General features: G+C 68.5%; 51 protein-coding genes and 1 tRNA gene (2 of these 52 running past the window's edge). 25 read left to right on the top strand and 27 right to left on the bottom strand.

Features of this window, described 5'->3' with window-relative positions; all coding sequences use genetic code 11:
* On the top strand, window positions 1-289 hold the end of the coding sequence (locus M1P99_RS12455) for a transcriptional regulator (RefSeq protein ID WP_304455674.1). It extends 962 nt beyond the left edge of the window; only the last 289 of its 1,251 coding nucleotides appear in the window; its start codon lies off the left edge, out of view; the stop codon is at window positions 287-289.
* A 124-nt stretch (window positions 290-413) separates the two neighbouring features.
* Here M1P99_RS12455 and M1P99_RS12450 read toward each other — a convergent pair whose 3' ends face one another.
* On the bottom strand, window positions 414-1,178 hold the full coding sequence (locus M1P99_RS12450) for an MBL fold metallo-hydrolase (protein ID WP_304452807.1): 765 nt from the start codon (window positions 1,176-1,178) through the stop codon (window positions 414-416).
* An 87-nt stretch (window positions 1,179-1,265) separates the two neighbouring features.
* Between M1P99_RS12450 and M1P99_RS12445 the strand changes: the two genes are divergently transcribed.
* Both M1P99_RS12445 and M1P99_RS12440 read left to right on the top strand, forming a co-directional pair.
* Window positions 1,266-1,877 (top strand): ABATE domain-containing protein, encoded by a 612-nt coding sequence (locus M1P99_RS12445; protein WP_304452806.1) that lies wholly within the window; start codon window positions 1,266-1,268, stop codon window positions 1,875-1,877.
* A gap of 65 nt (window positions 1,878-1,942) precedes the next feature.
* A complete protein-coding gene (locus tag M1P99_RS12440; protein ID WP_304452805.1) occupies window positions 1,943-2,485 on the top strand; it encodes a hypothetical protein in 543 nt (180 codons plus the stop codon).
* A gap of 79 nt (window positions 2,486-2,564) precedes the next feature.
* Here the strand turns inward: M1P99_RS12440 and hisC are convergent, their stop codons facing one another.
* Window positions 2,565-3,647 (bottom strand): histidinol-phosphate transaminase, encoded by a 1,083-nt coding sequence (gene hisC / locus M1P99_RS12435; RefSeq protein WP_304452804.1) that lies wholly within the window; start codon window positions 3,645-3,647, stop codon window positions 2,565-2,567.
* 231 nt (window positions 3,648-3,878) lie between these two features.
* Here hisC and M1P99_RS12430 point away from each other — a divergent pair, with 231 nt between their 5' ends.
* Entirely contained in the window at window positions 3,879-4,526 is a 648-nt protein-coding gene (locus M1P99_RS12430; protein WP_304455673.1) for a hypothetical protein, read from the top strand.
* Window positions 4,527-4,572: 46 nt separating this feature from the next.
* On the opposite strand, the gene M1P99_RS12425 is transcribed toward M1P99_RS12430, so the two are convergent.
* Both M1P99_RS12425 and M1P99_RS12420 read right to left on the bottom strand, forming a co-directional pair.
* Window positions 4,573-5,622 carry a MauE/DoxX family redox-associated membrane protein gene (locus tag M1P99_RS12425; protein ID WP_304455672.1) on the bottom strand — a complete coding sequence of 350 codons (1,050 nt, stop codon included), beginning with the start codon at window positions 5,620-5,622 and terminating at the stop codon, window positions 4,573-4,575.
* A gap of 17 nt (window positions 5,623-5,639) precedes the next feature.
* Window positions 5,640-6,599, bottom strand: coding sequence for a hypothetical protein (locus M1P99_RS12420; RefSeq protein ID WP_304455671.1), 960 nt, complete (start codon window positions 6,597-6,599; stop codon window positions 5,640-5,642).
* Window positions 6,600-6,908: 309 nt separating this feature from the next.
* On the opposite strand from M1P99_RS12420, the gene M1P99_RS12415 reads away from it, so the two are divergent.
* Window positions 6,909-7,427 carry a SigE family RNA polymerase sigma factor gene (locus tag M1P99_RS12415; RefSeq protein WP_304452803.1) on the top strand — a complete coding sequence of 173 codons (519 nt, stop codon included), beginning with the start codon at window positions 6,909-6,911 and terminating at the stop codon, window positions 7,425-7,427.
* A gap of 63 nt (window positions 7,428-7,490) precedes the next feature.
* Window positions 7,491-7,577, top strand: a tRNA-Ser gene (locus tag M1P99_RS12410).
* 279 nt (window positions 7,578-7,856) lie between these two features.
* On the opposite strand, the gene M1P99_RS12405 is transcribed toward M1P99_RS12410, so the two are convergent.
* Complete coding sequence (locus M1P99_RS12405; protein ID WP_304452802.1) at window positions 7,857-8,585, bottom strand: SDR family NAD(P)-dependent oxidoreductase; 729 nt, start codon at window positions 8,583-8,585, stop codon at window positions 7,857-7,859.
* A 102-nt stretch (window positions 8,586-8,687) separates the two neighbouring features.
* Here M1P99_RS12405 and M1P99_RS12400 point away from each other — a divergent pair, with 102 nt between their 5' ends.
* Complete coding sequence (locus M1P99_RS12400; protein WP_304452801.1) at window positions 8,688-9,194, top strand: MarR family winged helix-turn-helix transcriptional regulator; 507 nt, start codon at window positions 8,688-8,690, stop codon at window positions 9,192-9,194.
* Window positions 9,195-9,273: 79 nt separating this feature from the next.
* Here the strand turns inward: M1P99_RS12400 and M1P99_RS12395 are convergent, their stop codons facing one another.
* On the bottom strand, window positions 9,274-9,657 hold the full coding sequence (locus M1P99_RS12395) for a pyridoxamine 5'-phosphate oxidase family protein (protein ID WP_304452800.1): 384 nt from the start codon (window positions 9,655-9,657) through the stop codon (window positions 9,274-9,276).
* A gap of 9 nt (window positions 9,658-9,666) precedes the next feature.
* Window positions 9,667-11,151 (bottom strand): MFS transporter, encoded by a 1,485-nt coding sequence (locus tag M1P99_RS12390; protein WP_304452799.1) that lies wholly within the window; start codon window positions 11,149-11,151, stop codon window positions 9,667-9,669.
* Between the two features lie 156 nt (window positions 11,152-11,307).
* Between M1P99_RS12390 and M1P99_RS12385 the strand changes: the two genes are divergently transcribed.
* On the top strand, window positions 11,308-11,715 hold the full coding sequence (locus M1P99_RS12385) for a helix-turn-helix domain-containing protein (RefSeq protein ID WP_304452798.1): 408 nt from the start codon (window positions 11,308-11,310) through the stop codon (window positions 11,713-11,715).
* A 101-nt stretch (window positions 11,716-11,816) separates the two neighbouring features.
* Here M1P99_RS12385 and M1P99_RS12380 read toward each other — a convergent pair whose 3' ends face one another.
* From M1P99_RS12380 to M1P99_RS12370, 3 genes are read right to left on the bottom strand one after another with little or no spacing between them, the layout of a single operon-like run.
* The gene (locus M1P99_RS12380) at window positions 11,817-12,359 is read right to left on the bottom strand and encodes a flavin reductase family protein (RefSeq protein ID WP_304452797.1); all 543 of its coding nucleotides are present in this window, start codon (window positions 12,357-12,359) and stop codon (window positions 11,817-11,819) included.
* Window positions 12,360-12,372: 13 nt separating this feature from the next.
* Complete coding sequence (locus M1P99_RS12375) at window positions 12,373-13,662, bottom strand: cation:proton antiporter (RefSeq protein WP_304452796.1); 1,290 nt, start codon at window positions 13,660-13,662, stop codon at window positions 12,373-12,375.
* Window positions 13,662-14,102, bottom strand: a complete 441-nt coding sequence (locus M1P99_RS12370; protein WP_304452795.1) for a nuclear transport factor 2 family protein — start codon at window positions 14,100-14,102, stop codon at window positions 13,662-13,664. The genes M1P99_RS12375 and M1P99_RS12370 overlap by 1 nt, the downstream gene beginning before the upstream one ends.
* Window positions 14,103-14,299: 197 nt before the next feature.
* Between M1P99_RS12370 and M1P99_RS12365 the strand changes: the two genes are divergently transcribed.
* On the top strand, window positions 14,300-14,992 hold the full coding sequence (locus M1P99_RS12365) for an antibiotic biosynthesis monooxygenase (RefSeq protein ID WP_304452794.1): 693 nt from the start codon (window positions 14,300-14,302) through the stop codon (window positions 14,990-14,992).
* Between the two features lie 141 nt (window positions 14,993-15,133).
* On the opposite strand, the gene M1P99_RS12360 is transcribed toward M1P99_RS12365, so the two are convergent.
* From M1P99_RS12360 to M1P99_RS12335, 6 genes are all read right to left on the bottom strand, one after another.
* A complete protein-coding gene (locus M1P99_RS12360) occupies window positions 15,134-15,859 on the bottom strand; it encodes a response regulator transcription factor (RefSeq protein ID WP_304452793.1) in 726 nt (241 codons plus the stop codon).
* Window positions 15,860-16,245: 386 nt separating this feature from the next.
* On the bottom strand, window positions 16,246-16,839 hold the full coding sequence (locus M1P99_RS12355) for a TIGR03086 family metal-binding protein (RefSeq protein ID WP_304452792.1): 594 nt from the start codon (window positions 16,837-16,839) through the stop codon (window positions 16,246-16,248).
* Window positions 16,840-16,866: 27 nt separating this feature from the next.
* Window positions 16,867-17,712: an SDR family oxidoreductase gene (locus M1P99_RS12350; RefSeq protein ID WP_304452791.1), complete on the bottom strand. Its 846-nt coding sequence runs from the start codon at window positions 17,710-17,712 to the stop codon at window positions 16,867-16,869.
* 179 nt (window positions 17,713-17,891) lie between these two features.
* Window positions 17,892-19,418, bottom strand: a complete 1,527-nt coding sequence (locus tag M1P99_RS12345; RefSeq protein ID WP_304452790.1) for an FAD-binding oxidoreductase — start codon at window positions 19,416-19,418, stop codon at window positions 17,892-17,894.
* 36 nt (window positions 19,419-19,454) lie between these two features.
* On the bottom strand, window positions 19,455-21,158 hold the full coding sequence (locus M1P99_RS12340) for an NAD(P)/FAD-dependent oxidoreductase (RefSeq protein ID WP_304452789.1): 1,704 nt from the start codon (window positions 21,156-21,158) through the stop codon (window positions 19,455-19,457).
* Window positions 21,159-21,192: 34 nt separating this feature from the next.
* Window positions 21,193-22,665 carry an FAD-dependent monooxygenase gene (locus tag M1P99_RS12335; protein WP_304452788.1) on the bottom strand — a complete coding sequence of 491 codons (1,473 nt, stop codon included), beginning with the start codon at window positions 22,663-22,665 and terminating at the stop codon, window positions 21,193-21,195.
* A 520-nt stretch (window positions 22,666-23,185) separates the two neighbouring features.
* Between M1P99_RS12335 and M1P99_RS12330 the strand changes: the two genes are divergently transcribed.
* The 13 genes from M1P99_RS12330 (at window position 23,186) to M1P99_RS12270 (ending at window position 37,204) form a co-directional block, all read left to right on the top strand.
* Window positions 23,186-24,958 carry a biotin carboxylase N-terminal domain-containing protein gene (locus M1P99_RS12330; protein ID WP_304452787.1) on the top strand — a complete coding sequence of 591 codons (1,773 nt, stop codon included), beginning with the start codon at window positions 23,186-23,188 and terminating at the stop codon, window positions 24,956-24,958.
* Window positions 24,959-25,116: 158 nt separating this feature from the next.
* Window positions 25,117-25,446 carry a TcmI family type II polyketide cyclase gene (locus M1P99_RS12325; RefSeq protein WP_304452786.1) on the top strand — a complete coding sequence of 110 codons (330 nt, stop codon included), beginning with the start codon at window positions 25,117-25,119 and terminating at the stop codon, window positions 25,444-25,446.
* A complete protein-coding gene (locus M1P99_RS12320; protein ID WP_304452785.1) occupies window positions 25,443-26,714 on the top strand; it encodes a beta-ketoacyl synthase in 1,272 nt (423 codons plus the stop codon). The genes M1P99_RS12325 and M1P99_RS12320 overlap by 4 nt, the downstream gene beginning before the upstream one ends.
* Window positions 26,711-27,928 (top strand): ketosynthase chain-length factor, encoded by a 1,218-nt coding sequence (locus M1P99_RS12315; RefSeq protein WP_304452784.1) that lies wholly within the window; start codon window positions 26,711-26,713, stop codon window positions 27,926-27,928. The genes M1P99_RS12320 and M1P99_RS12315 overlap by 4 nt, the downstream gene beginning before the upstream one ends.
* A 46-nt stretch (window positions 27,929-27,974) precedes the next feature.
* Window positions 27,975-28,235: an acyl carrier protein gene (locus tag M1P99_RS12310; protein WP_304452783.1), complete on the top strand. Its 261-nt coding sequence runs from the start codon at window positions 27,975-27,977 to the stop codon at window positions 28,233-28,235.
* Between the two features lie 89 nt (window positions 28,236-28,324).
* Window positions 28,325-29,122, top strand: coding sequence for an SDR family NAD(P)-dependent oxidoreductase (locus M1P99_RS12305; RefSeq protein ID WP_304452782.1), 798 nt, complete (start codon window positions 28,325-28,327; stop codon window positions 29,120-29,122).
* A 47-nt stretch (window positions 29,123-29,169) separates the two neighbouring features.
* On the top strand, window positions 29,170-30,114 hold the full coding sequence (locus tag M1P99_RS12300) for an aromatase/cyclase (RefSeq protein ID WP_304452781.1): 945 nt from the start codon (window positions 29,170-29,172) through the stop codon (window positions 30,112-30,114).
* Between the two features lie 2 nt (window positions 30,115-30,116).
* A complete protein-coding gene (locus M1P99_RS12295; protein WP_304452780.1) occupies window positions 30,117-31,604 on the top strand; it encodes an FAD-dependent oxidoreductase in 1,488 nt (495 codons plus the stop codon).
* A 108-nt stretch (window positions 31,605-31,712) separates the two neighbouring features.
* A complete protein-coding gene (locus M1P99_RS12290) occupies window positions 31,713-33,200 on the top strand; it encodes an FAD-dependent monooxygenase (protein WP_304452779.1) in 1,488 nt (495 codons plus the stop codon).
* A gap of 31 nt (window positions 33,201-33,231) precedes the next feature.
* Window positions 33,232-34,116, top strand: coding sequence for an alpha/beta fold hydrolase (locus tag M1P99_RS12285; RefSeq protein WP_304452778.1), 885 nt, complete (start codon window positions 33,232-33,234; stop codon window positions 34,114-34,116).
* The gene (locus M1P99_RS12280; RefSeq protein ID WP_304452777.1) at window positions 34,097-35,371 is read left to right on the top strand and encodes an MFS transporter; all 1,275 of its coding nucleotides are present in this window, start codon (window positions 34,097-34,099) and stop codon (window positions 35,369-35,371) included. The genes M1P99_RS12285 and M1P99_RS12280 overlap by 20 nt, the downstream gene beginning before the upstream one ends.
* Before the next feature lies 1 nt (window position 35,372).
* The gene (locus M1P99_RS12275; RefSeq protein ID WP_304452776.1) at window positions 35,373-36,941 is read left to right on the top strand and encodes an acyl-CoA carboxylase subunit beta; all 1,569 of its coding nucleotides are present in this window, start codon (window positions 35,373-35,375) and stop codon (window positions 36,939-36,941) included.
* Between the two features lie 38 nt (window positions 36,942-36,979).
* A complete protein-coding gene (locus M1P99_RS12270; protein ID WP_304452775.1) occupies window positions 36,980-37,204 on the top strand; it encodes an acyl-CoA carboxylase subunit epsilon in 225 nt (74 codons plus the stop codon).
* Window positions 37,205-37,532: 328 nt separating this feature from the next.
* On the opposite strand, the gene M1P99_RS12265 is transcribed toward M1P99_RS12270, so the two are convergent.
* The 11 genes from M1P99_RS12265 to M1P99_RS12215 all read right to left on the bottom strand — a co-directional run bounded on the left by M1P99_RS12265 (window position 37,533) and on the right by M1P99_RS12215 (window position 53,239).
* Window positions 37,533-37,664 (bottom strand): hypothetical protein, encoded by a 132-nt coding sequence (locus M1P99_RS12265; RefSeq protein WP_304452774.1) that lies wholly within the window; start codon window positions 37,662-37,664, stop codon window positions 37,533-37,535.
* 357 nt (window positions 37,665-38,021) lie between these two features.
* Entirely contained in the window at window positions 38,022-38,588 is a 567-nt protein-coding gene (locus tag M1P99_RS12260) for an NADPH-dependent FMN reductase (RefSeq protein ID WP_304452773.1), read from the bottom strand.
* A 10-nt stretch (window positions 38,589-38,598) separates the two neighbouring features.
* Complete coding sequence (gene panD / locus M1P99_RS12255) at window positions 38,599-39,048, bottom strand: aspartate 1-decarboxylase (RefSeq protein WP_304452772.1); 450 nt, start codon at window positions 39,046-39,048, stop codon at window positions 38,599-38,601.
* Between the two features lie 27 nt (window positions 39,049-39,075).
* Entirely contained in the window at window positions 39,076-40,374 is a 1,299-nt protein-coding gene (locus M1P99_RS12250; RefSeq protein ID WP_304452771.1) for a PLP-dependent aminotransferase family protein, read from the bottom strand.
* Complete coding sequence (locus M1P99_RS12245) at window positions 40,371-41,447, bottom strand: alpha-hydroxy acid oxidase (RefSeq protein WP_304452770.1); 1,077 nt, start codon at window positions 41,445-41,447, stop codon at window positions 40,371-40,373. The genes M1P99_RS12250 and M1P99_RS12245 overlap by 4 nt, the downstream gene beginning before the upstream one ends.
* Entirely contained in the window at window positions 41,447-42,514 is a 1,068-nt protein-coding gene (gene hppD, locus M1P99_RS12240) for a 4-hydroxyphenylpyruvate dioxygenase (protein WP_304452769.1), read from the bottom strand. The genes M1P99_RS12245 and hppD overlap by 1 nt, the downstream gene beginning before the upstream one ends.
* Window positions 42,515-42,564: 50 nt before the next feature.
* Complete coding sequence (locus M1P99_RS12235) at window positions 42,565-43,872, bottom strand: aspartate aminotransferase family protein (protein ID WP_304452768.1); 1,308 nt, start codon at window positions 43,870-43,872, stop codon at window positions 42,565-42,567.
* Window positions 43,869-46,205 carry a lantibiotic dehydratase gene (locus M1P99_RS12230; protein WP_304452767.1) on the bottom strand — a complete coding sequence of 779 codons (2,337 nt, stop codon included), beginning with the start codon at window positions 46,203-46,205 and terminating at the stop codon, window positions 43,869-43,871. Before M1P99_RS12230 ends, M1P99_RS12235 begins: the two co-directional genes overlap by 4 nt.
* Window positions 46,206-46,241: 36 nt before the next feature.
* Entirely contained in the window at window positions 46,242-46,481 is a 240-nt protein-coding gene (locus tag M1P99_RS12225) for a phosphopantetheine-binding protein (protein WP_304452766.1), read from the bottom strand.
* 45 nt (window positions 46,482-46,526) lie between these two features.
* Window positions 46,527-47,531, bottom strand: coding sequence for a MupA/Atu3671 family FMN-dependent luciferase-like monooxygenase (locus tag M1P99_RS12220; protein ID WP_304452765.1), 1,005 nt, complete (start codon window positions 47,529-47,531; stop codon window positions 46,527-46,529).
* A 17-nt stretch (window positions 47,532-47,548) separates the two neighbouring features.
* Complete coding sequence (locus tag M1P99_RS12215; RefSeq protein WP_304452764.1) at window positions 47,549-53,239, bottom strand: non-ribosomal peptide synthetase; 5,691 nt, start codon at window positions 53,237-53,239, stop codon at window positions 47,549-47,551.
* Between the two features lie 290 nt (window positions 53,240-53,529).
* Here M1P99_RS12215 and M1P99_RS12210 point away from each other — a divergent pair, with 290 nt between their 5' ends.
* The 3 genes in view from M1P99_RS12210 to M1P99_RS12200 are tightly spaced (at most 33 nt apart) and all read left to right on the top strand, a layout consistent with a single transcriptional unit that may run on beyond the window.
* Window positions 53,530-54,831 (top strand): MFS transporter, encoded by a 1,302-nt coding sequence (locus M1P99_RS12210; RefSeq protein ID WP_304452763.1) that lies wholly within the window; start codon window positions 53,530-53,532, stop codon window positions 54,829-54,831.
* Between the two features lie 33 nt (window positions 54,832-54,864).
* On the top strand, window positions 54,865-55,077 hold the full coding sequence (locus M1P99_RS12205; protein WP_304452762.1) for an MbtH family NRPS accessory protein: 213 nt from the start codon (window positions 54,865-54,867) through the stop codon (window positions 55,075-55,077).
* A protein-coding gene (locus M1P99_RS12200) for a non-ribosomal peptide synthetase (protein ID WP_304452761.1) crosses the window boundary here: on the top strand, window positions 55,074-57,406 show its 5' portion. The gene runs 4,171 nt beyond the window's last position; only the first 2,333 of its 6,504 coding nucleotides appear in the window; it begins with the start codon at window positions 55,074-55,076; the stop codon falls past the right edge of the window. Before M1P99_RS12205 ends, M1P99_RS12200 begins: the two co-directional genes overlap by 4 nt.

The following is a 57,406-nucleotide window of genomic DNA, read 5'->3' as shown; positions in this document are numbered from 1 at the left end:
CGCGCCCGCACGGCAGTCCTCCGAACCGCTGCGCACCAAGGGCCGGGAGACGTTGATTCGCCTTTCGGAGAAGATCGCCGAGGAGGACGGGCCGCTGGTCGTCGACGCGGAGAACGCCGGGCGGATGCTCGGCGTCACGTCGCGCACCGCGCGCCGACTGCTCCGGACCCTGGTGGAGGAAGGGCTGGCGTGGCCGCTACCGCCCAACCGGACCCTCCAGCCGGGGCGCCCGCGCCAGCTGTACCGGCTGATCGTGGAGAAGCTCGACAAGGACTCCGCGGGCAAGTAGCCGCGTGAGCGCGTACACGGGGGTGGGCACGGGCCCGCCCCCGTCGTCGTGTTCCGGGGGCTGGCCCGTGACCGGTCCCGTGTAGCGCTCGGTGCGGTCGGGCGGCCCGGCCGGCGTGGGGGGCTCAGGCCATGGACAGGCGGTCGGCCAGACCCGCCTCGGCGAAGGCCCGCTCCAGTTCGCCGTGCCCCTCCGTGAAGTGCGCCCAGCCGTCGGCGTGCGCGGGGACCACCCGGCGCGCCCCGAGGATCCTGGCCGCCTCCGCGCTCCGCTCACTGTCGAGGGTGAGCAGCGCGCCGTCGAACAGCGGGGTACGGGCGCCTCCGGCGAAGAGGACGGCGGTGTCCACCGGACCGAAGCGGTCGGCGACCTCCCGGACCACGTCCAGGGAGGCGTTGTCACCGCTGACGTAGACCGTGGGCAGGTCCGTCGCCGTGAGGACGAAGCCGATGACCTCACCGGTGAACGGCTCGCACCCCTCGGGTCCGTGCTGCGCGGGCGCGGCCGTCACGGTCACCCTGCCGCCGTCGGGCCGCTCCAGCTCGACGGACTCGCCGGCCGCCAGGCCCCGGGCGGTCCCGCCCAGGCGGTCCGCGCCGCCGCGTGTGGTGAGGGTGAGCGGGACGTCGGACAGGAGGGCCCGGCCAGAGCCGTCGAGGTTGTCGGGGTGCTCGTCGTGCGAGAGCAGCACCGCGTCGATCGGGCCCAGTTCGCCGGGTGCGGCGGCGGGGGCGGCCGTCTTGGTGAGCACGAAGCCCTTGGCCACCGGATAGTCGCGAGGGGCGTCGAAGGTGGGGTCGGTGAGGAAGGCGAGGCCTCCGTACCCGATGAGGACGGTCGGACCGCCGAGGACGCGGACGGCGACCTGGCTGGACGTGACATCTGACATGCAACACCTCACGGATGGATCGACTTTTTACCGTGAGGTGAGACTAGATGAGTCTCACGGTTGAAGGCAAGCGGTACCATGAGAACCATGAAGGAGACCGTGACCGGCGAGTCGGCTCACCCCGCCCCGCCTCCCGCGCCGGGCGCCGAGCTGCACCCCTCCCTCGACTTCGCCAACAGCGTCGTGACCCTGCCCGGAGGACGGCGGATCGACCTCCTCGGCTCGCCTCCGGACGCCACGCGGTGGCTCGTCGAACGCGACCTCGCTCCGGAGGACGCCCAACTGTGGGACTTCTGCGCCGGCAAGCTGCGCGCGCTCCGCGATCAGACCAGAGTCCTGATCGCCGCCCGGATCGACGGGTCCCCCGCCGCCCCCGCCGCCGTGGAGGCCCTCAACGACGCGCTGACCAGGGTTCCCACGGCCTCGCTCCTGCACTGGGACCCCATCGGCGGCCCGTACCGGGCCGTCTCGCATCCGGCCACCCAGATCGTCGACCACGCCCTCGCGGTTCTGGCCGCCGACGCCGCCGAACTCCTGACCACGCCCGACGCCGAGCGCCTCACCGCCTGCGGGTCCCCTCCCTGCGACCGCTACCTGGTGCGCACGCATCCCCGCCGCCACTGGTGCTCGGTGCGCTGCGGCGACCGCGCCCGCGCCGCCCGCGCCTACGCCCGGCGCGCCCAGGCCACAGCGGACTGAGAGCCGCCCACAGGCTGTGGAAATCCAGGTGCGTGCGCGTCCGCGCACCGGCAGGCTGGTGAGCCATGGACGACTCCTCGACCGTGCGCCCGCGCCAGGTGCTGCTCATCGGCGGCGGCGCCGGTGTCGGCAAGACGACCGTCGGAGGGGAGGTCTCGGTCCTGCTCCGCGCCAGGGACGTCGCGCACTGCGTGATCGAGGGCGACGTGCTGGACCAGGTCCACCCCGCCCCCTGCGACGACCCCGCCCGCTCCCGCGTCACCGAGCGCAACCTGGCGGCCCTCTGGTCGAACTACGCCGACCTGGGCCACCACCGCCTCGTCTACACCAACACCGTCAGCATCCTCGAGGTGCCGATGTTCCGCCGTGCGATGGCCCCGGGGCCGCTGGACTTCACGCTGGTGCTGCTCACAGCCGGGAAGGACGTGGTCCGCGAACGGCTCGCCCGGCGCGAGACCGGATCACAGCTCCTGCCCCACATCGAGCGCAGTCGGCGCATGGCCGCCCTTCTGGAGGCCGAGGCCCCGGACGGCACCGTGCGCGTGGCCACGGACGGTCTGAGCGTCGCGCAGGTGGCGTCACGGGTCGTCGCCGCGGCCGGCTGGTAGCGGGCCGCCGCCGGGCGCGCGGGCTCCCGGCATGGGAGGGGCCGTCGGCGCTCGGCACCGACGGCCCCTCGGACACTCCCTAGCGGCGCTTCGGATAGGCGGTGGCGGCGGCCAGGAACACGTCGTTCTCCTCGGGCGTGCCCAGGCTCACCCGGGCGCCCTCCCCGTCGAAGGGCCGGACCGCCACGCCCTCGCGGGCGCACGCGGCGGCGAAGTCGAGGGTGTCCTCGTCCGCCCGCAGCCACACGAAGTTGGCCTCGCTGCGCGGCACCGTCCAGCCGGCGGCGACGAGCGCATCGCGCACCCGGTCGCGCTCCTTGACGGTGAGCGCGACCCGCTCCAGCAGTTCGTCCTCGGCCGCGAGGGACGCGATCCCGGCGGCCTGCGCGAGGTGGTTCACCGCGAACGGCACCAGGGTCTTGCGGACGGCGCCGGCCACGTGCGGGTGGCCGACGAGGAACCCGAGCCGGATCGCGGCGAGGCCGTAGGCCTTGGAGAAGGTCCGCAGGACCGCGACGTTGGGGCGGTCGCGGTACAGGTCCAGACCGTCGGGCACCTCGGGGTCGCGCACGTACTCGCGGTAGGCCTCGTCGAGGATCACCAGCACGTGGGCGGGGATCCGGTCAAGGAAGCGGATCAGCTCCTGCTCGCGGACCGCGGTGCCGGTCGGGTTGTTGGGATTGCACACCAGCACCATGCGGGTCCGGTCGGTCACGGCCTCGGCGATGGCGTCCAGGTCGTGCGTCTCGTCCCTGAGCGGGACCCGCACGGAGGTGACCCCGGCCAGGTCGGCGAGCAGCGGATAGGCCTCGAAGGAGCGCCAGGCGTAGACGACCTCCGCGCCAGGTTCGCCCACGGCCGCCAGCAGCTGTTGGAGCAGGCCGACCGAGCCCGCGCCGAGGGCGACGTGCTCCTCGGGGACGTCCAGGCGCCCGGCGAGCGCGGCGACCAGTTCGGCCGCACCCGGGTCCGGGTAGCGGTTCAGGTCGGCGGACGCCCGGGTGATGGCCTCACGCACGGACGGGAGCGGCCCGTAGGGGCTCTCGTTGGAGGACAGCTTGATCGATCGCCCGTCGGGCCCGACGACGCGCAGACCGGGCTTGTAGGCGGGCATGCTCTCCAGCACCGACCGCAGATATGGCGATTTCGACTCCGACACCATTGTCCTTCCTCAATACTTTGTGCTAGCCCCGCGACACGTTCAGCTACTTCGCGCCCGGGTTGCTCACCGCTCCCAGCGGAAATATCGCACAAACGAGGAGATACCACCATGCGTTTGCGTCATCGTCCCGCCGATCGGAACCGGATCACGGCTGGTCGACGCCCTCACGTCGAGGGGCCCAGGACTGCCGTCCGATCATTGGTCCTCCCCGTCGCCCTGTCATCGGTGCTCATGGTCAGCGCGTGCGGCGGCGGTGGAGAAGAGGAGACCGGCGGACCGGGCTCCGAGGCCGCCGCGGAACTGCACGACGCGCAGGTCCTGAGCCTGCACGACGCCACGCTGATGCCCGAGGGCAGCGAGAGCGGCGTCTACTCCGAGCTTGTCACAGTGCAGTACAGCGAGGAAGTCCGGGCCAGCACCGAGCTGGACAAACCCGAGTGCGTCGACGCCGCCAACCGGTGGGGCGACCTGGACGGCGTCCAGGACGCCCCCGCTTCGATCGCGGCCTACGAGTGGTCCGAGGGGGCGCTCTCCCACATGCTCGTACGGCTCGAACCGTCCGTCGCGGAGGAGGCCATGGACACCGAGCCGCCGGAGTCCTGCTCGTCCTACAGCGCCACCTACGAGGACGGCAGCTCGTCCGACTACGGAGTCAGCGAGTTGGACCTGCCCGCGTTCGCCGACGAGTCGCGGGCCTTCGCCATCGAGGTCTCCTCCGCGGACGAGCAGAACAACATGTACAGCGTCATGTACCGCAACGGCGACCTGCTGGGTACGACCTCGATCCTGGGCGCGGGCGACCAGGAGGACTACGAGGACATGCTCGTGGAGTTCACCGAGGCCGCCATCGAACGCCAGGGACAGATGCTCGACGGCTAGGGCGTGGAGACCGCCCGGCCGGGGGCCGGGGCAGCACCCCCACCCGTCACCCGCCGGCGGGCTGGCGTCCGGGGTCGCTGTCGCGGGCGTCGTGCCCGCCCCCGCCCTGCGCGGGCACCTCGGCCGTCCCCTGACGCTCCCCCGGCTCGTGCCCGGCCGGGTGCTCCCGCGCGGCGCGCAGCGTCTCCGCGGCCCGCTCGGCGTCGATCCTGGCCGCGTCGCGCCTGGCCGCCTCGACCGGCGAGCGCAGGCGGCGGGGCGGACCGACGAGTTCGCGCCTGGTCACCGCGCCGAAGGAGGCGGACACCGCGCCGCTCTCCCGGTCGACCAGGACCGCGCGGACCGCGGTCCGGCGCCGACCGCCGACGCGCACCGCGAAGACCACGTCGACACGGCGCCCGTGCCGCATCCCGTCGAAGCGCTGGAAGCGCCAGCAGCCGTGCCGCCACTCGTCCTCGGGTTCGTCGGCGAGCAGGACCGGCCGGTTGGTCCGCCACACGTCGCTGGACCGCAGCCGTGCCCTCGTCCGGCGCTGGGAGGTCTCGCGCAGCTCGCAGGGTTCGCTGGCGAGCGCGCGGGCGGCCACGTCCCGCAGCTCGGGGCTGAGCAGGGCCAGGAGCAGCAGTTCGACTCCCAGCACCCAGCCGTGCGCGGCCGTCGGCGCTGCGGCGACCTGCCAACCGGTGGGCGCCAGGCCGAGCGTGGCCAGGGCGGCCGCGGCGAGCAGACCGGCCCGCACCAGGGTGCGCCATCCGATCGGGGTCCGGCTCAGGCCGCCGAAACAGCCGCAGCCCGCCTCCGGGTCGCGGCGGCGCGCCAGGACGAGGACCACCACCGACCCCCCGAACAGGGCGGCGGTGCCCAGGCGGGCGACCGTCCCCCAGGGGCCGGTGAGGACCAGCAGGCCCACGGCCAGGGCCAGTTCCAGGACGCCGGTGCCGAACGCGGCCGGGCGGCGCAGGCGGGACGGGAGCAGGACGGCCAGCCCCGACCCCTCCGACCGGCTCAGTGTCTTGGCCGCCGCGCCGAGCAGCAGCAGGGCCGCCAGCAGCGGCAGCTGGACCTGCCGGACGGCGTCCACGGTCTCCGGCGCCATGATGAACTCCGGCATGGTCATCCCTCCCCCTGGGCGACGGTGACCGTCGCGTTGAAGCAGCCGTCCTCCAGGCGTCCGCCCAGTCCGACGAACGCGGTCATGGTGAGGGAGGCGATCCGTCCGGCGGCCTGGCCGCCACACGAGGGGCACAGGTCGCACAGCCAGCTGTCGGCCGCCGCGCAGTCGATGACGGGCACCACGGCGGTGGCCCGTGTGCAGTCGTTGCGCAGGCGCAGGGTGGCGCCGATCGACAGCAGCGGCAACGGCGCGCACGGGGTCCGGCTGTCGCAGCCGTCGTGGCCGGCGCGGTCGAGTGCCGGGTAGGCGATGCCGTGGACCCGGGCCCGCGGGTCCAGGTGGCTGGCCCGGCCCGAAGCCGGGTCGTACCAGGTCGCGATGCCGCTGACCGTGCCGGAGCTCTGGCGGGTCGGCGGCCGGTGCGGGGTGGCCCCGAGGGGATAGGGCGGCTGTGTGGTGGCGGGGCGCACCGCCCGGACCTCGCCGCCGTTCCACACTCCCACGGCGTCGAAGACGTAGCCGGGCTCCAGGCGCGGGTGGCGCACGCCCAGCCGCCCCGAGGAGCGGTAGGGGATGACGACCGTCACGCGCGGTCGTCCGTGCCCGGGGTCGACCTCCAGGGCGTCGCCTTCGCGGCCGGTGATGACCCCGCTGACGCGGGCCGCCTGCGCCCAGACGCGTTCGGCCACGAGCCGCCCGTCGTGTCCGCACAGGACGACCGCGTCGTCGCCGGGCCTGATCTCGGCGGCGCCGACCTCCGCGCCGCGCCAGAACGAGGTGACGCGTTCGAAGAGGAAGCGCTCCTCCCCCTTCGGCGTGGCCAGGCACAGCATGTACGAGGTGGCGTCCACCACGACCCCGCGGGCCACGCGGGAACTGGCGGGTGTGGGCTCGGGCACGGCCTCGGCGCCCAGCGCCGCAGCCGTGAACCTCCGCCGGTCCCGCCCGTGTTCGGTCATCAGTGACATGTCGCCCGCGCCCCCTTGTCGCCCGACTCGTCCTCTGTGCCCATTGTGCTGGTCGGGCCCCGGGATCACCGCTCACACGCCGACACCTGCCGCGACATGTCGGCCACATGGCCAGGGCATTGCATCACACGGCACCCCGAGGACACTGAGCCACCGAACACCGGTGGAGAGCCGGACATGGGCTCCGCCGCGCGGTTTGTCGGCACATGGCATGCCACAGGCCGACTGTTTGCGCGCCCTGTGTGAGAGTGAAGGGAAGAAACGTGACCGGTCACACAAAGCACGAAATCGGTGGTCGATGTGGCGGAGGCGACCCGGACCCCCAGGTACGACGAGTTCAGCAGCTACGTGGCCGAGCGCGGACCGGCACTGCTGCGCATGGCGCGGTCGCTCACCAACAGCCACGCCGACGCCGAGGACCTGCTCCAGGCCGCGCTCGTCAAGACCTTCCTGGCCTGGGGTCGGATCTCCAACCCCCAGGCCCGCGACGGGTACGTGCGCCGCGCGATGGTCAACACCCAGATCTCCGAGTGGCGCCGCACACGCCTCGACGTCTACCCGACCGACGAGATCCCCGAGCAGCGCGTGGACGACCCCACCTGGCGCAGCGACCTCGCCGACGTGGTCGGGCGGTCCATCGACCGCCTCCCCGACCGCCAGCGCACCACCGTCGTCCTGCGCTACTACGAGGACCTGACGGAGAACCAGATCGCCGCGCGCATGGGCGTCACCCTCGGCACGGTCAAGAGCACCCTGTCCCGCGCGGTGGAGAAACTCCGCCGTGACGCCGACCTGATCATCGAGCGCACGACGTCCTGACGCCGACTCCCAGGACTTTCGTTTTGCGCAGCGGACCGCGGGGCCGTAGTCTGGTGCGAGCCAGGAGGATTCGCCTAGAGGCCTAGGGCGCCGCACTGCTAATGCGGTTGGGGGGCAACCCCCTCATGGGTTCAAATCCCATATCCTCCGCGCTTCGACCTGGGGCTTTCCGCATCGCGGAACGCCCCAGGTCTTTTCGTGTTAGGGGTCTGCTGGCACGGAATCTGTGCCTGCCAAGCCGGATTGGCAGGCACTCCGACACCTGCGTGATTCGGCCGCAGCAGTGATCGAACACACGTACCGGTCACTCGCTCCAGGGAGCGAGCGCATAAGGTGACGATGGATCCAGCAGACACAGGCAAGACGCCTCGCGGCCGCTCCGGGGCCCGGACACCATCTCGCGCAGCCGACCGCGCGCCCAACAGCCGTTCAGGCCGTCAGGCCTCCGTCGACGGCAATGGCCTGTCCCGTCACCCAGCGCGCGTCCGGAGAGACCAGGAATCCGACCACGTCAGCGACATCCTCCGGGTCACCCAGACGGCCCATCGGTATCTCCTGCCGAAACTGTTCCAACGGAACGGGAGCCGAACGGAGCGCGTCCGTGTCGGTATGCCCCGGAAGAATGCTGTTGACTGTGACTCCCTGAGCCGCCAGCTCCCGTGCGGACACTCGAACGAGCTGCTCGGCGGCGGCTTTGCTCGCCGCATACAGACCCGTGCCGGGCGAGGCGACCCTGGTGGCCCCGGTCGAGACGAAGACGAAGCGACCCGACTCGCGCAACCACCGGCCACCGTCACGCAGAAGCTGGAAAGTCGCCCGGCTGTTCGCGGCGAAGGCGGCTTCGTAGTCGTCATCCCGCGCGTATCCGATGGGGCCGAAGGCGATGCCATAGGCCGTGTGGACGATGATGTCGAGCGCCCCATAGGTCTGTTCGACAGCTGAGAGCAAACGGGTGACCCCGTCCGGCTGCGCGATGTCGGCGCGGACCGGGACGGCCTCCCCTCCCTCGGACTCTATCTCGGATACCACCGCACGAGCCGAACCCTCATCGCTCCGATATCCCACCACGACCTTGATCTTGTCTCTGGCCAGGCGAAGAGCGACCGCCCGACCGATTCCGCGCCCGGCCCCGGTCACTACCGCAACCCGCTCTGTCATGGAGTCCTCCAAATAGTTGATGAACTAAACTACCGACAGCATAAAACTCACCATCGGTAGTTGCAACTGTCAAGCTCATCAATTTTTGGATAGACTGCCCCCATGGCAGATAGATCAAATATGGCACTGGCGGAGAACCTACTGACGCTAGGCATCGCCGTCGGCGGAGTTCGCGCTAGGGTCAGCCGTGACCTCGAGCTCACTCCGCAACAGGTCGAACTTCTCTGTTCCCTTTCCCATGGGCCGAGAAGCGCAGGTTCGCTTGCGGAACTCCTTGCCTGTGATAAAACAAACATAACCGGCATGGTCAATCGCCTGGAGTCACGAGGACTGGCATACCGGGACCGGGATGACGAAGACCGTCGAGTGGTGTACGTGGTGCTCAGTAATTCCGGAACGGATGTGGTACGGGAGTTCCGCATGCGCTCCTACGAAGCCATCACGAAGAGTCTTGGCGACCATTCCCAGGAAGAGCGTGATCAATTGTCCACGCTCGCGCGTAAGGCGATCGATTCCATCAGCCCTGAACTGACCGGTCTGCTCGGCCCTGCCCCCCGGGGCCCTCAGCCGCAGCGCTCTGAGGAACACGACTGTTCCAGAACCGGGTGAAGCCTGTGTCCGACCACCTTGTCGCCGGCATCGACGAGGACCCGACGGCAGGGCGCCGGGTCCTCGTCGGCCCCCACGATCAGTACAGTCCCATGGTCCTGTCGATCGCGATCTCGATGACCACCAGTCCCGAGAATCCAGGCGGTGGCGACCGGTAGCGCTTGGCGTAGCGCCGAGCCCCCTCAGCCACCCGTCGCGGATCGTCGGACACGGTCGGCATCCCTTCCAGCGTGATCCACCTGGCACCTGCCACCTGGCAGACCGACACCCGGTCAATCGGATTGGCCAGCACGTTGCGAGCCTTGCGGCGCGTACGCACCGTCATGATCCGCACCAGTCGGTCGTCACCATCCCAGGTGAACCGCACGGGCGTGACATGAGGCGTGCCGTCCGGCCGCAGCGTGGTCAGCGTGCACACATGGTTCTCGGCCAGGAACCCCTCAGCTTGGGCTGACAGGATCACAGTCTCTCCTCAGGCGACAGGGGTGGACACATCGGTCTGCTCAGAGGTGCGCTTGAAGGGCAGCAGGATCAGGGTGACGAGGAATGCGACCACCAGGAACCCGACACCGATGAGGAACGCCTCGTGGAAGACGGTCACTCGAGCCGCCCGGATCAGGTCGGGGTCCCCGGCCGCAGCCGAGGTCAACTCGGAAACGTTCCGGAAGGAGATGGCCGCCGCGACCGCCAGCCCGAGCGCACCGCCGACCTCCTGGCTGGTGTTGATCAGACCCGCGGCCAGACCGGACTCCCGCTCGGTGGTCCCCGCGAACGCGGAGATCTGCAGTGGAACGAACGACAGGCCCAGGCCCAGGCCGGTGACGACGAAGGCGGGCAGGATGTCGATCAGGTACGAGCCGTCCGCGGGCAGCCGCCACAGCAACAGCATCCCGATGGTCGTGAGAGTCAGGCCCACCAGCAGTACCGGTTTGGCGGCCACCCGAGTGACCACGTTGGAGGCAATGCCCGCACCGACCGCCGTCAGTACGGCGAGGGGGAGGTAGGCCAATCCGGTGCGGATCGGCGAGTACTCCAGGACCTGCTGCATGAACAGGCTGGCGAAGAAGAACAGTGTGACTGTGTTACCCAGCAGTAGCAGGGCGACGATGTTCGCGGACCGCAGCATCGGGCGCCGGAAGATCCCCAACGGCACCAGCGGGGAGGAAGAGCGCGACTCGATGACCAGGAACGCGAGCAGCAACAGGGCTGCGGCAGCGAATCCGCCGTAAAGTAGGACCGGGTCCACGTCCTGGTCGTCGACGGTCTGGCCCAGGCTGAAGATCAGGAGTACCAGGCCGGCGGTGAGGACGACGCCCCCCGTGACGTCGAAGGAACGACGCTGTTCGGTCGAACGGCTCTCGCGCAGGATGAACGGCGCCGCCAGTGCTCCGCCCAGACCGATCGGCACATTGATGAAGAAGACCCAGGCCCATCCAGGACCGTCGGTCAGCAGACCGCCCAGAGTGACACCGGCGACCGCGGCGATGCCGCTCAGTGCCCCCCAAACGCCGAGTGCCCGGTTGCGCTCGGCGCCTTCGGCGAAGCTGTTGCGCAGCAGGCTCAGTGCCGCGGTGGCGATGAAGGCCGCTCCCAGACCCTGTACACCGCGGGAGATGATCAGCATCAAGGCGTCCTGGGCGAGGCCCGCCGTGAGGGAGGTCAGGGCGAAGACGATCAGGCCTACCTGCAACATGAGCCGTCGCCCGAAGTAGTCGGCGAGTCGTCCGCAGAGCAGGAGAAACCCGCCGAGCATCATCCCGTAGGTGGTGACGATGTAGGGAAGGTAGGTCGACGGGACGTTGAGGTCGTCCTCGATAGTCGGTAGGGCGACGTTCACGATCGACACATCGAGGAACGTCATGAATCCGGCCATGCTGAGGAATGCAAGGACCAGGCCAGGGCGCCGTAGCGGCGGCGTCTCCGAAGTGACCTTCTTGGTGTGATCTGGGGTGGACATACGCACTCCTGATGAATTCGAGGAAAACCAGATCGTTGACGAAGCGAAAAGCAGACGGCCTCCAGGTCGGCGTCATCGCCGCCAGGCCTTTCTCAGAAGCTAGCATCCGAAGTAGAGTAGGTACCTAGAGGAAAGTGACTTCCTGGAGGGACACCGATGGCTGAAAACACGACAACCACGCCGGATCAGGCCTGCCCGGTCGGTCCGGTGGTCGATATTGTCTTCAGCCGCTGGACCACTCCGGTGCTGTGGGCGCTGAACGAGTACGGCCGCCAGCGGTTCGTTGAGCTCCAGCGCCGCATTTCCACCATCACACCCAAGGTGCTGACCCAGCGGCTGCGGCAACTGGAGCGAGACGGCCTGGTCAAACGCACTTATCATCCCGAGGTTCCCCCCAGGGTGGAGTACGAGATCACCGAGCTGGGGCGCAGCCTGGCACCGCTCTTCGCGACACTCGCCGACTGGTCCGAGGCCAACCTGGGCCGAGTCGAGCAGGCGCGACGGGAGTTCGACGCCTCGGAGAAACCCACTCCCCGGGCCTTGACCTCCCGTGGGCGGGCTTAGGTCTGCCGGCCGGTGGCCCTGGTGGCATGGGGCTGCCGCGAAAGCTCGCCCATGACCCACATCGGTGAATCGAGGCTTGACGCGTGTTCCGCGGACACGCCCTACGACCGCCCGACCGTGGGACCATCCCCCAGCACTCGCATCTGCCCGCGATAGAAGACCAACGGGTCCTCGTCCCGCCCCGACGTTCCGAGATCGACCACTTCGCCGAGCAGGATCGCGTGGTCCCCGCCGTCGTACTCCCTGACCAGGTGGCAGGACAGGAAGGCCAACGCCTGGCTGAGCACCGGAATCCCGTCCCGGGACCGGTGGTGGGGCACTTCGTCGACGCGCGCGGACTCACGGCCCGCGAAACCCCAGGCTGTCTCCTCTTGGTGGTGGGCCAGAAAGTTCACCACAAATCCACCCGTAGCGGTGAGCACAGGCCGCACACGAGACTCCTTGTGCAGGCAGAACAGCACCAGGGGCGGATCGAGCGAGACCGAGGTAAAGGAGTTCGCCGTCACCCCGACCGAGTTGCCCCGATCGCCGGAGGTGATCACCGTCACCCCCGTCGCGAAGGTGCCGCACACCTGGCGCAGCGTCCGCGTATCGACCGTTTCCTGATGCGAGGCGTGCTGAGTGAATTGCTGTGCAGGAATCACGAATGCCCTCTCGTTAGGTACGCGAGCCGACCAGGTCCACGACGTGCCCGGTGGGCGACGCCGGTTTACGCGACAGCAGCGGCCCGGTCATCGCACTTGTCACCAGGGCCACCACCACCAGCAAGGTGAAGATCCGGCCGTCGAGCACGCCCAGCCCGACACCGACATTGAGGATGATCAGTTCGGTCAGCCCTCGGGTGTTCATGAGCAGTGCGAGGTCCGCGGCTTCCCGCCGGGTGAACCCTGAGAGCCTCGCCGGCACGAAGGCGCCGACCATCTTGCCCACGCAGGCGACCACCAGGAGCAGGGCCAGCGCGAGGTAGTCGCCGGGGACCAGCGCGCTCAGGTCCACGTTCAATCCGGTGACGACGAAGAACACCGGCAGGAACACCAGTCCGATGTCCTCCACCGGAGCGCGCAGCCTGCGCACGATGGGCTCAGCGTGTTCCCGCGGCATCACGAAGCCGAACAGGAAGGCGCCGAAGATGGCATGGATGCCGATCCAGGACGTCAGCCACGATGAGATGAACGCGCCTGCGATCAACGCGGTCACCAACACCGACCACCGATCGGTGCCTACCCCCCAGCGCACAAGGCGCTCCAGCAGCGGTCGTACCACCAGCAGCATCAGCACCACGTAGAGCAGACTCAGCCCACCGGTGCGGACCAGGCCCGGATAGCCGCCCTCCGACACCACCAGAATGGAGACGAACGCGAGCAGAAACCAGGCCAACACGTCGTCGATGGCCGCGCTGGCCAGGGCCAACACACCGACCCGCGTGCCCTGGAGCCCGCGGTCGGCCAGGATGCGGGCCATCACCGGGAACGCGGTCGCCGACATCGCAACACCCATGAAAACGGCAAAGGGAACAAAAGGGACGTACTTCCCGGCCACCGTCGCGTAGTGGGGATGGAGCAGCACCGCCGCGGCCATGCCGAGGCCGAAGGGAAGCGCGATCGACGCCAGCGAGACCCCTGCGGCCAGCGCCGCGTAAGGCCGGATCAGCCGTCGCTCGAACTCCCACCCCAGGGCGAACATGAACAGGACCAGGCCGACCTGAGCGATTCCCGACAGTATCGGCCGCACGTCCTCAGGGAAGAGGAGGTCCGGCAGGCCCCCGGGCAACCTCCCCAGGAGACTCGGGCCGAGCGCAATGCCCGCGGCGATCTCACCGATGACCACGGGCTGGCGCAACCACACCACGGCCCGGCCGAGCACGAGCCCCGCCAACAGAACGACGGCGATGCCGACGAGCAGCACCGAAATCCGCGGCTCCTGCGGGCCCGCGGCCAGGAGCACCATCAGACCTCTCCGCGGTGGGGCGGGCTTCCGGTCGTCCAGAGGACACGGAACGCCAGTTCGGCCAGACGCCATCCAGCCTGGGTCCGACGGGCCCGCCCGGTCACCAGGGTGCCTGCGGCAAAAATCGGATCGGCCGGCGTACCGGGGTGGTGCACGTGGGTCACGGCGATATTGGCTCGTACCCGGGCCTGCTCCCCGTCCACCTCGTCGACCACCGAAGGTGAGTTGAGGTGCTGGGTCCGCGCATACGCCGACAGGGCGTCCCGATGGTATCCGGCCATGCCCTCGATGCCCTCATGGCCGCTCATAGGGAACTCGACGCGGGCATCCTCGGTGAACAGCCTTCGCGCCCAGGAATCGTCGATCTTTTCGTCGTCGAGACTAAGGAGGTAACGGTCGAGAAGTGCAGCAATATCAGCTGTCGAGTAATGTGAGCCCATTGCTCCAGCATGGCGGAACTGACAACGTGAGCACTAGTCTTCCTGTCACTTCCATGACATACATGGAGATGATCTGTAGTCGCTCACTGATCCCTGACGAATCTGTCATAACCCTTTCACCGCATGAGCTTCACAGCTTTGACATTACTTGTGATGATGTTCGTGCAGCACCAGATAAATGACGAGGAGAATCAGTAATGCCGAAAATCACAGCCGATGGCGCGCACCTGACTGTGCTCAACCTGTTCACGACCGATGCCCCCGACAAGCAGGACAGTTTGCTGAAGGCGATGCGGGAGATCGTCGACTCCGCCGCCTACCCTGGGTGGATCTCCAGCACGGTCCACAGTGGTCAGGACAAGCCCGGCACGGCCAACTTCATCCAGTGGCGCAGCAGCGAGGACCTGGAGGCCCGGTACGAGGGCGAGGAGTTCAAGCATCGCACGATGCCGCTGTTCACCGAGATCACGACGTCGATCCGGCTGCTGCAGAACGAGGTCGCCTACACCCACCAGCGGAAGGGGAACGCGGTCACTGAGGTTTCGCCCGACCGCGGCGACCACACGGTCATCGAGGTTTTCGGCGTGGCGGGGGAGAACCAGGAGGACCTGATCGCCGCGTTGGGCCCGGACCAGGAGTGGTTGGAAGAGGTACCGGGCTACCGCACCCACACCGTACTGCGCGGTCTGCGGGCCCGAGGTCTCGACGGCCACTTCGTGGTGGTCTACTCGCAGTGGGACGGCAAGAAGTCCTACGACGCCTTCCGCGCGGTCTCCGAGCCTCAGCGCTCTGCGGCCAGACGCAAGACCGAGGCACGTGTCGAGGCCCTGGCGACCTCCCACGACTGGAACACCTACAACGTCGTCCACACCCGGTCCGCCGAGCGGTAGCCGGGCTCTAGCCCTGTTCGCGAGGCGGGAGGAAGAAGGGGGGTGCGGAGGCCGTTCGGCTTCCAGCACCCTTTTCCTTCCTGTGGGCGAGATCCGGCACCGATGTCAAGGTCCGCCCCCGAAGGCACGTGCTCACGGCACTCACCCTTCTCCGATACGGAACCCGACCCCGCGCACCGTGACGATCCAGTCGCTGCTACCGAGTTTTCCACGCAGGCTGCTGACGTGCGTGTCGACGGTACGCCGAGACCATGAGTCCCCCCAGACCTGCTGCATGATCCGCTTCCGCGAGATGACCACGCCAGGGTGGGAGGCGAGGAGGTAGAGGAGGTCGAACTCCTTGCGCGTGACCTCGACTCCGCGGCCGCCGACACTGACTTCGCGCAGGCTGGCGTCTATATTCAGATGACCGTGAGAGACGACCCGTTCAGCCTGCGGTTGCTTATGGACGCGCCGCATGATCGCGTCCATCCGAGCGGCGAGTTCGCGGAACCCGTAAGGTTTGACCACGCAGTCGTCCGCGCCGGCCTGCAGGCCCAGGACTCGGTCGAGCTCGGTACCCCCGGAGATGACGGCGATCAACGGAACGTCGCACAGTGCTCGGATGCCGCGACAGACCTCTAGGCCGTCCATATCCGGTAACTCCAGGTTGAGAAGGATGATGTCGTGCCCCTCACAGACCTGCAGCGCATCGCCCCCCGTCTCCACGCAGTCCACCTCATGCCCACATCTGCGGAGACCATTGACAAGGGCCTCCCGACCCCCTGCTCCGCTCTCCACTACCAGGACCCTCCAGACCGCCTGAGGGCCGCGCACGTATGTCTGATGCCTCTGAGTCTGCAGCGCATAGACCGGATACTGGCTCATACCGCTCCCCGAGAAAAATATCCATGAACAAGGATGAGCAACCACAGAAATGTTATAAATAGAAATCTGAGTACGTCAAGCAATTAACGGTGCACGCCACGCGTTCTTAACATTACGCTGAGCCTGAGCAATGAGCGCCGACCAGGGCGGATGGGCCACAGGACTCTCGTCTGTGATTTGAATCATATCCACAGGAATGCGAACCACTCTGCCCGTCGAGCAGGGGAGGCTCCTGGCCAATTCCGGCCATTGCCAATTCCGGCCACAACTCTTGCGGACAAGATTTATCAACGCAGAAATTATAAGGACCCACAAATGGAAACGACCCCGTCACCTCACCAGGTGCGGGGTCGTCCCTTGATCAATTCCAGTTGTCGCTGCCGATCCTACCTCCGAGGATCGCGGCCGTACCAGCCCACCAAACGATCGATGTCCGGCGCGTCCTCGGACACTTCCACCACCGGCCCGAAGGGCACCTGGCCGCCACGCGGCTGCGCGGGCACCGCCCGACGCATGTTGGCCAGTGGTCCGGCCAGGACTCGCGGATCCCATGCCACGTCCTGGCCGGTCGCGGTGGCCAGGTCCCAGGTGTGGAGGACGAACTCGTTGGTGTAGATCAGCGCCGCCGCAGCACCCGGCACCGGCCCCCAGGGCAGCCCGATCTGCCGACCCAGCACCGCGGGATCCGACCAGACAGCGTCCGTCTCGCGGGCCGCAGTATCCCAGGCGGTCTTCCACTCGCCGTCGGGGACGTCCTCGGCGAAGTGCGGAACGCTGAAGAAGTCGCCCCCCTCCCCGAGCACAGCGACCCGGCGCAGCACGGACACCATGTGGTTGCACAGCTCCCGCACGCTGTACTCGGGACAGGGGGTGGTCCCGTCGTACTGGTCGGGCCGCACCGCGGCGATGCTCTGCCCGGCCACGTCGATGGCCCCGCTCAGACCCGCGCGGGGGTCAGGCCTGTCCGTGGTCTCAGTCATGTTCTACTTCCTCCGGTCACGTCTCGCTCATCTGAAAACCATGCTGTTGTCGGCGGCCCACTCCCCGAACGCGCGGGGAGCGCGCCCGGTGACCCTTTCGACGTCGGTCCTCACCTTCTGCTCCGCGGCCACCGGCTCGCCCAGGATGGTGAGCGTGGCGTCCGCGACCGGCTCGGGCATGAACCGCAGCATGTTCTCCCGTGCCTGGTCCCGTGTGAGCTCGACGAACCCCACGTCGGTGCCCAGTGCCCGACCGATCTCCTCAGCCTGCTTGCGCGGGGTGAGCAGTGCCGGCCCGGTGAGCTCATAGGTGCGCCCGGCGTGCCCGTCCTCACACAGCACCGCCGCTGCGACCGCGGCCACATCGGCCGGGTCGAGCATCGGCAGGCCCACGTCGCCGAACGGCGCGACCACCACGCCCTGCTCGCGCACCGGTTCGACGAAGGCATAGGCATTCGTGTAGAAGCCCCCGGGCCGCAGGATCGTCCACTCCAGCCCCGATCCCTGGACCGCCGCCTCCAGCGCGCGCAGCCCGCCGTAGGCGGCCGCCTCCGGCCGCGTCCCCACGGCTTGGGAGGAAAGTACGACGACCCGGCTGACCCCGGCAGCTTTGACCTGGCCGACGAGGTCATTCGGGTCCACGGCGCCGCCGAGGAGGTCACCGGCGAGGAGCAGAAAGAGCGCGTCGGCCCTCTCCAGCGCCGGTCGCAGGCTTCCGGCGTCGGTCAGGTCGGCCTGCCGGTAGTCCACCCCCTCGATCGCCTCATCGCCCGGCAGGTTGCGGGCAACGGCCCTGACCGGCGCACCGGCCGCGGCCAGTCCACGGACCAACGGCCGCCCCACATTCCCTGTCGCCCCAGTTACTACGATCATGAATATCTCCCGTGTCCGTGGTGGTCTTGACAAGTCTCATAGTTGAAGGCAATGCGGAGCTCTCTGCCCACCCCTGCCACGGCGCCACGAACGTAGCACCCCAGGGGCGGTAGGAACCTAGGGGAAAGTGACTATCTCGTACGCCACTCCAGAAGACGAACGGGGGTCGACTCCCCTGTTCATCCGCGTGCGCCGATACTTTGCGGGGAATCGAAGAAGCGGGAGGGATCGTATTCGTTCTTGATCTGGACCAGGCGCTGGTAGTTCTCCGCGTAGTACGAAACTTCCCAGTCCGTTAAAGCAGGGTCCATCCAGTTCTGGTACGTCTCACCGTTCGACAGCGGGTCGATGACGGCGAAACCGCTGTCCACCCAGCGTGTGGCGACATCCACGGCTTCGTCGGTGACCCCGTCCGGATCCTCGATCAGGACCCGGTAGTTGACGGAGAGCAGGGAGTCGCGGTGTACGTAGGCGGTGTCGGTGCGCGCCGGGTCGTTGGCCTTCCCGCCGAACATGTGCAGGTCCAAGTAGCGGGCATGGCCCGCCAGACGGTCGGCGTCGAAGGCCGACAGCACGTCCGCCCAGCCCCCGCCGCTGAGTGGTCCGTTGCTCAGCCTGGTGCGCTCCAGACCGAAAGCGGGTCGGGTGAGCTGGCCTTCGGGATGCTTCTCGTTCCGGTTGCACTCGTCCTGGGACAGTTCGGCGCACCCGTAGATCGTCATCATCAGATCCCGGTAGGTCGTCGCGCTGTCCTGCCGGTGTATCGGCTGACCGGTCAACGCGAGTAGCCGGTCCACTTCTCCGGCCAGTTCCTCCGGCGTGCCGTCGTACATGGACACCATGACACTGGTCTGCACCGGACCGCCGGGAGAGGCGTCCGGCTGGTTCAGGTAGGCACCGCCGCCGATGTTGTCGGGCGCCTCCACCAACCACTGGGCGGTACCGTCCATGACTTCGACCGCCTGGTCATAGGGGAAGGCCAGGATGGCCGTCGCCATCTGGTCGCCTGCGTGTGGTGTGACCGTGAACCTGGTGACGACTCCGAAGTTGCCACCGCCGCCACCGCGCAGCGCCCAGAACAGGTCGCTGTTCTCCTGTGCCGAAGCAGTGACGATACGGCCGTCGGCCAGCACCACCTCGGCCGAGACCAGCGAGTCACAGGTCATTCCCAGGGGCCGGGTCAGCAGACCGAACCCGCCGCCCTGCAGAAACCCGCCTGATGACACCGTGGGGCAGCCGCCCCCACCGAGCACCATTCCGTGCGCGGCCAGGGCGTTGAGAACATCCACATTCTGGGAACCGGGTCCGATGTCCGCGGTGTTCTCGCCGACGGTGACCGCGTTGAGCCGTGAGACATCGACGACCAGGCCCTCGGTGGTGGAATACCCACCGAAGCTGTGGCCGCCGCTGCGCACCGCCACCGGCAGGTCGTGGTCCTGGGCGAACCGGAGCGAGTGCGCCACGTCGGAGGCATTCACGCAGTAGGCGACGGCCTGTGGATTGACCTCGTCGAACTGGCCGAGCTCAAGCTGCCGGGCGATCACGTAGTAGGAGTCCGAGGGCAGCACGAGGTCACCCTTCAGGCACCGCTGGAGCCGGCGCCAGTGGATGCGCCTGCCCGTGCCCGAGCTGGCGGGAGCGGCGGTGAGCGAGGCCAGACCGAGGGCGGCCGTCCCCGTGCCGATGAGGTTTCTGCGACTGATCACTGGAGGTCCCATCGAGTCGGTCGGAGGATCGGGGTTTCAGGACACCTTGCGGCCGCGCAGCCCCTGCTTGACGACCCCGGTGAGCATGGAGCGGCCGAGATCTCGCATCTCGGGAGGACCCTGGAGGCTCGCCCACCACATGAACCTCACCATCGTGGGCGTCGTCGCCCAGAAGTAACGGTGGTCCTCCCCGTCCTTCCAGCCGAAGGGCACGTTGACCGACTCACAGTCGCGGATCGCCTCGAAGACGATGTCCGCCGCCTTGTCACCGTCGATCTCCCCGGCTTCATAGCGCTCGCAGGTCTCGGCGGTGACATCCATCAGGTGTTTGAAGGCGTGGCTGTCCGGCCACCACAGCCCGGGGTAGGGCGACTTCTCCATCTCCTTGAAGTGCCTGTCGTCGCCGTCCAGGCTGTACTCCTGTCGGGCCTGGATCAGGCGCATGGTGGCAGGGGTGGTGAAGCAGGCCCACACCCGGAACACCGCGTTCCACAACCGGAAGTGGGAGAAGGAGATGTAGGAGCTGTTCACGATCATGTCGTTGTACTTCAGCAACCCCTGTTCGAGCTGCTCGACGTACTCGAAGCGCTCGACGGAGAAGTCGTCGTCGCGCAACGCGTCCAGGAGACGCCAGGCGAGCGCGTCGACCACCTCGAAGGTGTTCGACAGCCCGCGCGAGTACAGCGGATCGATGAATCCGGCGGCGTGCGACATCAGGCACCAACGATCGCCGACCGTCCGCTTGGAGGAGTACTGGATGCGGTCGGTGGACACCCACTCCCGGACGCGCTTGGCACCCTCGAACTGGCGCTTGACCGCCGGATACATGTCCAGGTAGTGGTTGAACTCCTCGTCGGGCGTCATGTCCTTCGGCTTGGGGTAGAGACGCTCGTCGAAGGTGAGCCCCACACTGCACACCGGGTTGCGGGAATCCTTGTGGTTGTCGAACGGGATGATCCAGAACCAGCCGCGTTCGATCAGGTGGTGCAGGGTCCCGCCATGGAACGGGGCTCCCTGTGGTGGGCGCAGGTTGTCGGGGTAGTTGCACACATCGTCGTAGGGCTTCACCCCGATGTAGTGCGTGAACAGGGACCGCGCGTGGTGCTTGTGCCGGGGCGGGTCCTCCCGCAGATCGAACTTCTGTGCCAGTGGCGAACGGAACCCGCTCGCGTCGATCAGGTACTTGGCCCGGAAGACCTCTCCCGTGTGCCCGGTGACGGTCACCCCGTCGTCGTCGAAGTCCAGATCGGTGGCCCGCCAGTTCTGGCGCAGGGCGCAGCCGTACTTGGCGGCGACGTTCAGGTAGTAGGAGTCCGTGTCCTGACGGAACATGTGTGAGGCTTCGGTGAGCATCTTGGGGATGACGAACATCGTGGCCTCGCGCGGGTCCGGTTCACGGTTCTTCCGGTGACTGACGAAACCAAAGCTCTGTTTGCGGCCGTGGTGGGGGCCGATGTGCTTCGTGATGGCCTTGACGTCCAACATGTGTTCGATCTCCGGGACGTCATAGCGATCCGCGAGGATGTGCAGCCACTCCACGAGCTGCGGGTTCTGCGACTCTCCGACCGCGAACCTCGGGTGCTGGCCGGCGTCGACGAGCACGACGCTCGCCCCCCGCCGGGCCAGGATCGCACCCGTGATCGAACCCGCCAGACCGGAGCCGAGGATGACGACGTCGCACTGGATCGGCTCGGGCGCGGTGGCTTCCTTCGTTTCCCCGGTAGTCGCGTTGGTGGTCACAACAGCACTCCTTCTCAGTCGGATGAACGGTGGCTCAACGCCGCGGGGGACGGCCGAACCAGCGGGTGAGGGCCTCGGTCAGGCCGTCGGCTGAACCGTCGCCCGAGGCCCAGGCGACGTAGCCGTCCGGGCGCACCAGCAGACTGGCCGCCGGAGCCTGAGTGTCGTGGCGGGTGGCGGTGACCGTCCGCACTCGATCGGACCATTCACCGACGGCGTCCCGCAGCCCGGCGTTGTCGTGCACGTCCAAGAGCAGTGCCCGGCCCTGGTGCAGCAGGTCGTAGGTGCTGATCTTGGTACCGTCGACCAGCAGATCCTGCTTGGGCAGGCGGCGGCCGAGCAGCGGGTGGTCACCGGGGCCGACGTCGTAGGCGATGTTCAGGCCGGTCACCAGGCCGACCAGGTGGCGCTTGACCTCGTCGATGGTGAGCAGTTCGGCGAACAGCTCGCGCAGTGGCCCCATCTCCTCTCCGCCCAGGTAGAGGGAGCGCTGCACCAGCGTGTTGTTCACCACGCCCGCTCCGACCGGGTGGCGCTCTGTGTGGTAGGTGTCCAGCAACCCTTCGGGAGCGTGCCCCTTGATCTCGGCGGCGAGTTTCCAGCCGAGGTTGACCGCGTCCCCCACTCCGGCGCTGATGCCCTGCGCCCCGATGGGCAGGTGGATGTGGGCGGCGTCCCCGGCCAGGAAGATCCTGCCCTCCCGGTAGGTGTCGGCCTGGCGGCTCGCGTCGGTGAAGTAACTGGTCCACAGGGGCGTGGCGCCGTGGATGTCCTCGCCGGTCACTCGTTGGAAGGCGTCCGCGACCTCGGTGAAGGTGGGGGGCTCGTGGGTGGGGCGGACCCCGGCGTCGCGCTCATAGACGACGACCCGGGTAGCCGCGGGGCCCAGGGGCAGGACCACCACCATCCCTGCCTCGCCGACCTCGCCGGTCGGACGGATACGTGTCTGGACGCCGGTCACATCTGCGATCTTCATCTCCATGGTCGCGTCCACGCCGGAGAAGCCGATGCCCGTCGCCTTGCGGACCACGCTGCGGGCGCCGTCGCAGCCCACCACGTAGCCGGCGCTCAGCCTCAGGTCCCCCTCAGGGCCGGTGGCTTGGACGACAACGCCGTCGTCACCCGCGTCGATCCCGATCACCTCATACCCGCGACGCAGGTCGACACCGAGCCCGACCGCCCAGTCGGTCAGGATCGCCTCGGTTTTCGACTGTGGCACACCCCGCACTCCGAAATTGCCACCCTCGATGGCGCCGTAGTCCACGGGAAGTCCACCGAAATGACCCATCGGAATGGTGTCGATGTCCCCGAAGGCGCCCAACAGCCCACGCTGGTCGAATTCCTCGATCGTCCGCGCTGAGAACCCCAGTGCCCGCGATTGCTGCATGGGCTCTTCCAACCGCTCGAGCACGATGGCCGACACTCCGGCCAAACGGAGCTCGCCCGCCAGCATCAGACCCGTCGGCCCTGCACCAGCGATAATTACCTCTGCGTCAAATTCGCTCATTACCGCACCCTCCCAGCCAGTGAATACCTCCTTCAGTATGGTGATCCCGGCCAGGGAGGTGAACGGCCCCAGGTACAAAGGTGTGACAAGTTCTTCAGGATTGCTTCCCCTACTACAGCACAAGCTCAACGGAGAGGGTGTCGAGGCCAGAGGAGGACAGAACCTACTCGCGGCACACCCCGTGCACCGCCGCGGTGGCGAAGAACCGCGTGCCGGATCGGAGAGGACATAGCACCCCTGGCCGCCAGAAACGCCGGGGCCACGCCTTCGTTTCTCCTTTCCGGAAACCGATGGCGGGGCAGCCGGAGGCACAGGACTTGACACTCCCGTGTTGTTCATCTGACATCGGCACTACTTCCTTACAAAGGCTGACCCCGATCTGTACACCGGCTTCTTGTCGCCCGCCCCGTTACCGAAGATCCTTGAATTCATGATCCGGTGCGCTGTCCTTTCGGGGGCCTGTCCCACTCCCGGAGTACAGGGGCACACCGACGGGAGCGAGTTCAGGAGAGGATCCAGCGTGCGCAAGGTGCTCATCGCCAATCGTGGGGAAATCGCCGTCCGCATCGTCCGTGCCTGCAGGGATTCCGGACTCGGCAGCGTCGCGGTCTATGCCTCGCCCGACGCGGACGCCCCGCACGTCCGTGCGGCGGACGAGGCGTTCGCACTCGGAGGCGACACTCCATCCGACAGCTATCTGGACGCCGACAAGGTTCTGCGAGCAGCCGCGGACTCCGGTGCCGACGCGGTCCACCCCGGCTACGGCTTCCTGGCCGAGAACGCCGACTTCGCCCAGGCCGTCATCGACGCCGGGCTCACCTGGATCGGCCCGCCCCCGTCCGCGATCACGGCCCTGGGCGACAAGGTCCAGGCCCGCCACATCGCGCAGAAGGTCGGTGCCCCGCTGGTGGCCGGCACGCCCGACCCGGTGGAGTCGGCCGAGGAGGTGGTGGCCTTCGCCGAGGAGCACGGGCTGCCCATCGCGATCAAGGCCGCCTTCGGAGGCGGCGGTCGCGGCCTCAAGGTCGCCCACACCCTGGCGGAGGTCGCGGACGCCTACGAGTCGGCGGTGCGCGAGGCCGTCACCGCGTTCGGGCGCGGGGAGTGCTTCGTGGAGCGCTACCTGGACCGGCCCCGCCACGTGGAGACCCAGTGCCTGGCCGACACGCACGGCAACGTCGTGGTGGTCTCCACCCGGGACTGCTCGCTGCAGCGCCGCCACCAGAAGCTCGTGGAGGAGGCTCCGGCCCCGTTCCTGAGCCCGGAGCAGAACGCGAAGCTGTACGCGGCGTCCAAGGCCGTCCTGGCCGAGGCCGGGTACGTGGGCGCGGGCACCTGTGAGTTCCTGGTCGGGGTGGACGGCACGATCTCCTTCCTGGAGGTCAACACCCGGCTCCAGGTCGAGCACCCGGTGACCGAGGAGGTCACCGGCGTGGACCTGGTCCAGGAGATGTTCCGCATCGCCGACGGCGAGGAGCTGGGCTTCACCGACCCCGAGGTGCGCGGGCACTCCTTCGAGTTCCGGATCAACTGCGAGGACCCCGGCCGGGGATTCCTGCCCGTGCCCGGCCGTGTCGGCCGCTTCGTCCCGCCCTCCGGCCCAGGCGTGCGCGTGGACGCCGGGGTGGAGCCGGGCACCGTGATCGCCCCCGCGTGGGACTCACTCTTGGCGAAGCTCATCGTCACCGGTTCCACCCGTGGACATGCGCTCCGACGTGCCGCCCGGGCCCTGAAGGAGTTCGAGGTCGACGGGCTGCCGACCGTCCTGCCCTTCCACCGAACCGTGATCGCGGACCCGGCGTTCGCCCCCGGCGCTGCCGGGTTCGACGGCCCGTTCACAGTCCACACACGCTGGATCGAGACCGACTTCGACAACCGCATAGCGCCGTTCGACCCGTCGACCGACACCCCTGAGGGGGCCGCCCCCGAGCGGGAGCGGGTCGTGGTCGAGGTCGGCGGCAGACGCGTGGAGGTCTCCCTCCCCGCCGATCTCGGAGGCAGCGGCTCCCGCAAGGGCACCGCCGTGCGCGGGCGGCCGGAGCGCCGGACCTCCAAGAACGCCACACCGTCCGCGTCGGGAGACACCCTCATCTCGCCGATGCAGGGCACGGTCGTCAAGGTCGCGACCGAGGAGGGCAAGCCCATCGAGGCGGGAAGCCCCGTGATCGTCCTGGAGGCGATGAAGATGGAGCAGCCGCTCAACGCCCACAAGGCCGGCACGGTCACCGGCCTGAGCCTCGAAGTCGGAGCCTCTGTGTCCTCAGGCGCGGCGATCTGCCGCATCGAGGACTGACGGCCCAGACCATCCTGAGGCAGCCACCATCCCGTCCTCACCCGCCTCCCACGACCTTCCCCGTCACGGTTCCGACCGACACACCGGCCCGAACCGGCCCCGGAGTTCCCGGAACTCCGGGCGCCCCCTACACAGTTCCCACCGCGAGGAGAGAACAGATGTACAGCACATTGATCGTCGCCCGGATGGACCTGGCATCGAGCAGCGAAGTGGCCGGGCTGTTCACCGACTTCGACAAGACAGAGATGCCGCACCTGATGGGAACGCGGCGCCGCCAGCTCTTCGCCTACCGAGGGCTCTACTTCCACCTTCAGGACTTCGGCTCCGACGACGGCGACCGGCGCATCGAGGAGGCCAAGAACGATCCGCGCTTCGTGCGCATCAGCGATGACCTCAAACCGTTCATCGGCGCCTACGACCCGGCCACCTGGCGCTCCCCCGCCGACGCGATGGCCACGCGCTTCTACTCGTGGGAGGCGGGCAAGTGACCGCCAGACGTGTAGCCATCACCGGGATCGAGGTCCTGGCGCCGGGTGGTGTCGGGCTCAAGGAGTTCTGGAGCCTGCTCACCGACGGCCGCACCGCGACCCGAGGGATCACCTTCTTCGACCCCGCTCCGTTCCGCTCACGGGTCGCGGCGGAAATCGACTTCGACCCCTACGAGCACGGACTGAACCCGCATGTGGTCCGCCGTACCGACCGGGCCGCGCAACTGGCGCTGGTCGCTGCGCGGGGCGCCGTCACCGACAGCGGTATCCGGTTCGACGAGGTCGACCCGCACCGGGTGGGCGTCACCATCGGCAGCGCCGTGGGCGCCACCATGGGTCTCGACGAGGAGTACCGGGTGGTGAGCGACGGCGGCCGCCTGAACCTGGTCGACAACGACTACGCCGTCCCGCATCTGTACAACTACCTGGTGCCCAGCTCCTTCGCGGCCGAGGTCGCCTGGGACACCGGCTCCGAGGGTCCGAGCACGGTGGTGTCCACCGGCTGTACCTCGGGAATCGACGCCGTGGGCTATGCCGTGGAGCTGATCCGCGAAGGCTCCGCCGACGTCCTCGTGGCCGGGGCGTCGGACGCCCCCATCTCACCCATCACCATGGCGTGCTTCGACGCCATCAAGGCGACCACTCCCCGCTATGACGAGCCGGAGCACGCCTCGCGCCCCTTCGACAAGAGCCGTAACGGCTTCGTCCTCGGCGAGGGCTCGGCCATGTTCGTCCTGGAGGAACTGGAGAGCGCTCGGGCACGCGGGGCCCACATCTACGCCGAGATCGCCGGATACGCCACCCGGAGCAACGCCTACCACATGACCGGTCTACGGCGTGACGGCGCGGAGATGGCCGAGGCGATCGACACCGCGATGGCCGAGGCCCGGCTCAACCCCGACGCGATCGACTACGTCAATGCCCACGGCTCCGGCACCAAACAGAACGACCGGCACGAGACCGCGGCCTTCAAGAAGAGCCTGGGCGAGCACGCCTACCGAACGCCGGTGAGCTCGATCAAATCGATGGTCGGCCACTCGCTGGGCGCCATCGGCTCCATCGAGATCGCCGCCTCCGCGCTGGCGATGGAACACGGCGTCGTGCCTCCGACCGCGAACCTGCACGATCCGGACCCCGAGTGCGACCTGGACTACGTACCGCTGACCGCTCGGGACCAGATCGTGGACTCGGTACTGACAGTCGGCAGCGGGTTCGGCGGCTTCCAGAGCGCGATGGTCCTGACCCGCCCGGAGAGGAGAACGGCATGAGCACACCGACCGTCGTCACCGGCCTGGGCATCGCCTCCCCGAACGGGCTCGGCACCCAGGACTTCTGGGCTGCGACCCTCAACGGCAAGACCGGCCTGGGACGGATCCGGAGCTTCGCCCCGGAGGGCTACCCCGCGCGGTTGGCGGGGGAGATCGACGGCTTCGACGCCAAGGAGCACCTCCCCGGAAGGCTGATCCCGCAGACCGACCGTATGACCCGGCTGGCTCTGGTGGCGGCGGACTGGGCGCTGGCCGACGCCGGCGTGGCCCCCGACGATCTGGCCGGCTTCGACATGGGCGTCATCACCGCGAGTTCCTCCGGAGGATTCGAGTTCGGCCAGAACGAACTGCGCAAACTGTGGAGTCTGGGCAGCGAGCACGTCAGCGCCTACCAGTCGTTCGCGTGGTTCTACGCGGTCAACAGCGGCCAGATCTCCATCCGCAACGGGATGAAGGGGCCCAGCGGCGTGGTGGTCAGCGACCAGGCCGGCGGTCTCGACGCGGTCGCGCAGGCCAGACGGCAGATTCGCAAGGGGACGAAGCTGGTCGTGTCCGGCTCGATCGACGCCTCGATCTGCCCGTGGGGCTGGGTGGCCCAGCTGGCCAGCGGGCGGCTCAGTACAGGAGAGGACCCCGAGACCGCCTACCTGCCCTTCGACCGCCGGGCGCACGGCCACGTTCCGGGTGAGGGCGGCGCCATCCTCGTGACGGAGTCCGCCGAGGCAGCCCGCGCGCGCGACGCGAAGGTCTACGGCGAGGTGGCGGGTTACGCCGCCACCTTCGACCCCCGGCCCGGCAGCGACCGTGAACCGGGCCTGCGAAGAGCGATGGAGTCAGCCCTCGCCGACGCGGGGACTCCGGCCGAGGATATCGATGTCGTCTTCGCCGATGCCGCCGCAGTCCCCGAACTGGACCGTGTCGAGGCCGAGGCCCTCAACGCCGTGTTCGGTCGCGGGGGTGTGCCCGTCACCGCGCCCAAGACGATGACGGGCCGCCTGTACTCGGGGGCGGCTCCCCTGGACCTGGCCGCGGCTTTTTTGTCCATGGAGCAGGGGGTCATCCCCCCGACCGTGAACGTGGCCGCCGACCCCGGGCACGGACTCGACCTGGTCGGCTCCGAACCGCGCACCGCCCCGGTGCGTTCCGCGATGGTCGTGGCACGCGGCCACGCGGGCTTCAACTCCGTGATGGTCGTTCGTTCAGCCGACTCCTGATCCTTCCCCCGATTCCCCATCCCCACCCACCGAAGAGAGGCATTCCATGGCACCGCAGTTCACCCTCGACGACCTCAGGCGCATCCTCCGTGAGGCCGCCGGCGAGGCCGAGAGCATCGACCTCGACGGCGACATCCTCACCAGTGAGTTCGAGGATCTCGGCTACGAGTCCCTGGCCCTGCTGGAGGCGGGCAGCAGGATCGAGCGCGAGTACGGCATCAAGTTGGACGACGAGACCCTGACCGACGCTGTGACCCCCGAGGCCCTCATCAAGGTCGTCAACGACCGCCTGGCCGCGTCCGTCTGACCTCGCATCCGTCGCCACGGCACCACCGGGCACTCCCCGTGCCCGGTGTCCCACCCATCCCCCACCCACCGGAAGAAGGAAGAGGGAGCATGTCGAACAACGACGAGCGGAACGACAAGCGGGTCGCGATCGTCACTGGGGCCACCAGCGGTATAGGGCTGGAGGTCGCCCGGCGGCTGGGCGACCAGGATCACCAGGTGTTCATCGGTGCCCGCAACGCGGAGAACGTGGACTCCACCGTCAAACAGCTCGGGGAGGAGGGCATCGAGGCCGCCGGCACCACCGTGGACGTGCGCTCGCGCGAGAGCGTGGGCGCGTTCGTCCAGGCAGCCGTGGACCGGTTCGGCACGATCGACGTCCTCGTGAACAACGCGGGCCGCAGCGGCGGGGGCGTCACCGCCGACATCGGAGACGACCTCTGGTTCGACGTGGTGGACACGAATCTCAACAGCGTCTTCCTGGTCACCCGGGAAGTGCTCAACACCGGCGGTATGCGGCACAAGGACCGCGGCCGGATTATCAACATCGCCTCCACCGCGGGCAAGCAGGGCGTCGTCCTGGGCGCCCCCTACTCGGCTTCCAAGCACGGTGTCGTCGGGCTGACCAAGGCACTGGGCAACGAGCTCGCCCCCACAGGCATCACCGTCAACGCGGTGTGCCCCGGATACGTCGAGACGCCCATGGCCGAGCGCGTCCGCCAAGGCTACGCGGCCGCCTTCGACACCACCGAGGAGGAGATCCTCGCGAAGTTCCAGAGCAAGATCCCACTCGGCCGCTACTCCACCCCGCAGGAGGTGGCCGGGATGGTCGGCTACCTGGCCTCGGATACCGCCGCCTCCATCACCTCCCAGGCGATGAACGTCTGCGGTGGCCTCGGCAACTTCTGATCAGCGCCGCCCTGCCCGCCCCGTTCAAGAGCATCACAGGAGAGAGCATGACCACCGGTCACCGCGAGGTGGAGCACGAGATCACCGTCTCGGCGCCCGCGTCCGCCGTCTACCGCCTCATCGCCGACGTGGCCAACTGGCCGCGGATTTTCCCCCCGACCATCTACGTCGACCACCTGGAGGAGTCCGGGAACGAGGAGCGCATCCGGATCAGCGCGACCGCCAACGGCGAAGCCAAGACGTGGACCTCGCGCCGAGCGCTGGACCCGCAGGGGTTGCGGATCGACTTCCGCCAGGAGGTCTCCGCTCCGCCCGTCGCCTCAATGGGCGGAGCCTGGGTCATCGAGCCGCTCGACGACGCCGAGTCTCGGATCCGGCTGCTGCACGACTACCAGGCGCTCGGCGACGATCCCGGCAGCCTGACCTGGATCGACGAGGCGGTGGACCGCAACTCGCGCTCGGAGCTCGCCGCCCTCAAGGACAACGTCGAGTTCGCCCACGCCGCGGAGGACGTCACCTTCTCCTTCACCGACACCGTCCGCGTCGACGGGTCGCCCAAGGACTTGTACGACTTCGTCAACGACGCCCACCTGTGGCCCGAGCGACTTCCGCACGTCGCCAGCGTCACGTTGGCGGAGGACACCCCCGGCCTCCAGACACTGGAGATGGAGACCAGAGCCAAGGACGGCTCCGTGCACACCACCAAGTCGTACCGGGTGTGCGTCGAGCACCGGAAGATCGCCTACAAACAGACCACTCTGCCCGCCCTGATGAAGCTGCACACCGGCTACTGGACTTTCGAGGAGGGTCCGGGCGACGGGACCACCGCCTCCTCCCAGCACACGGTCGTGCTCAATACCGACAACATCGCGCGGATCCTGGGGGAGGACGCCACGGTGGACGATGCCAAGGCCTACGTTCAGGGGGCACTGAGCACCAACAGCCTCGCGACCCTGAACCATGCCAAGCGGTACGCCGAGGGGGTGCGCTGACCATGGCCGAGAACCGCCCCGGTCGCTCCAGGGTCATCGTGGTCGGGGCGGGCCCGGTCGGCCTGATGCTCGCGTGCGAGCTGCGCCTCGCCGGGACCGAGGTGGTCGTGCTGGAGCGCAGGCCCGAGCCCACCACCGAGTCGAGAGCCTCCACACTGCACGCGCGCACGATGGAGATCCTCGACGATCGCGGCCTGGCCGACCGCTTGGGAACCCCGCCCGGCGACACCCGGGGCCACTTCGGCGGTGTCCCGCTCGACCTCACTCTGCCGAGCCGGTACCCGGGCCAGTGGAAGGTCCCGCAGACGCGGACCGAACAGGTACTCCAGGAACGGGCCGAGGAGCTGGGCGCGACCATCCTGCGCGGCTACGACGTACGGGCCGTGGACGAGGCCGACGACCGCGTCGTGGCGGAGGCCCGTGCTCCGAGCGGCCGGACCAAGTGGTTCCAGAGCCGCGTCCTCGTCGCCTGCGATGGCCAGGACAGCACGATACGGCGCCTGGTCAGAGCCGACTTCCCAGGTCACGCGGCCCGGCGCGAGCTGCTGCGCGCGGACGTCGCCGGGATCGACGTCCGCCCCCGGCGGTTCGAGCGCCTGGAGCGGGGGATGGTCGTCGCGGCCCGCCGCGACGACGGCGTCACCCGGGTCATGGCGCACGAGTTCGACGCGGTGGCCGGGGACCGGACCGCCCCTCCCGGGTTCGATGAGATCGCCACCGTATGGAGGCGCCTCACCGGGGAGCACATCGGCTCCGGGAAACCGCTGTGGGTGAACTCCTTCGACGACGCGAACCGCCAGGTGACCGGGTACCGCCAGGGCCGGGTCCTGTTCGCGGGCGACGCCGCGCACATCCAGATGCCCATTGGCGGACAGGCGCTCAACCTCGGTCTGCAGGACGCGGTCAACCTCGGATGGAAACTGCCCCTGTACACGTCCGGCCGAGCCGGATCCGACCTGCTCGACACCTACCAGGACGAACGGCACGCGGTGGGGCGCCGAGTCCTGGCCAACATCAGGGCGCAGGCGCAGTTGCTGCTCGGCGGCCCCGAGGTGGAACCGCTCCGGGAGCTGGTCACCCGGCTGATCTCGCTGGAGGACGTGCGCGTCCACCTCGCCGGCATGATCAGCGGCCTCGACGTCCGCTACGACGTCGGTGGGCTCGGTCCCCACCCGCTGGGCGCGCGCCTGCCCGACACAGTCCTGGCCGGCGATCCCAAGGCTGCGGAGGCCGCCCGGGCGCAGCTGCGTCGGGGGCGAGCCCTCCTCGTCGACCGCACGGGCGCACGGCGTGGCGGGCCGGCCGATGCCGCACGGCCGTGGTCGGACCTCGTCACAGTCGTCCCGGCCCTCCCCGAGCCTGCCGAGGGCGCGTCCGGCGGCAAGGCCCTCCTGGTTCGGCCGGACGGACACGTCGCCTGGGTCGGAGGCCCCGACGACGACCCGGGACCCAGCCTGCGGCGCTGGCTCGGACCGTCCCCGCACGCCTGAAGGGAGCGCGCCCGGGTGCTGCGCCCCGTCGCATCGACTCCCAGGGCTCGGACCGGGCCCGGTCCGAGCCCGCACCTTGATGAGCCACTCGACACATTACGGAGAGACATGCACACGGACACTGATGTCATCGTCGTGGGAGCGGGCCCGACCGGGCTGATGCTCGCTGGGGAACTCCGCCTGGGCGGAGCGCGGGTCACGGTGGTCGAACGACTGCCCGAACCCACCGGTCAATCGCGCGGGCTGGGCTTCACCGCACGGGCCATGGAGATCTTCGACCAACGGGGCCTGCACCCCAGATTCGGCGGTCTGGAGCCCTCCCCTCTCGGCCACTTCGGAGGGATCCGCTTCGACTACACCATCCTGGAGGGCGCGCACTTCGGCGCCCGCGGCGTCCCCCAGTCGACCACCGAGCAAGTACTCCAGGACTGGGCCCTCGACCTGGGCGCCCGCGTCGAACGCGGTTGGGAGGTCGTGGACGTCGACGACCATGGGGACAGCGTCGAGACCACCCTGGCCACCCCCGAGGGCGAGCGGGTCATGTCCTCGGCCTACCTGGTGGGCTGCGATGGCGGGCAGAGCACCGTACGCAAGGCCGTGGGCATCGACTTCCCCGGAACACCCGCGACCCGGGGGATGTACCTGGCCGACGTCGTCGGCGGTGATCTGGAGACCCGCTTCCTGGGGGAGCGGCTGCCGGGCGGCATGGTGATGGCGGCACCCCTGCGAGAAGGGATCGACCGCATCATCGTGGCCGAGCACGGGACCCCGGCGGGCGACCGCGGCAGGACCCCGGACTTCTCCGAGGTCGCCGACGCTTGGCAGCGCATCACCGGTGAGAGCATCCACCACACGACCGCCACGTGGGTCAGCTCCTTCACCGACGCCACGCGCCAGGCCGCCCAGTACCGCAAGGGCCGTGTGTTCGTGGCCGGGGACGCGGCGCACATCCACCTCCCGGCCGGCGGACAGGGGCTCAGTGTCGGCGTGCAGGACGCCGCCAACCTCGGTTGGAAGCTCGCCGCCGCCGTCCGCGGCTGGGCGCCGGAGGGTCTGCTGGACACCTACCACGACGAGCGACACCCCGTCGGGGAACGCCTCCTGATGAACACCCGTGCCCAGGGGATGATCTTCCTCGGCGGCAAGGAGGCCGACCCCCTGCGCGAGCTGTTCGGCGAACTCATGGCCTACGAGGACGTCAGGCGTCACCTGGCGGGGACCGTCAGCCACCTGGACGTGCGTTACCGGGTCGGCCAGGGCGGCCACCCCCTGCTCGGCGCGCGGCTGCCGCACACGCGACTGCGCGCCGACGGTGCGCTGATCGACACCGCCGCGCAGTTCCACGAGGCGCAGGGGGTCCTGATCGATCTTTCCGGCGACACCGACCTGCGCGAACTGGCGACCGCTTGGAAGGAGCGGGTCGCCGTCGTGGCGGCCGAGCCCGCCGGTCCGGAGACGTCCTCCGTCCTCGCGGAGGCGAGGGCGGTACTGGTCCGCCCGGACGGATACGTCGCGTGGGTCGGCGCAGACCCCGGGGACGAGGAGCCCGCCACCGCGCTCAGGCGGTGGTTCGGTGACCCGTCCGCCGAAGCCTGACTCCGCCTCTCGACCGACGACGGGAGACACGATGACGACCTCAGTGATGAAGGAGAGCACGCTGTCGCGCGGCGTGCGCCGGATTTCTCTGGAGACAGAGGAAGCCCCGGTCTCCGGACTACTCCTCGAACCAGAGGACGCGCCGGCGCGCGCCGCGGTGATCGCCGTCCACGGGGGAGGAGTCAACGCCCACTACTTCGACGGCCAGGCCCACCCGCAGGTGTCGCTCCTGGCGCTCGGCGCGCGCCTCGGGTTCTCGGTCCTGGCCGTCGACCGCCCAGGTTATGGACGGTATGCCGACCGGTTTCCCCTCGGACAGCGCCTGGTCGACCAGGCCGCCACTCTGCGGGAGGCGCTCCACGACTTCCGGACCCGGCACGACACAGGCGCGGGAATGTTCCTGCTCGCCCACTCCTACGGCGGCAAGCTGGCCCTGACCACCGCCGCCGACGACACTGCCGGTGACCTGCTGGGCCTGGACATCTCCGGGATGGGCCACCGCTACGCCGTCCACCCCGACCAGCTCGCCGACCCGCACGGCAAGGGCAGGTGGGAGCGCACGTGGGGCGGCCTGGGCCTGTACCCGCCCGGCACCTTCCAGCTCAGCAGCACGATGGTCTCGCCCATGCCGAGGAACGAGCTGACGGACGCGGCCGCATGGCCGAGGCTCTTCGACGGGGTCGCCGGGCAGATCAGAATCCCGGTCCGGCTGACCTTCGCCGAACACGAGCACTGGTGGCGGCACGACGACCAGTCCCTGGCCGACCTCGTCTCCCGGCTGAGCGGGGCACCGCGGGTGGTCGTGGACCGCCAGCCGAACGCGGGCCACAACATCAGCCTGGGGTGGGCGGCCCGCTCCTACCACCTACGCTCCATCGCCTTCCTGGAGGACTGCCTTGCCCAACGCGAGGGGTGAGCGGACCCTCACGCGGCGGGTGTTCGACGGGATGTTCCGTTCACTGGCCGTCCGCAACTTCCGGCTGTTCGCGATCGGCCAGGTCGTGTCCCTCATGGGCACGTGGATGATGATCGTGGCGCAGGACTGGCTGGTCCTCGGCCTTTCCGGGGACTCGGCCATCGCCCTCGCGACGGTGACGGCTCTGCAGTTCACCCCGCTGCTGCTGCTGACCCTGTATGGCGGGCGGCTGGCCGACCGGTTCGACAAGCGGGCCCTACTCGTCGGCGCGAACTCGGTCTCTGGTGCCCTGGCCCTGCTGCTGGCGTCCCTGGTGCTCACAGACGCCGTTCAGCTCTGGCACGTCTACGCCTTCGCGCTGTGCCTCGGTGTCGTCAACGCCTTGGAAGTTCCCACCAGGATGTCGTTCGTCAGCGAGATGGTCGGCTCCGATCTGCTCCCGAACGCCTCGGCGCTCAGCGCGGCCTACTTCAACACGGCCCGGGTCGCGGGGCCGGCGCTCGGCGGCCTGCTTCTCGCCTCCGTCAGTCCGGGCGCCGTGATGCTGGTGAACTCCGTCAGCTTCACGGCGACGGTGGCCGCTCTGCTGATGATGCGCGCGAAGGAACTACACCGCACGGCGAGCCGGGCGGCCCGAGGCGGTGTGGTGGACGGGCTACGCTACGTCGCCTCCCGTCCCGACCTCCTCCTACCGCTGTCCCTCATCGCCGTCGTCGGCCTGTTCGGGATGAACTTCGAGCTGACCCTGCCCCTGCTCGCCAGGACCGTGTTCGACGCCGGTCCAGCGGCGTTCGGGCTGCTGACCTCCGCGCTCGCGGCGGGATCCCTGCTGGCCGCCTTCGCTACCACAGCCCGGAAAGGGCGCCCGGCCCCGGGGGTCGTCGTCGGATCGGCCCTGGCATTCGGGGCAACCGAGGCCCTCACCGGGCTCGCACCCGGCTTCCCCGCCGCGATGGGGCTACTGTTCCTGACCGGTTTCGCCGCCATCTACTTCGCCCAAGCCGCCAACCACCGGGTCCAGCTCGGCAGCGATCCCGCCTACCGGGGTCGTGTCATGGCCCTCTACACGGTCGTCTTCACGGGGACCACCCCCCTCGGGGCCCTGCTCATCGGGTGGCTGAGCGAGGTATTCGGGGTGAGGGTGGGCCTGATCGCGGGCGGCCTGGCGTGCCTGCTGGCGGGGGCCGCCGCGCTGGCCCCCGCCAGCAGGCACCGCCCGAGTCCGGGACACACATACCGAAACGAAAGAGAGTGACATGTCGATCACCGAGTCCGACTTCGCCGCGCGGCTGGAGAAACTGGCCGAGATTCGGAATGGTGCCCACCAGGGTCCCTCTCCCAAAGCTACCGAGCGCCAACACGCCAAGGGCAAGCTCACCGCCCGCGAGCGGATCGACCTGCTGGTGGACAAGGACAGCTTCACTGACCTCGAGCCGCTGCGTCGGCACCGGGCCAGCGGGTTCGGGCTGGAAGCCAACCGACCGTACACGGACGGCGTCGTCACCGGGTGGGGGACGGTCGAGGGCCGAACGGTCTTCGTCTACGCCCACGACTTCCGGATTTTCGGCGGGGCCCTCGGCGAGGCGCACGCACAGAAGATCCACAAGGTCATGGACATGGCCCTGGCAGCCGGAGCCCCCCTGGTCTCGCTCAATGACGGCGCGGGAGCCCGTATCCAAGAGGGAGTCTCCGCCCTCGCCGGGTACGGCGGCATCTTTCAGCGCAACACCCAGGCCTCCGGGGTGATCCCACAGATCTCGGTGATGCTCGGCCCCTGTGCAGGAGGCGCCGCCTATTCCCCTGCCTTGACCGACTTCGTCTTCGCCGTCCGCGACATCTCCCAGATGTTCATCACCGGACCGGACGTGGTCCGGGCCGTCACCGGCGAGCAGGTCTCGCAGAACGAGCTCGGCGGTGCGGACGTGCACTCGGAGATCTCGGGGGTGGCGCACGCCGCATATGACGACGAGGAAAGCTGCCTCGCCGACGTGCGGTACCTGCTGTCCCTGCTCCCATCCAACAACCGCGAACTGCCGCCCGAAGCGGAGGGCGCGACGGACCCGGTGGACCGGCCGCTGAACAATCTGCTAGACATCGTGCCCACGGACGGCAGCGCCTCCTACGATGTGCGCGACGTCATCGCCCAGATTGTCGACGACGGCGACCACATGGAGGTCCACGCCACCTGGGCCCCCAACATCGTCTGTACGCTGGCCCGCCTGGACGGGCAGGTCGTCGGCATCGTCGCCAACCAGCCGACCGCCATGGCGGGCGTACTCGACATCAAGGCCAGTGAGAAGGGCGCCCGGTTCGTCCAGTTCTGTGACGCGTTCAACATCCCACTGGTCACCCTGATCGACGTCCCCGGCTTCCTACCCGGCGTGGACCAGGAGCACGACGGCATCATCCGGCGCGGCGCGAAGCTGCTCTACGCGTACTGCAACGCCACGGTCCCCCGGGTGTCCGTGGTGCTCCGCAAGGCCTACGGCGGCGCCTACATCGTCATGGACTCACGGTCGATCGGTGCGGACGTCGCCCTGGCCTGGCCCACGAACGAGATCGCCGTCATGGGAGCGGAGGGCGCCGCCAACGTTGTTTTCCGCAAGGAGATCGCGGCGGCCGAGAATCCCGACGAGGTCCGCCGCCAGAAGATCGAGGAGTACCGGAGGGAGCTGGTCCATCCCTACTACGCGGCCGAGCGGGGGCTCGTGGACGATGTGATCGACCCGCGCGAAACCCGGAGTGCGCTCGCCCGGTCCCTGGCCATGCTCGCCCGCAAGAACGCCGACCTCCCGCGGCGCAAGCACGGGAATCCCCCTCAGTGATGAATCCGTTACGGCCTCGCAAGACAAGGGAGTATCCAATGACCGGAACCACCATCGCATCCGAACGGCTGATCCGCGTGGACAAGGGAGAGATCTCTGAGGAGGAGCTGGCCGCCCTCACCGCCGTGCTGATCTCCTACGCCGCACGCGTGAATGAGCCCGAGGCCCAGTCCCGCCCCCGATCCGCCGCGGTCTGGCAGCGGCTCGAACGGGAGGCGGCCTTCAATGGTGCACGGTCCTGGTGCCTCGCCACCGCGTCCTGATTTCTACTGGGGGTCTACGATTCGGTGCGTGCTAGCAGGTGAGACGTGATGATCCCCTCTCTGCTTTTGTTCGCGGTGCGGTCGGAGACCAGGCCAGCGTTGGCCCAGTAGGTGACCGAGGGTTCTCGCGTGGGTGGGCCCAGCGTGTCGGTTGCTTCGAGCGTTTGTGGTCGGCGTCCAGCAGCACCCCCTCCGAGAAGTGACGAAAGCAGGAGTCGATGCCTCCGGCGCGGACTGCGGTGGCGTCGTGCATCCGTCCGAGCCGCAGCAAGTCGGTCCACAGCGTGCGTCCGCGATGGTCGGCGACGACGGTGGCCTTCATAGTGTTCTACTTCTTCTTGCCCGAGACGAACGCCCGCCGCCCGCCTCGACCCGCACGGGGCGGGCGCACCTGGATCTCGGTGGCCTCCAGCGTCAGTTCGACGCCTTCGGCCTGGGCGTAGGCAAACACATCCGACAAGGTGCGCAGACACACCCCTGGGCGATCGGAAACCGCGCACCAGCCTGTCGGTCGATATATGATTATTCATCGCGATTTTCCGAATTAGCCTTGCTTTTGTCACATGCAAGCCACATGTGAATTTCACAGCATCCCACCAAAGCGAATGACGCCCACACGACCACATTGGAGCCGACGATCCCGGTTCTGCAAACCGGGAGCCATTGATGCGGCATAGACAGGCCGTCGATCGACCCACCTGGCTTCGCTCTGCCTTCGACAGAGGAAGGATTCTCGAACCGAGGTTTGTCGCGTGCACCATATTCGTCGCACCCAGGTGCTTTTCCGATCCCGGCTGAACAGACTCGCTCACGACGGTCAGTGCCTCGGCGGAGGCTGGGCCGCCGGTTCGACACGGAACGACGAAAGCTGTAGGGCAAGCTGGGATACACGGGCCTTCATGGGGCCTGCGGAGTAGGATTCCACACTTGTCCGCGAGGTATCGACCGCGATCCCGAGCGGTGTGGGCCAGCCCCGCAGGGCGTGGGTGATGTCCCGCAGTACGTTGAGCGTGTTGACTGCGGCCTGCTGCCCTCGTGCGGTGCTGAGCAGCCCGACCGGTCGTCCATCGAGGTAGGGCCGCGCGTCCGCGCGCAGTTCCTCCAAGTGGTCGATCGCGTTCTTGACCAGGCCGGAAACCGACCCATGGTAGGAAGGCGAACCGATGACCACGGCGTCGGCGGCTCGCACGCACTCCACGAACGCCTTGACCTCCCTGGTCGGCGCCGACCCGTGCCCATAGATCGGGAATGCCGCCAGGGCGGTACCGCTGAACATCCGTGTCCGGTGCACCCCTGTGTTTTCGACGGCACCCAGCACGGCACGGACGAGTTCCTCGGTTCCCGACCCGTCCCTGGCCGATCCCCCTATGCCCACGATTCGCATGGTGTTGTCCTCACGATCGTCCTGGAGCCCTTTCCGTACCGCCTCCTGGCACCGCATGGGGGCCGCGGCTGGTTCCACTTCCCCTGACCGGTTCCGAGGGGTCATCGCCGAGATCGGTCACCCGGTTGTCCGCGTCCACGTGAACCACCTTCGGGCGCAGACTTGCGGCGTCCTCGTCGCCGACCTGGACATAGCTGATGAGGATGACGAGGTCTCCGGGGTGGACCAGGTGCGCTGCGGCGCCGTTGATGCCGATCACCCCGGTTCCCGGCTCGCCCTCGATCACGTAGGTGTCCAGCCGGGATCCGTTGGTGATATCGACGATCTGTACCTGTTCTCCGGGAAGCAGGTCTGCGGCCTTCATCAAGTCGGTGTCGACCGTCACCGATCCGACGTAGTGCAGGTCAGCTTGGGTCACTGTGGCCCGGTGGATCTTCGACTTGAACATGGTGCGGAACATGGGGTCCTCTTCTGGGATGGTGCGGCTTCACCGCAGCCGGGACAGGATGTAGTCGCGAAGTCGGTCCAGGCCGATGTCGATCATGTCTGTGGAGATGGCGCTACAGGACAACCGCAGTTGGTTCTCTCCTCCGTCCGGTCCGTGGAAGTGGGACATCGGTGTCCACAGGACCCCGTACTTGTCGGCGCACACCTGCAGGTCCTCGTCGTCGACCGTGAAGGGCAGCGTCAGCACGACGAAGAATCCTCCCGTCGGACTGGTCCAGGTCACCTCGTCGGAGAACTCTCCCAATCGGTCGCGCAGGCCTGCCAGGAGATGGTTCAGGTTGCGTTGGTAGAACGCCCTCTCCTGGCTGTTGGCCCGGGCGAGACTGAAGTCGCTCTCCAGCAGACAGCCCGCCACGACCGCTTGGGCGATAGGCGAGGTGTTGACCGTGAGCATGCTCTTGAGCCGGGACAGGTAGAAGGCGAGCGGATGTGCACCACCGCGATCGTCCTCCACCTGCTGGTCGGCCACGAGATAGCCGACCCTGGCTCCGGGCACCACGGTCTTGGCGAAGGACCCCAGGTAGACGACCCGCTGTGTCCGGTCGAGTGCCTTCAGCGTCGGCAGTCTCGCCTTCTCGCCGTGGAAGAGCCCATAGGGGTTGTCCTCCAGCAGGAGGATGTCCTCCTCTTCCGCCATCCGCAGCAACGCCCGGCGGGCCGGCAGGTCCATGCTGACAGCGGAGGGGTTGGCGAAGTCGGGCATCACATACAGGGCGCGGGGAGTCCGCCCTTCCGCTCTGGCCTGGCGCACCTGGGAAGCCAGATGGGACAGGCTCACACCGGTCTCGTCGGTGGGGACCGGCAGGACCGGTATGTCGGCGAGCTTGGCCGCCCCGCTCAACCCCACGTAGGTCGGTGACACGGCCATGACCAGGTCCCGCTCATCGGCCCGCAGGGCCCGTAGCACGAGGAACATCGCCTCTTGGCATCCCACCGTGACCACGATGGATTCGCCTTCGGTCTCGATCCCCTCGTCCACTGCCAGATGCCGGGCGATGAGGTCGTTGATGACGCCGCCCGCCGGACCGTACTGCAACAGCGTCCGGGTGGCCCGGTCAGACCCCAGCCCCTGGACGCTCTCCAGGTAGCGGTGGTAGGTCTCCAGACGCCGGTGAACGGACTCCAGCGAGAGGAAGCCGTCGAAGGGTCGTCCGGCCGCCATCGACACCGCGTTCGGATAGCGTTCCGCGACCTCGTTGAGGAAGTCCATCGAAGCGAACGTGGAGTCCTCCAGCGCCCAGTGCAATCGGCCCAGCCTCATCTCCTCTCCCTGTGTCACGACCCCACCTCGACATCGAGATCACCAGCGTCGCCAGGACTCGAACACCCGGCGAGGACCAGCGCCTCGGCCAGTTCGGTCTGCAGCAGGTCGAGCACACGCGTCACACCCTCGCGGCCGCCCACGGCCAACCCCCACAGCACAGGGCGCCCGATGAGGACTCCCGACGCACCGAGGGCCAGCGCACGCAGGATGTCGGCTCCGCTGCGCACCCCGCTGTCGAACAGGATTCGGCACCGCTCGCCTACGGCGTCAGCGATCGGGCCTATCCGGGCGCTGGCCGGGGGCCCCGCACCGAACTGCCGTCCGCCGTGGTTGGACACCACGACCGCGTCGGCCCCGTGGTCGGCGGCCAGAACCGCGTCGCGAGGGTCGAGAATCCCCTTGACGACGATGGGCATATCGCACCACTCACGCACCTTGCGCACGTGGTCCCACGTCAGCGCTGGATGGAAGAGCCCGTTGGTGTGGCGGGCGACAGCCGAGCCGCTGCCCTGGCGATGGGCCTCGCCGAACGCCTCGTCCAACAGGACGGCCCGCACCGACGGCGGCAGGCGAAAGCCGTTGCGGATGTCGCGGGGCCTGCGTGCCATCACCGGGACGTCCACAGTGATGACCAGGGCGCGGCAGCCCACCTCCTGGGCATGCTCGACCAGCTCTCGCACGCGTCGGTCGCTGCCCACCCAGTACAGCTGGAACCACAGATCCGCATCCGTCGCGGCGATGTCTCCCAGCGACCGGCTGGTCAGGGTGCTCACCGAGAACGGGATACCGTGCTCCTTCGCCGCCTGAGCAGCCTCCACCTCGCCCTCAGGATGCATCAGGCACTGGTAGGCCATGGGAGCCACGGCGAGAGGGGCCTGCGCCCAGCCGCCGGGCAAGGGGGCTCGGGTGCTGACCGCGGCGGCGCCGGTCAGCACCCGGGGAATCACGTGGACCGCATCGAGCCCTGTGCGGTTGGAGCACACGGCCTCCCGGGTGCTTCCCCCTGCGACGAAGTCCCAGACCGATGCCGGCAGAGCGGCTTCGGCGCCCCGCTCCAGATCCGCCAGGTCGACCGCTTCGGCGGCCATCACAGGGAACGCTCCTGCTCCACCGCTTCGTACAGAGCCTTGATGTTGCCGCTGCCGAACGTGGTGGCTCCCAGACGCTCGATGACCTCGAAGAAGAAGGTGCGTTTGGGGTGGGTGGAGCGCGCGAAGATCTGGAACAGCTGCCCGTCGTGGTCCTCGTCGACGAGCAGGTCGAGCCGGCGCAGTTCGTCCACGCTGTGTCTGCTCAGTTCCAAACGCTGGGACAGCTGCGTGTAGTAGGTCTCCGGGGTGGGCAGGAATTCCGTTCCGCGTCCTCGCAGCGCCCCCACTGTCGCGACGATGTCGTCCGTGGAGAAGGCGATGTGCTGCACCCCCGCGCCGGCATGGTTCTTCAGGAACCCGTCGATCTGGCCCGGTTCACGGCGTTGGTCAGGCTCGATGAGAGTGAGGGTGACCTCGCCCGAGATGCTCTGCACCACCTTGGAGTTCATCGCCTGGTCGCCCACGACGATGTGCTCGGCGAAGATGTCCTCGAAGCCCAGGGCATCGATGTAGAAGCGCACGGTCGGTTCGAGCTGACCAGCCTCCAGGCACACCGCGAAGTGGTCCACCTCGAGCAACCCGGTGCTCCCCTTCTCGCCACCGGTGGACCTGACCGTGCTCAGGCCGGGAAGGCTCTGGTCATCGACCCCGGAACCGCGTTCCACAAAGGTGTGCACCACATCGCCGAACCCGGCGACCGTAGCCGTCACGATCCCCTCGTGTTCCGAGGGGGGAGAAACCGGACGTGCTCCCCGGTCGACGGCCGCGGCATAGGCGGCACGGGCGTCGGGTGTGCGCATGGCGATGTCCGCGACGCCGTCTCCGTGGGCGCTGGTGTAGGGAGTCGCAGGGTGGTCATCGACCAGTGCCTGGGTCATCACCAGTCGGATGCTTCCGGCCCCCACCGCGACGGACTCCTCCTGCGCGTCGGTGCCGGCCTCTCCGAGGGCATAGACCTCCAGCCCATAGCTTCTCTTCACTCGTTCGGCAGCGGCACTCGCATCGGCGACGTGGAACCGGACGTGGTCCACCGACAGCTGCCGTAGGGCCGGGTGAGTCGTCATGTCTTCGCCTCTCGTGGTTCGGGTGGGATGGGGACGGGGGATGCCCACCGTCAAATGGCGAGCACGTAGTCCGAGTTCAGGGCCGCGACCACCGCTTCGGTGACGCGGTCGACCTCCTCCGCGGTGATCACCAGTGGTGGGGCGAGGATGATGTTCGCTCCACTGCGCCGGACCAGGACACCGTCCTGCTGCATGCTCTGTTTCACGCGTACCGCGCGCCGGGGCGAGTCGAGTTCGACGACGACGAGCAGGCCACGGCCACGCAGATCACGAACGAACGCGGTATCCCCGACGCCGCCCGCGCCCAGGCCCTCGAGGAGCTGGCGGCCGCGTTCCTGGGTGTTCGCCAGCACACCCGCGCCCTCCAACTGGTCCAGCACGGCCAGAGCCGTCGCGCACGCCGTGGCGTGTCCCGAATGCGTGTGCCCGTGAGCCAGGCCGCCCACGTCCCGATCGTGCTCGAAGGCGTCGAACACGCGCTGTGTGGTGGTCACCGCGCCCAGGGAGGCGTAGCCGGCGGTCAGCCCCTTGCTGGTGGCAAGGATGTCGGGGCGGATGTCGGCGTACTCGTAGGCGAACATCCGCCCGGTGCGGCCGAAACCCGTCATGACCTCGTCCAGGATCATCAGCACACCGTGCTCGTCGCACAGTTTGCGCAGTTCCCACAGGTACTCGTCGGGGACGATGTGCCCGCCCAGCCCCTGAACGGGCTCCAACAGCACCGCGGCCGTGCGGCGGCCGTGTTCACCAAGGTGGTCGCGGATCACGTCCAGGCCGCCGCGGTCTCCCATGCCCGGCGCAGCGGGGGGAACCGGACCGGGCAGGCTGACGAACCCGGCCTCGGGGGCGGCTCCGGTGGTGGCGGCGAACGCGGCCATGGTGGTGCCGTGGTAGCCGTTCCTCAGGGAGACGACCTGCGTCCGCTCGGATGAGCCCGAAAGGGTGTGGTAGGAGCGGGCGATGCGCACACACGCCTCGATCGCCTCGGAACCGCTGTTGCAGAAGAAGGTCCGGTTCAGTTCCGGGCCGGTCAGGCCCGCTATTCGACGCGCCAGCTCGATCGCGGGAACACTGGTCCCCTCGATCATGTCGTAGGTCATCAGCCGCGACAGCTGGTCGCTCACCGCGTCGATGACCGGCCGACATCCGTAACCCAGGGTGGCGTTGAGCCCAGAGGCCTTGGCGTCGAGGAAGCCGCGCCCGTCGGCGTCCCAGACCCGGCAGCCCTCTCCGGAGACGATGACCAGCGTCTCCGAGCTGATCCTGTTGGGTGCCCAGGGGTGCCACAGGTGGGCGCGGTCCCGTTCGAGCCATGTGTCGCTGCCGTGGTTCGCCTGCGGCGATGGAGCACGACTCATTCTTCCGCTCCTTTCGTCGGGTGGGTCGCAGATCCCTCAGAGTGTGTTCTTCTGCGCTGGTCGACCCAGGTGAAGCGAAGTTCTGACGTGTAGCGGGCGCCCGTTGCATCGGTCAGCCACAGATCGTCGTGGGCGGGGAACATCTCCACGAAGGTGATCGTCTTGTCCGCCAGGCGTTCGTCCGCCAGCGTGCGCCGGACCAACTTGGACAAGGCGTTGACGTACACCGGGCTGTCGAAGTCGACGTAGACGGGTTTCTCAGCGGCCCTGGACTTGGCGAAGACGAACCGCGGCATGCCCGAGTCCGTGCGCCACCGACGGGTGCGGACGAACCGCCTGGCCTCCTGCCGCTCGTTCGCGAACGTGAGGTCCCCGGCGCTGATCCGCCAGCTTTCTCTGGCGATGACCAGGTCGTCGATACTGACCCGGGGCATATGGGGACGATCGGAGAAGAGCTGGAAGCGATCGATCACCATGCCCATGAGCATCTCGGAGAAGACGTCGATGAGTTCATGGCGGTGACCGTCGGGCAGGTGGACCACGATCCTGCCCGCCTCTTCGGTGGCGGTGACATCGCGGCTCAAGTACAGCCCAGGCCGTCCCGCGGGCACCGTGTGGTGGCTGAACTCCACCAACCGATCGGTATCCCTGATCAGGCCCGGGTGCGTGCGGACCGACAGTCGGGGCGGGCTCTCCTTGGGCAGGACCGTCAGCAGCCTCGGTTCGGGAAAATCCTCGTCGACGGTCGCCAGCAGCTCGGCCTGGTTCGGGTGCTGGGTCACGAAGCAGTGGCTACGCACGGTGTTGATGGCCATGTGGATCTCGCCCAGCACCAGCTTGCGGTTGTAGCTGGGTGCGTCCAGGTCAGGAGCGGCCACCATGACGTCGGGACAGAAGTAGCGGGCTCCCTCCCAGCCGGGGGCGGTGTCCGGGAACTCCTCGAATACCGAGGGGAGCAGGTCGTCGTGGGCGAAGTGGATCTCGCGACCGTCCTCGGGCAGGGGGATGATCCGCGACCACTTCTCGGTGAACTCCTTCTCCGTAAGCTCCAGGGACTGCTCGATGACGCGGGTCAGCGGACGCAGCGACTCGAACCACAGGGTGGACAGGTCCACCGGGCCGCCGTGCTTGTCGACGGCCTTGGCGTGGACGGACACCAGTGTGTCCCGGACCTCTTCCCCGATACGGAAGCAGAACCACCGGGCGGCACGCGCCAACAACCCGATCGGGCGACAGGCCCCGATGAGGTCCCGGCCGACGCTGATGTCCAGGTCGCGGCTGGTGTCGTGGTAGACGAGCGTGCGCCCCCCGTAGGTACGTCCTTCGTTGCGCGTGGAATCAGTCCCCGTGATGGTGGCGAAGAGCGCGTCAAGCCCCCCAAGCGCCTCAGCGAGTTCGTCGGCCCGTTCGGCCTTCCAGACGTGTCGGCGGGCCTCTTCCAGCGAGTCCAACCAGCCAAGGGCCACATCCCTGGGCTCGTCGTCGCCGACCCCCTCCAGGAAAGCGCGGAGGTCCTCCTCGGGGTGGGGGGTGATGGGCAACTCCAGGGCATGGACCACCCATCGCCGTTTGGCCAGCGCGGCAACGCTCTCCTCGGCCTCGGCCAAGGACAGGCCGGCCCGTTCCGCGATGGCGTTCAGCCGCATGGTGCCGTCGCTCAGACGCAACACCTCGCGCTGGGCCGGAGCCAGGCGCACACGCGGGCCGATCGGAGGCACGACGTCGTCGCCCTCCAACCGGATGAAGGAGACCATGCGGGGCATGAGCCAGGGGCCCATACCCGGCACACGTTCCACCGCCCGCGCCAGAGCGTCGACGGCCCACGCCTCGAAGTAGACGTCACCGTCGCGGATCAGCCGGTGCCCGGGCCGTACCGAGGACGTGAGCTCGTCCTCGATCCTCCCCCAGGCGGAAGGACCGAAGAACCCGATGGTGTCGTTCTTGACGCAGTACCTCTGCCAGTAGTTCGCAATGAGTTCCTCGCGCTGGCGATGCTTGGAATTGCGTTTCCCCGAGGTGGCGTCCCACTGCAGAAAGGGGCGTACAGCCCCGTCCACGAGTCGGTGGTTCTGCCAGGTCAGGGCGCGTAGAAAGTCGTCTCGCGACGCGATCTTCTGCAGTTCGGCGGAGATTCGCCGCGCCGCTGCCTCGTACTCGTCCTCGAAACGCTCCCACATACCCTGGTCGTCCTGGCGGTCGGACGCCGCGACCGTGTCGGCGGCGCCGGCCAGCTCGGTGTCGGCCAGCCGCAGAACGCCCTCGGCGGAAAAACCCGCCCCGCGTACCAGTAGGTGGCGCCAAAGACGCCAGTCACCGATGTCGTCATTTCGCATGCGACTCCCTTCCCCACCCCGCACAGCCACGCCCGCTCACGTGCTGGCATTGAGTTCGGTGATGGCTTTCGCGCAACTGCTCGCAGTGGGATTGACATAAACGATCAACGGGTCCACCTCCTGCCCGAGCTTCTCGGAGATGGTGTATGACACCTCCACGGCCAGCAACGAGTCACCACCCACGGAGAAGAAGTCGTCGTCAGTCCCCAGTTCCGGATTGCGCAGGACATCACGGAACGTCGCCAGAATCAGCTCTTCCAATTGCTCAGTAGTCAATGTCCTCGTCCTCAGGTCAGAGCCGCGCTGCGGCAGTGGGGGTACTCAGTCATCGGTGTGGGCCGCACGCAGCTCGTTCAGGTGTTCCAGCCCCGCCAGAACCGTGTCGGGGTCCACGCCGAAGTCGATCAGGCAGGCGATCTCGTCGACACCGCTCTGTCGGCAGCGGTCGACGACCAGGGCCCCGTGCTCGGGTCCACCGATCAGCCCGTCGGAGAACAGGTAGCGGTCGGCGGCGGGGCGCACCGCGGCCAGGGCTTTGGCGCGGGTCTGGTCATCGACGGCCCTACGTGTGGGCGTCAGAGCCCCCACCAGGTAGTTCTCAAGCGGGGCGCGAGCAGTGTCGACGGCGCGCCGCTGGTCGGGGTCGACGAAGGTGTGCAGCATCAGCGTGACGTGTCCCTGCCCCGGCGCTCCTGAGGCGGCATACGCCTTGCGGTACTCCAGGATCTTCTGTGCCAGCTCGTCCATGTCCTGCTTGACCAGGTGAGTGAGCACACCGGTGCCGGCCCGCCCGGCCGCGCGGAACGTTTCCACGCCGCCGGCGGCGCTGAGCCACAGCCGAAGCGGACCCACAGGGCGTGGAAACACACCGACGTGGGGGGAGCCGTCCTCGTTCCAGCTCTCACCGAGCCACAACGCACGCAGGACATCGACTGAGGAGAGCGTGTCCTCCTTCCGTGTCTCGAAGCCGGTGGGGTTCAGAACGAAGTCGCGCTGGTTCCATCCCGAAGCCAGAGAGAGCCCGATCCGACCACGGGACAGGTTGTCCACCACCGACCACTCCTCCGCGATCCTCAGCGGGTGGTGGAGAGGGGCGACGACGCTTCCGGCACGAATGCCCACGCGTTCGGTGACGGCCGCCACGGCCGCTCCGACAACGGCCGGGTTGGGGTAGATACCCCCGACGGGGTGGAAGTGCCGTTCGGGGATCCAAACGGCGGAGAATCCACTGCGGTCCGCGTAACGAGCCCCGTCGAGTAGCAGACGGTAGCGGTTCCCTGTGCTGTGTCCCGCGTCCTCGGCGAAGTAGAAGAGGCTGAAGTGCATCGGTCACTCCTCGGGAGTCAGTAGTCGGTACCGTCGTGTCGGCGGTCGGCGCCCGGCGGTGGGAAGTAGCCCACCTCGACCCCGCGTCGGATGAAGGCCGTGACCCAGGCAGCCCGAGGTTCGGGGTAGTTCAGGCCGAGCGACTCCAACCAGGAGTCGGTCCACGCATGGGCCAGAGTGACGGGTCTCCCCCTCCTGCGGTCGAGCATGGGCAGCAGACGGCCGACTTCTTCGTCCAGGCCCGTGGCGGCCCCGGCCGCCATCACGCTGTCGGCGAAGGCGTCCGGCGGGACCAGCCGAATCCCGTAGCCCAGTGTGTTCGCGAGCCGTGCGAGTTCACCGTGGGTCAGAGCGTGGGGTGACTGGATGTGGAAGGTGCGTCCGCGCGCCGCCGTCTGGCCGGACAGGGCCAGCACCATGCGCGCCATGGTGTCGGCGGGGATCAGCTGGAACCGGCGGTCGGGCCAATCGGTGGCGATCCCCAGCCGGAGCACGGCGCGCAGGAACCGGCTGAAGAAATGGTCGTTGATGTTGTGCTGGAAACGGCCGGTGACGGAGTGCGGGGCAACCGTGCCCACCCGCATGACCGTGGCTCCCGCGGTGTCGGCGTTGAAGCGGGCGACAGCCCTTTCCGCGGCGATCTTGCTCTCGGAGTAGGCCTCGCTGGGGGTCTGGCCGATGTCGAGCACATGCTCGTCGAGGGTGCGGGGGAGCCCGTCCGCGCTGTAGCCGGCCACACCGATGGTGGAGATGTGGCACAGGTCGGGTTCGCCCATCTGCGAGCAGAGTTCCAGCACCCGTTCGGTGCCCGCCGTATTCGCGGCGAAGACCTCCTCACGCGCGGCCACGTGGCGCACGTCGGCTGCGGCGTGTACGACGCGATCACAGGACTGGGCCAGGTCACGCCCCACCCCCGGGCCCAGCCCCAGGCCGGGGCTGGCCAGATCGCCGGGGAGGGTGTGGACTCGACGGGCGAACTCCGCCGACCCGACGACCGAGTCGGGGAAGTACCGGCGGTACGACTCCTCCACCCGACGCTGGGCGGCGTCCCTGCCGGAGGCCCGGACCAGGCACGTGATGGCGAGGTCGGGGTAGTCACGCAGTGCCTGGTCCAGGAGGTGGACGCCCAGCATCCCGGTGGCGCCGGTCAGGAGCAGGTGTTGGGCGGAACGCCACCGGTCCTGCCCCGGCACGGCCTGGTCGCTTCCGGAGGCGGCGGCCTGTGCGCCGCCGTCCACATCCAGCTCAGCACCGGCGTGGCGCTCGCGAGTGCGCGCCGCACCGGTGGGGGCGGGCCTGGCTTCATCCAGGGCAAGCTGTTCGATGCGCCGTGCGATCCGCTCCACGGTGCGTTGTTCGAAGATCGTCTGAGGGGACAGCCGTAGACCGCGCCGGCGAAGGCCGACGGTGATCCTGATCGCCAGCAGCGACGTGCCACCCAGTGTGAAGAAGTCGTCGGTGGCCGAGACGACTGGGGCGTCGAGGACCTCCTCCCACACCTGGGCGACCGTCTTCTCAGTCAAGGAGGACACCGGGCGGCCCGGTCCGGTCGGGGGCGGTGCGGCAGGCAGACGGGAACGGTCCACCTTGCCGTTGGAAGTCAGTGGCAGGGCGTCCACCACCTGCAGAGACGAAGGCAGCATGTACTCGGGGAGCAGCGCGGCCAGCTCTTGGCGCCAGCCCTCAGCCAGCATCCGGCGGTCCACGCGCGATCGCGGCCGGTTGGCGACCGGGGCGTGCGGCGCCATCGGCCGGGGGCGCGGCAGGGGGAGCGGCATCGCTGCGGGGGCGAGGACCGCGTCGAAGGTGGCACCGTTCTCGCTCCAGTCGAGCCTGACCCGATAGCCGTGCCGCCGCGCCAGTCGCCGCAGATCCTCAGGGACGACCGGTTCTCCCCCCGGCGGTGCCGGGGCCCCGGCCACCGTGCTGTGGTGGGCCACGTCCGGGTGGACCAGCCCGTGGGGGATCAGGCGGAAGTAGAACACGTCCGTCCTCGCGGACACGAGGGCCGCGTCGAGCCTCTCCAGGGTCCACCCCTGCTCGCCCCAGGCCCGCGGTGCGGGTGCCTGGGGGTGGACGGCGGGGGGCACGTCGCGGATCTGCGTGCGCAGCACCACGTCGTAGCGGAACTTGTTCATCTCGTTGGGGCAGTGGCCCCGGCGGGGCTGCACCTGGACATCCACGATGCCGCGCTCGGCGGCGAAGGTGCGGAAGAACGCGGGGGCCAGCACCAGCTCCGCCTCGTCGGCTGCGGCCTGCACGGCGGTGGCCAGCTGGTGGCGGGGGTCGCGGTCGGGGTGGCGAGCCTTGGTGACGGAGAGATGGAACGCTTCGAGGAGGGGCAGGCTGCGCACGTCACCGACGAAGACGGCACCGCCGGGGCGCAGAACTCGCAGTGCGGCGTCAAGGACGGAGGCGAGGTAGTCGGCGTCGGGCAGGTATTGCGACACCGAGTTGACGACCACCAGATCGAAGTCGTCGCCGACCTCGGGGAACTCGTTCGCTTCGGTGACGTGCAGTTCCACCCCGTCCAGGTCGCGCTCTGCCACCCGTTCACGGAGTGCGGCGATCGCGGCGGCCGAGAAGTCGGTACCCACATAGCGTGCGCACTTCTCGGCCAGCTCAAGCAGCAGCAGCCCGGTTCCGCAACCGACCTCCAGGATCCGGGGAGCACGGGTGCCCGTCACCGGCGCGAGCTCACGGATGTGCCCGACGGTGCCCTCGACCCACTCGTCCATCTCGTGACGGGGCACCGGGCGGCCGTCGTAGCTGGAGTTCCAGCCCGTGAAGTCCCGGTCCTCGGCCGAACCCTCGGTATGGGTGTCGTCGAACAGGGCGCGCCACTCGTCCACGGCCTCCGCGCTGTCCTTGTCGCCCCGAGCCCGCTCCAGCGCCTCGGGGGCCGGCACCACACAGGCCACCAGACGCTGGGCGCCCAGGTCCTCTCCGACTGCGGCCACGGCGGCCTGGCGTACTCCGTCCAGGCCCGAGAGCGCGGCTTCGACCTCGCCCAGCTCGATGCGGAACCCCCGCACCTTGACCTGCGTGTCGTTGCGGCCGTGAAACTGCAGCACCTCGTCACCGACGCGGCGTGAGCCGAGGTCACCGCTGCGGTAGTAGCGTCGACCGCGGTGCGTGACGAAGCGGCCGCTGGTCTCTTCGGGGCGCTGGAGATAGCCGCGCGCCACCCCGGCGCCACCGATCATGATCTCGCCGGTGACCCCCGGGGGGAGTTCGTTGCCGTACTCGTCGGCGATGAGGACTTCCACGCCGGGCAGCGCGGTTCCGATCGGGTTGCCCCTGACCGGTTCGCCACGGGTGACGGGGTGGATGGTCGCGAAGATCGCCGTCTCGGTCGGCCCGTAGGCGACGGCGACCCGGGCGCGGGGGAAGGCCCGGCAGAGACGGTCAAGCAGGGATGCGGGGACGGTGTCGCCCCCTGTCAGGACGGTCTGCAGGGAATCGATGGTCGATGTCCCCTCCTCGGACATGGCGGTGAGGAGGTGTTCCATCAGACCCGGCACGGCCTGGATGGCGGTGGCACTGCCCAGGAGCGCGACCATGGCGGGCGGGGAGAACAGCTCGGCGCGTGTGACGATCCTCGCCCGCCCACCTGCGAGCATCACGGCGAACAACTCGTAGTAGAAGACGTCGAAGGTGCCGGCCGCCGTCACCAGGCTGACGTCGTTCTCGTCGAAGTCGAACAGCCGTCCGCAGGAGAGCAGCGTGTTGATGATGTTGCGGTGTTCCACGACCACGCCCTTGGGTGAGCCTGTGGTCCCCGAGGTGTAGATGACGTAGGCCGCGTCCTCGGCCGCCACCTTCACCGGTGGTGCGGGAGCTCCTTCGGCCTCTGCCTCCCGGTCGGCGACGTCGATGACCGGCACCTCCCCCTCGCCCGTCTCGGAAGCGTCGGTGAGCAGGGCTCGGGCACCGGCGTCCCGCAGCAGGAAGGCCCGCCGTGCCGGGGGGTCGTCCGGGTTCAACGGCAGGAACACGGCCCCGGCCATGGCGACGCCGAGTGTGGCCGCGGCCATGTCCACGGTGCGGCCGGTACGAACACCCACCACCTGCCCGGGGCGCACCCCCGCCTCGTGCAGGCGTCGCGCCAGGTGCCCCGCACGACGTTCCAGGGCGTGGAAGGTCAGGTCGGTGGTGGCGTCGGCGACAGCGACGGCGTCCGGCCGTTCCCGGGCGGCGCGCGTGAACAACTCGTGCCAACCGCGCACCCCCACGGGCAGGGCTGGAGCCGGCCCGCTCGAACGCCCGGGGCCCGCCGCGAAGACCGCCAGTTCCCCGATCGGACGGTCGGGCTGGTCACAGGCCAGTTCCAACAAACGCGCGTATTCGGCTCCGAGCCGGTCCACGACGGCCTGGTCGAAGAGGGCGTCGGAGTACTTGATGCGCAGGCGGGCGCCGTCGGCGTCGCGCCACAGCGTCCACTCCAGGTCGAAGCGGCACACGTCGGCGTCGAATCCGACCGGCTCGGACCGGGTTCCTGGAACCTCCAGGGAACCGGTGTCAGCGTTCTGGAGGGCGAACATGACCTGGAAGAGCGGGTTGTGGCTCAGGGTGCGCTCTGGACTGAGATCGTCCACGACCGTCTCGAAGGGAACGCGCTGGTGCTGCAGGGCCTCCAAGGATGTGGACCTGAACCGGCGGAGCGCGTCGGTGAAGGACGGCCCGCCCGACAGGTCGGTCCGCAGCACGACACTGTTGACGAACAGGCCCACGACGTCGGAGAACGCGGCGTCTTCACGGTTGGCCACGGGCGACCCGAACACGATGTCGGTCTGGCCCGAGTACCGGTGCAGCAGGCAGGAGAACGCCGCGCCCAGAATCATGTAGAGCGAAGCACCGTGACGGCGGCCCAGCTCTTCCAGCCGTTCGACGGTCTCCAACGGTAGGCGGTGCTCGCATCTTCCCCCGTGGAAGGTGGGCACCGGAGGCCTGGTACGCGACATGGGCAGCTCGATCGCCGCCATGCCCTCCAGCGCCCGGCGCCACGCGGCCCGCCCCGAGGCACCTTCGGGCCCCGCCATCCAGGTGCGTTCGCGCGCCGCGAAGTCGACGAAGTCGTGGGCGGGCGGCGCGGGGGCGGCGCCGTGGCCCACGCGGGCCAGGTACAGGTCACGAAGATCCCGGTTCACGATGCCGAGAGACCACCCGTCGGCGGCGATGTGGTGGACCGCCATTGCCAGAGTGTGCTCGCCCTCCTCCGAAGAGGGGCCGCCGGTGATCAGCAGGAACCGGATGAGGGGAGGGTCGGCCAGATCGAACGGACGGTGCAGGAACTCACGCACCAGCGATGCGTCGTCGGGACCGCGCGAGAGCACTGTCACTGGTGCGGGTACCGGCCCCGACGGCCTCCTGCGTCGGGGCGACCCGTCTTCGGCCGCGTGATAGGAGACCCCCAGCTCGGGGTGGCGCTCCACCAGATCGCCGCAGGCACCCACGAGCGCGTCCGTGTCGATCCTGCCGACCAGCCGCACAACGTTGGTGATGTTGTAGGCCGAGCTGTCAGGGTCCATCACGTGCAGGAACCACATGCGTTCCTGACCGAAGGACAGGCCGTCGTACCCCCCTTCGGCGCCGGCGGGAGGAGTCGGCGCACCAGCCCGGCCCATACGGGCACGTAGAAGGCGTTCGGCCTGTTCGCGCCGGCGCGGATCCTCCGGGTTCGTTCCGGTACGCGGATCGAACGACATTCGCGCTCCTCGCCATGCTCGGTGTTACGACGGCGGACGGCATCAACGTGGTCGCCCCCGTGATGAGAGTGCCTTGCCGTCCAGCACCGGGGAAAGGGTCGGCAAACGAGACCGTGTTTCTCACAAACCGCGCACGACACCTCCTGGGGAAATGACCTTCCCCGTTGTGAGATTTCACCAAGGACGACACACATGCGATGCTTGTGAAGCATCACAAAGACATCCGATCGCACTGGAACTAGAATGTCGTCGGCGACCCGGAGAGACCCGAAGGAAGGCGAATAAAGAACATGTCTGAGCAGGGATCACTCTGGCGTGATCGCTCTTTTCTCACCCTTTGGCTCGGGCAGTCGGCAAGCGAAATGGGAATAGCGATCACCACGATCGTCCTACCGCTTGTGGCCATCACCGTGCTGGACGCCAACACCGCGGAGGTAGGTGCACTCAAGGCCATGGCGTCCATCGCCGTGCTCCTCGTGGCAGTCCCCGCTGGGCTCTACATCGACCGTGTGAGCAAACGCAGGCTGATGATCGCGTGCAACGTCGTGCGAGCCCTCGTCCTCCTGTCGATCCCCGTCCTGGCGCTCATGGGACTGCTGTCGATGCTCTGGCTCTACGCTGCGGCGTTCCTCATCGGGGCCATGGTCATCATCTTCGGCATCGCCTACCACGCCTACATACCGGCGTTGGTGACCCGCGACCACCTCCCCGAGGCCAACGCCAGGATCGAGGTCACCGAGTCGATCGCCCGCGTCGGCGGACCCAGCGCGGGCTCCATGCTCAACGGCCGCATCGGCGGCCCTCCCACACTGCTCGTCGACGCCGTGCTCTCTCTCCTGAGCGCCGTGGCGGTGGCTTTCCTACCCAAGGATGCACCCCGGGGCAGGGCGGCTGGCGACGCTTCCACAACCGCGCCGCGCGGCCGCGGCCAGTGGTGGAATTCGGTACGCGAGGGATTCGTTCTTCTCGGCGCCAATCCACCGCTGGCGCGAACAGCCCTGACCACCGTCGGTTCGATGTTCTGCCTCAGCATGGTGAATGCGGTATTCCTCTACCTATTGGTAGTCGACCTCGGGCTCTCCCCCGTGTCCGTGGCCGCCGTCTTCTTCGTCGGGGAAAGCGGCGGCCTGCTCGCGGCAATGCTCGCCTCTTCCATCATGCGGCGCGTGGGAAGTGCACGGATCATGTGGCTGGCCGTCTTCCTCAGTCCGGCGGGCCTGCTCCTGCTTCTGGCCCCGGCTCTGCCCCTGGTATTCGCCATCGGCTACCTGCTCCTGACGTCGATCAGGTTCGTCCTCTTCGACATCTCGCAGTACTCCTACCGGCAGGCAGCCTGCCCGCTCGACAAACTCGGGGCCATCACGGCCAGCATCCGCTTCTGTATCGGCGCGGCCTCTGCCGCGGGTGCACTCGTCGGCGGCTGGCTGGGGGTGCCGTTGGGCACACGAGGCGCCATCCTCATCGCGACCATCCTCATGTGCGTGTTCGCCCTGCCCGTGCTCTTCTCCGGCCTCCGCCGCACACGCGACATCGAGGATCTGCCGACGATCACTGTCCCCGAACACCTGCCTGGAACCACCCCGGCTCCCTGACCCACCCAGGATGACGAGAAAGGGAGTGCTCACATGGAGCAGGACCCGAACGACGCACACACCGTGGTGGTCAACGACGAGGAGCAGTACTCGCTGTGGCCCGTCGGGGCCGCCTGCCCCCCGGGCTGGCGCCCTGTGGGGGTGAGCGGAAGCCGGCGCCAGTGTCTGGACTGGATCGCCGTGAACTGGACGGACCAAAGACCGCGGTCACTCCGTGAACGCCTGAGCGCGAAGGGCCCGACATGACCCACTCCGAAGAGGGCGCCCCCGCGCTCACCGCGCTGGCCCGCTACTGCGAGTCGGGCGTGCAGTTGTCCGACCGCGACGGGACGCTCCACGTCGACGTACCCGAGGGTGTGGACCACGCGCTGCTGCCCGAACGCTCCACCTCGCTCGACGCCCAACTACTGCGGGTACTGCGCCGGGCCCAGGCCACCGTTCCTGCGGGCAGTACGGTTCTCCCCCTGTCCTGGACGCAACAGCGCATGTACTTCGCCTCCCACCAGGAGGGCGCCCAGGCGGTCTCGACCGTACCCCACGCGCTGCGACTGCGCGGCCCCCTCGACACCGCGGCCCTGCGGACGGCGCTGGAACACCTCGTCGCCCACCATCCCATGCTGCGCGCCTCCGTCCTGACCGTGGGCACACAGGTCGTACAACGCATCGCCCCCGCGTCGGCTCCGGAACTACCGGTGATCGATCTGACGGGGGTGCCTTCCGCGCAACGCGAATCCACAGGGCTCAGCTGTGCCCGGGAGGTGATGGCCGAACCGTTCGACCTCGCACACGACCCCCTCTTCCGCCCCACATTGATGCGTCTGGCACCTGACGACCACGTCCTGCTCATGCCGATGCACCACCTGGTGACGGACGGCCTGTCCCTTCCCGTCATCAACCGGACCCTGCTGAACGTCTACGCACGGGTCCGGGAGAGTGCGACGGACTACCCACCAGCGCCCCGATCGGACTACCGCGCTTTCATCGCCGACCAGTTCGGCGAGCAGGCCGCCACCCAGACGGCCCGCCACCACGCCTACTGGCAGAAGCGGATGGCGGACGCGCCCGCGCTCCTGGCCCTGCCGACGGACCACCCCAGGCCGAGCGCGCCGACCTTCCAGGGCCGCCCGGTCGAGCACCGCCTGCGCGCCGAACTGACCGCGCGGCTCGAAGCGTTCGCCCGCAGCCGGCACATCACCCCCTTCATGCTCTTCAGTGCGGCGCTGCACATCCTGCTGGCCCGCTATTCCGGACAGGACGACATCACAGTCGGCTACCCCTTCGCCGGCCGGTTGCGTCCAGAGCAAGCGGATGTCGTGGGACCGCACATCAGCACCCTCCTGCAACGCGTCCAGTCGGGGGACGACCCGACCGTGCTCGACCTGCTGGCCCGAGTACGCAAGGAGATCCTCACCGGGACCGGGCACCACCGGCTTCGCTTCGACAAGCTGGTCCAGTCCCTGGGGCTCACCCGCACCACCGCCCACCACCCCCTCTTCCAAGTACTCATCGGCTACAACGGCAAGGCCCAGCCGCTGCCCGAGGCCGCGGGGATCCGAGCAGAGCTGTTCATCGTCGACACGGGCGCGGCCCGCTTCGACTTGGAGCTGTACCTGCGCCCCGACGGCGACGAGATGGCGATCATGCTCTGGGCCCAACGGGACCTGTTCGAAGAGGACACGGCACGGCGGATCCTTCGGCACTTGGAACATCTGCTGCGCCAGATGCTCACCGCCCCGGACCAGCCCATCTCCCGCCTCGCCCTGATGCCCGAGGACGAGGCAGCCCAGGCCCTGTCCCTGGGCACAGGCGCCGTCCCCGAGAAGGTCACCACGGGCGTGGCCGAGTCGGTCGCCGCCATCGCCCACCGCCACCCCGGCCGCGTCGCCGTTCGCATGGCGCAGGTGTCACTGACCTACGCCGAACTCGACGCTCGCGTCCGCGCCGCAGCCCATCGACTACGTGCCCTGGGTGTGGGGACCGACGACATCGTCGGCGTTCACGCCGACCGCTCGCCCGATCTCATCATCGCGGTGCTGGCCATTCTTCGTTCAGGCGGCGCCTACCTGCCCCTGGATCCCTCCCTGCCCTCCGCCCGGCTCCAGGCAATGGTCGAGGACGCTCGCCCGGTCGCCGTCGTTGTCGACACCGCACAGGTGACCCCTCCGCCCGGCCCCGTACCCATCCCTCTCGCCGAACTCACCGCGGCCTCGACGGCGGGCACCGATGACCTGCCCGCCCCGCCCCAGGCCTCACTCGCCTACGTGATCTTCACATCGGGGTCGACTGGGCGGCCCAAGGGAGTGATGAACACCCATGAAGCGCTGAACAACCGGCTGGCCTGGATGCAGCGGGCCTACCCCCTCGACGCGACCGATACCGTGCTCCAGAAGACCCCGCTCAGCTTCGACGTGTCGGTCTGGGAGCTGCTGTGGCCGCTCACTGTCGGCGCGACACTGGCGGTCGCAGCGCCCGGTGGACACCGCGACCCCGCATACCTCGGCAGGATCATCCAGCAGGAGGGCGTCACCGTCCTCCACTTCGTCCCCTCGATGCTGCGCGCCTTCCTGACAGCCGA

Origin of the sequence: Nocardiopsis sp. YSL2, assembly GCF_030555055.1 — a bacterium.
GTDB lineage: Bacteria > Actinomycetota > Actinomycetes > Streptosporangiales > Streptosporangiaceae > Nocardiopsis.
Note: the sequence above shows the minus strand (reverse complement) of the source record. Positions and strands in the feature narration are given on the sequence as shown.

Excerpts from the sequence above, each read along its gene's own strand:
- M1P99_RS12235 (WP_304452768.1), bottom strand. The coding sequence starts at position 43,872 with ATGAGTCGTGCTCCATCGCCGCAGGCGAACCACGGCAGCGACACATGG.
- M1P99_RS12420 (WP_304455671.1), bottom strand. The coding sequence starts at position 6,599 with ATGACCGAACACGGGCGGGACCGGCGGAGGTTCACGGCTGCGGCGCTG.
- M1P99_RS12360 (WP_304452793.1), bottom strand. The coding sequence starts at position 15,859 with ATGAGCCAGTATCCGGTCTATGCGCTGCAGACTCAGAGGCATCAGACA.
- M1P99_RS12325 (WP_304452786.1), top strand. The coding sequence starts at position 25,117 with ATGTACAGCACATTGATCGTCGCCCGGATGGACCTGGCATCGAGCAGC.
- M1P99_RS12450 (WP_304452807.1), bottom strand. The coding sequence starts at position 1,178 with ATGTCAGATGTCACGTCCAGCCAGGTCGCCGTCCGCGTCCTCGGCGGT.
- M1P99_RS12270 (WP_304452775.1), top strand. The coding sequence starts at position 36,980 with ATGACCGGAACCACCATCGCATCCGAACGGCTGATCCGCGTGGACAAG.
- M1P99_RS12210 (WP_304452763.1), top strand. The coding sequence starts at position 53,530 with ATGTCTGAGCAGGGATCACTCTGGCGTGATCGCTCTTTTCTCACCCTT.
- M1P99_RS12350 (WP_304452791.1), bottom strand. The coding sequence starts at position 17,712 with ATGATCGTAGTAACTGGGGCGACAGGGAATGTGGGGCGGCCGTTGGTC.
- M1P99_RS12275 (WP_304452776.1), top strand. The coding sequence starts at position 35,373 with ATGTCGATCACCGAGTCCGACTTCGCCGCGCGGCTGGAGAAACTGGCC.
- M1P99_RS12440 (WP_304452805.1), top strand. The coding sequence starts at position 1,943 with ATGGACGACTCCTCGACCGTGCGCCCGCGCCAGGTGCTGCTCATCGGC.
- M1P99_RS12390 (WP_304452799.1), bottom strand. The coding sequence starts at position 11,151 with ATGTCCACCCCAGATCACACCAAGAAGGTCACTTCGGAGACGCCGCCG.
- M1P99_RS12305 (WP_304452782.1), top strand. The coding sequence starts at position 28,325 with ATGTCGAACAACGACGAGCGGAACGACAAGCGGGTCGCGATCGTCACT.
- M1P99_RS12445 (WP_304452806.1), top strand. The coding sequence starts at position 1,266 with ATGAAGGAGACCGTGACCGGCGAGTCGGCTCACCCCGCCCCGCCTCCC.
- M1P99_RS12315 (WP_304452784.1), top strand. The coding sequence starts at position 26,711 with ATGAGCACACCGACCGTCGTCACCGGCCTGGGCATCGCCTCCCCGAAC.
- hppD (WP_304452769.1), bottom strand. The coding sequence starts at position 42,514 with ATGACGACTCACCCGGCCCTACGGCAGCTGTCGGTGGACCACGTCCGG.
- M1P99_RS12205 (WP_304452762.1), top strand. The coding sequence starts at position 54,865 with ATGGAGCAGGACCCGAACGACGCACACACCGTGGTGGTCAACGACGAG.
- M1P99_RS12230 (WP_304452767.1), bottom strand. The coding sequence starts at position 46,205 with ATGCGAAATGACGACATCGGTGACTGGCGTCTTTGGCGCCACCTACTG.
- M1P99_RS12300 (WP_304452781.1), top strand. The coding sequence starts at position 29,170 with ATGACCACCGGTCACCGCGAGGTGGAGCACGAGATCACCGTCTCGGCG.
- M1P99_RS12355 (WP_304452792.1), bottom strand. The coding sequence starts at position 16,839 with ATGACTGAGACCACGGACAGGCCTGACCCCCGCGCGGGTCTGAGCGGG.
- M1P99_RS12385 (WP_304452798.1), top strand. The coding sequence starts at position 11,308 with ATGGCTGAAAACACGACAACCACGCCGGATCAGGCCTGCCCGGTCGGT.
- panD (WP_304452772.1), bottom strand. The coding sequence starts at position 39,048 with ATGTTCCGCACCATGTTCAAGTCGAAGATCCACCGGGCCACAGTGACC.
- M1P99_RS12290 (WP_304452779.1), top strand. The coding sequence starts at position 31,713 with ATGCACACGGACACTGATGTCATCGTCGTGGGAGCGGGCCCGACCGGG.
- M1P99_RS12245 (WP_304452770.1), bottom strand. The coding sequence starts at position 41,447 with ATGGCCGCCGAAGCGGTCGACCTGGCGGATCTGGAGCGGGGCGCCGAA.
- M1P99_RS12220 (WP_304452765.1), bottom strand. The coding sequence starts at position 47,531 with ATGCACTTCAGCCTCTTCTACTTCGCCGAGGACGCGGGACACAGCACA.
- M1P99_RS12425 (WP_304455672.1), bottom strand. The coding sequence starts at position 5,622 with ATGGCGCCGGAGACCGTGGACGCCGTCCGGCAGGTCCAGCTGCCGCTG.
- M1P99_RS12430 (WP_304455673.1), top strand. The coding sequence starts at position 3,879 with ATGGTCAGCGCGTGCGGCGGCGGTGGAGAAGAGGAGACCGGCGGACCG.
- M1P99_RS12375 (WP_304452796.1), bottom strand. The coding sequence starts at position 13,662 with ATGGTGCTCCTGGCCGCGGGCCCGCAGGAGCCGCGGATTTCGGTGCTG.
- M1P99_RS12215 (WP_304452764.1), bottom strand. The coding sequence starts at position 53,239 with ATGTCGTTCGATCCGCGTACCGGAACGAACCCGGAGGATCCGCGCCGG.
- M1P99_RS12370 (WP_304452795.1), bottom strand. The coding sequence starts at position 14,102 with ATGGGCTCACATTACTCGACAGCTGATATTGCTGCACTTCTCGACCGT.
- M1P99_RS12285 (WP_304452778.1), top strand. The coding sequence starts at position 33,232 with ATGACGACCTCAGTGATGAAGGAGAGCACGCTGTCGCGCGGCGTGCGC.
- M1P99_RS12260 (WP_304452773.1), bottom strand. The coding sequence starts at position 38,588 with ATGCGAATCGTGGGCATAGGGGGATCGGCCAGGGACGGGTCGGGAACC.
- M1P99_RS12310 (WP_304452783.1), top strand. The coding sequence starts at position 27,975 with ATGGCACCGCAGTTCACCCTCGACGACCTCAGGCGCATCCTCCGTGAG.
- M1P99_RS12335 (WP_304452788.1), bottom strand. The coding sequence starts at position 22,665 with ATGAGCGAATTTGACGCAGAGGTAATTATCGCTGGTGCAGGGCCGACG.
- M1P99_RS12295 (WP_304452780.1), top strand. The coding sequence starts at position 30,117 with ATGGCCGAGAACCGCCCCGGTCGCTCCAGGGTCATCGTGGTCGGGGCG.
- M1P99_RS12365 (WP_304452794.1), top strand. The coding sequence starts at position 14,300 with ATGCCGAAAATCACAGCCGATGGCGCGCACCTGACTGTGCTCAACCTG.
- hisC (WP_304452804.1), bottom strand. The coding sequence starts at position 3,647 with ATGGTGTCGGAGTCGAAATCGCCATATCTGCGGTCGGTGCTGGAGAGC.
- M1P99_RS12405 (WP_304452802.1), bottom strand. The coding sequence starts at position 8,585 with ATGACAGAGCGGGTTGCGGTAGTGACCGGGGCCGGGCGCGGAATCGGT.
- M1P99_RS12400 (WP_304452801.1), top strand. The coding sequence starts at position 8,688 with ATGGCAGATAGATCAAATATGGCACTGGCGGAGAACCTACTGACGCTA.